Below are 49,437 nucleotides of genomic sequence, written 5' to 3'. Positions count from 1 at the left end.
GATTACTTAATAACCTTAGCAACCACACCCGCACCAACGGTACGTCCACCTTCACGGATCGCAAAACGTAAGCCGTCTGCCATCGCGATTGGGTGAATTAAGGATACGACCATCTTGATGTTATCGCCTGGCATTACCATCTCTACGCCTTCTGGTAACGTGATTGTGCCCGTTACGTCAGTTGTACGGAAGTAGAACTGTGGACGGTAACCTTTGAAGAATGGAGTGTGACGTCCACCTTCTTCTTTGCTTAAAATATACACTTCTGATTCAAAATCAGTATGTGGTGTAATTGAACCCGGTTTTGCAAGTACTTGACCACGTTCGATGTCTTCACGTTTAGTTCCACGTAATAACACACCTACGTTCTCACCTGCACGACCTTCGTCGAGTAATTTACGGAACATCTCAACACCAGTACAAGTCGTTTTAGTCGTCGGTTTGATCCCAACAATTTCAACTTCTTCACCTACTTTTACAATACCACGTTCAACACGCCCTGTTACTACTGTACCACGACCTGAAATTGAGAATACGTCTTCGATTGGTAATAGGAATGGTTTATCAATGTCACGCTCTGGCTCTGGAATGTAAGAGTCTAGGTAACCCGCTAATTCAACAATTTTTTCTTCCCACTCTGCTACGCCGTTTAACGCTTGTAACGCAGAGCCACGCACTACTGGAGTATCATCTCCCGGGAAATCGTATTGTGATAGAAGCTCACGCACTTCCATTTCAACTAATTCTAATAACTCTTCGTCATCAACCATATCACATTTGTTTAAAAATACGATGATATAAGGTACACCTACCTGACGACCTAAAAGAATGTGCTCACGTGTTTGTGGCATTGGACCATCTGTCGCTGCTACTACTAAAATAGCACCATCCATTTGCGCTGCACCTGTGATCATGTTTTTTACATAGTCAGCATGGCCCGGGCAGTCTACGTGTGCGTAGTGACGAGTCGGTGTGTCGTATTCTACGTGTGACGTGTTGATGGTGATACCACGTGCTTTTTCTTCCGGTGCATTATCGATTTGGTCAAATGCACGTGCGCTTCCGCCGTATTTCTTCGCAAGTACGGTGGTGATCGCCGCTGTTAAAGTTGTTTTACCATGGTCAACGTGGCCGATTGTACCTACGTTAACGTGGGGTTTTTTTCGTTCAAATTTTTCTTTAGACATTTTTTATGTTCCTTTATAAAAATTTCTTTCCCCAAATCAATGAGGAAAGAATAAAACAAATTATCTCGCTTTACGCGCTTCAATAATCGCTGTTACGATGTTTGTAGGTGCTTCATTGTACTTCAAGAACTCCATAGAGTATGAAGCACGACCTTGTGTTTGTGAACGAAGGTCTGTTGCATAGCCAAACATCTCTGAAAGAGGTACTTGCGCACGAACAGTTTTACCTGTTGCAGTATCATCCATTCCTTCAATCATACCGCGACGACGGTTTAAGTCACCAATTACATCGCCCATATAATCTTCTGGAGTTTCCACTTCAACTTTCATAATTGGTTCTAAAAGTGCTGGTTTTGCTTTCATGAAACCTTCTTTAAATGCCATTGAAGCAGCTAATTTAAAGGCAATTTCAGAGGAGTCGACATCATGGTAAGAACCAAAATGTAAACGAACACCAAGATCCACAACCGGATAGCCAGCTAAAGGACCAGATTTCAATTGTTCTTGGATTCCTTTATCTACTGCAGGAATAAATTCACCAGGAATTACCCCACCTTTGATTTCGTTAACAAATTCGTAACCAGCGCCACCCGCTTCTAATGGATACATGTCGATAACAACATGACCGTATTGACCACGACCACCAGACTGTTTCGCATGTTTACCTTCGATATCTTTAACAGTTGAACGAATTGTTTCACGGTAAGCCACTTGAGGTTTACCTACGTTCGCTTCAACGTTAAATTCACGTTTCATTCGGTCTACGATGATTTCAAGATGTAATTCACCCATACCTGCGATGATAGTTTGGTTAGATTCTTCATCAGTCCATACTCGGAATGATGGATCCTCTTTCGCCAAACGACCTAAAGCAACACCCATTTTTTCTTGGTCAGCTTTAGTTTTAGGCTCTACCGCAACCGAGATAACTGGTTCAGGGAATTCCATTCTTTCAAGGATAATTGGCGCACTTTCAGAACATAATGTATCACCCGTTGTGACATCTTTAAGACCGATAGCAGCAGCAATATCACCTGCACGAACTTCTTTAATTTCTTCACGTTTGTTAGCGTGCATCTGAACGATACGACCAAAACGTTCTTTTCTGTCTTTCACTGAGTTAAGTACTGAATCACCCGAATTAACCACACCTGAATAAACACGGAAGAATGTTAAGTTACCAACAAATGGGTCAGTTGCAATTTTAAATGCAAGTGCAGCAAATGGCTCTTCATCACTTGAATGACGTTCAGCTGGTTGACCATTTTGTAGTTCACCTTTGATTGCAGGAACGTCTGTTGGTGCCGGCAAATACTCAATAACGGCATCAAGCATAAATTGAACGCCTTTATTTTTAAATGCACTACCACACGTAACTAAGATGATTTCATTTTCAAGCACTCGTTGACGTAGCGCGCCTTTAACTTCTTCTTCAGTTAACTCTTCGCCACCGAGGTATTTTTCCATTAACTCTTCGTTAGCTTCAGCAGCTGCTTCAATCAAGTTTGCACGATGTTCTTCAACAAGATCAACCATATCAGCAGGAACATCTTCATATGTAAATGTGACACCTTGGTCGGCATCATTCCAGTTGATTGCTTTACGTTTAAGTAAGTCAATTACACCGGTGAACTTTTCTTCAGCACCAATTGGTAATACAAGCGGAACTGGAACTGCTGCTAAACGTGTTTTGATCTGTGATACAACACGTAAGAAATTAGCACCCATACGGTCCATTTTGTTTACAAATGCAATACGTGGTACTTTATATTTATTCGCTTGACGCCATACAGTTTCAGACTGTGGTTGAACACCACCAACCGCACAATAAACCATTACAGCGCCATCAAGTACACGCATTGAACGCTCAACTTCGATTGTAAAGTCAACGTGTCCCGGGGTGTCAATGATATTGACTCGGTGTGGTTCAAACTGTTTCGCCATACCAGACCAGAATGCAGTTGTTGCAGCTGAGGTAATTGTGATACCACGTTCTTGTTCTTGTTCCATCCAGTCCATTGTGGCAGCGCCATCATGAACTTCACCAATTTTGTGACTAACACCAGTATAAAACAAAATACGTTCGGTTGTGGTTGTTTTACCTGCGTCAATATGCGCACTAATACCAATATTACGGTAACGCGCTATGGGGGTTGTACGAGCCATATTAATCCTCTACTTTTAGGTCGTTTATTATTTAGACTATCGCTAGTGACTTATAGCGCAAGAGCGCCATAAGCCGGTATTCAAATAGTTGAATAATTACCAACGATAATGAGCAAACGCCCTATTAGCTTCTGCCATACGATGAACATCTTCACGTTTTTTAACGGCTGTACCTTTGTTTTCAAAAGCATCAGAAAGTTCATTTGCAAGGCGTAAAGCCATTGATTTATCGCCACGTTTACGTGCAGCTTCTACAATCCAACGCATCGCAAGCGCATTACGACGAACAGGACGCACCTCAACTGGTACTTGGTATGTAGAACCACCAACACGGCGAGACTTAACTTCTACAGTTGGTCTTACGTTATCTAATGCAACTTCAAAAGCTGCTAAATGGTCTTTCCCGCTACGCTCAGAAAGCGTATCAAGAGCTGAATATACAATTGATTCTGCGACAGATTTTTTACCATCTATCATTAAAATATTTACAAATTTAGCCAGTAATTCTGAACTGAACTTCGGATCAGGTAGAATCTTTCTTTGACCGGCAATGTGACGACGTGGCATTGGAATACTCCGTTTTCTTTTTATTAAGTTTAATACTTAACATTTTATTTCAGGTTTACCCAAAACTCAGATTGAGTTAAATGGAATTATAAAGTTTGGCCTTACTTAACGGATATCCATTAAGCCTTAGGTCTTTTCACACCATATTTAGAACGTGATTGTTTACGGTCTTTAACTCCCGCACAGTCAAGCGCTCCACGAACAGTATGGTAACGAACACCAGGTAAATCTTTCACACGACCACCACGGATTAAAATCACGCTATGCTCTTGTAGATTATGGCCTTCACCACCGATATAAGAGGTTACTTCAAAACCATTAGTCAAACGTACACGACATACTTTACGTAGCGCTGAGTTTGGTTTTTTAGGTGTTGTAGTATAAACACGAGTACAAACACCTCGTTTTTGCGGGCATGCTTCAAGAGCAGGAACATTACTTTTAACTTCCTTAAGTGCTCGAGGTTTGCGTACCAGCTGATTAATTGTTGCCATTAATAAGCTCCTGATTTTTTTATATAATTTAAAAAAATTAAATTAAAATTGCTTGTTAGATACGTAAAATAACTGTGCCAAAATACTATAAATATAGCTTTTGGGTCGCACGATTCTAGTATTGAAGGGGGGTAATGTCAAGTTTTTGCTCATAATAAGACAGGATTTTATACTCGTACTAAGGCAGTTATGCTACTATATTGTTAAGATTTAAACGCACAATGTTTCGCTATTTGCTCATAAAACTGGTTTCTTATGCCATACTGATGGTCGTCATATTAAAAATCAATTCATATGTGCAGATTATACATGCTTTAAATAAAGGATATTAAATATGCGATACGTCATTGATCTCCATATGCACACGGTTGCCAGTACTCATGCATATAGCACAATACATGACTATATTTTACAGGCAAAATTGAAAGGCCTTAAACTCATTGCTATTACCGATCATGGTATGGCATTAGGTGATAGTCCGCATCGCTGGCACTTTATTAATATGCGAATTATTCCTCGAATTATCGATGGTATTGGTATTTTACGTGGTATTGAAGCAAATATCTTAAATCGACAAGGCGATATTGATTGCGATGACGGAATGTATCGTGAGCTTGATATGGTGATAGCCGGTTTTCATGAACCGGCTTTAGCATCAAGCGATATCGATAGCAATACCGAAGCGATGATCGCAACGATTAAAAACCCTAAAGTAAATATTATTAGTCATCCGGGTAATAAAAATTATCCTATCCATATTGATGAAGTTGCTAAGGTGGCTAAAGCGTATCATGTTGCTTTAGAAATCAATAATTCCTCTTTTATTTCGCGTAAGGGCAGTGAAGATAATTGTCGTAAAATCGCGCAAGCCGTCAAAGATGCTGGTGGAATGCTCTCATTAGGTTCTGACTCTCATATTGCTAATACGCTCGGCAATTTTAGTCATTGTTTCGAACTCATTAAAGATGTTAATTTTCCAGCAGAGCGGATTATTAATCACAGTCCGCAAGCTGTCATTAAATTTTTATCGCTTAAAACGGGTCGATATGTTGAAGAGTTAGCGGCATTATAAAAAATGCTTGCTGACCGGCAAGCCACAAAAAAAGCGCGTTGTCTGCGCGCTTTATTAATTGATAATGGAATTAATGACCAATAAAAATAAATTTGAGGACAAATAGCACGGCAACAGCCACCACACAAATATTGAGCTGTTTAAATTTACCGGTACATGTTTTTAATACAACGTAAGAGATAAAACCTAACGCAACACCTTCAGTTATCGCGAATGCAAATGGCATCATTAATGCCGTAATAAAAGCGGGCGTTGCTTCAGTCAGATCATGCCAATCAACTTTAACCAAACTAGACATCATTAAAATACCCACAAAGATTAACGCACCAGACGTCGCATACCCGGGAACAATATGTGCTAATGGCGATAAGAAAATCACAAGTAGGAATAAAATACCAACCACAATCGCCGTTAATCCTGTTCGACCACCGACTGAAACACCGGCTGAGCTTTCAATATAGGTAAGAACTGATGATGTGCCAAATAACCCGCCTAACGTCGAACTAAAACTATCGACCAGTAATGCCTGACGCATTTTTGGGAAACGCCCCTGACTATCGGCAATGCCAGCTTTATCCGTTACCGCTAAAATCGTTCCCGATGAATCAAATAAGCTCACAATCATAATCGAAAAAATAATGCCTGCCATACCAATATTTAATGCGCCAAGCAAATCGATATGACCAACAACCTTAGTTACATCTGGTGGCATAGAGATAATACCTGAATAATGGATATTCGGGTCAAGCCATAATCCGAGTAATGACACCACTAAAATTGAAATCAACACAGCAGCATGCACATTACGAGCAGCAAGAACGATAATAATAAAAAAACCAAGCGAGCCAAGTAATACTGGTAAAGACAAAATATCCCCCATGGTCAATAATGTTGCCTGAGAAGACTGAATCAACGCCATATTTTTAAAGCCCATAAAGGCAATAAATAAGCCGATTCCAGCACTAATCCCAGCGCGTAAACAATGTGGAATATTTGAGATTAACCAGTGACGAATTTTAAATAGTGATAGGATAAAGAAGAGTAGCGAGCCCCAAAAAATCGCTCCCATTCCCACTTCCCAAGAATACTTAGAACAAATACTAAAGGCAAAAAATGCATTAAGCCCCATGGCTGGCGCTAAAGCAATCGGCAAATTAGCAGCAAATCCCATTAAAATACTGGCAAAAGCCGTCACCAGACACGTTAACACAAACACGGCTTCTTTATCCATCCCAGTTACACTGAGAATATCTGGATTAACAAAGATAATGTACACCATAGTTAAAAAAGTTGTACAGCCAGCAATAATTTCTGTTCCTACTGTTGATTTTTTCTCTTTCAGTTGAAAAATTTTTTCAAACAAAGAACGATCACGACTCGATTGCATATCACTCATAAATAAACCTAAATTAAAATGAAATAAATGGCCCCGTTATTATTAACAGATATTTAACGAGGTCAAGCAATTTTATTCAATTGGGCTGCCTTCACCAGCAGGTAAATTAGCGTGAACCGGAATATCAATTTTTTTCTCTTTCTCGATCGGCTCTACCGATTCGATATCCTTATCAGTCTCATCAGAGGGATTAAGCTGCATTAACGAGAGTATATGTTTAGCAATCTCATTTTCACCGGTGATAACGCCTGTTGCACCATGTTCGGCAATATATTCAGCCTCATCATCATAAAAAGCGCGGACATAGATGGCTAAATCAGGTCTGACTTTGCGTGCTTGCGAACAGATTTCACCTGCCTCATAGCCATTAGGGGTCGAAATAATTAACCATTTAGCGGTGTCCAACTGAGCAAGTTCTAATGTCTCGGGTTTAGATGCATTACCAAAAACAGCGGCAATATCATCATGGCGCAACTGCTCAACGAGTGTTAAGGAATTATCAACAGCAACAAATGGGATATGACGAATTTTAAGCTGCTTAGCAATTGTGCTCCCCAATCGGCCATGCCCAACGAGAATGGCATGATCGGTAAGCCCTTTAGGTACTTGCTGATTAATGACCGCTATCGGATCAATAATTTTATCAACGATACTTTCCGTTTTCGCTAAATAGCGCTCAATTAAATTGAAGATAAACGGATTAATAACAATCGAAATAATTGCTCCGGCTAAAATCAAACTATAGGCCTCATTCGGGAATACACCGAGTACTTTTCCTAAAGCCGCTAAGATAAAGGCAAACTCACCGATTTGAGCCAAACTAGCTGAAATGGTTAATGCGGTGCGCTTAGTGTGACCAAAAATACGGACGATAAAATATGCAGCAATCGATTTACCAAAAATAATAATGACAACAGTCGATAACGTTGCTAAAGGGTGCTCAATTAAAATATGTGGATCAAACAACATCCCTACCGACACAAAAAAGAGCACGGCAAAAGCGTCTTTGAGCGGTAAAATATTTTTAGCTGCACGATGACTTAACTCCGATTCGGTCAACGCCATGCCAGCAAAAAATGCACCTAGTGCAAAGGATGCTCCAAACAATTGTACTGCGGCTAAAGCAATACCGAGCGCAATCGCTAGCACCGATAATGTAAATAACTCTTCTGAACCAGTACTGGCACTTTTGGCCAATAACCAAGGGATGACTCGGCGCCCAACGACAATCATTAAAGCAATAAAGACAATTACTAAACCAATAGTTTTGGCAATTTCAGTTAATACATTCCAAACATTCACATCCGCATTATCACCGAGCATGGTAACAATTGGTGGTAATAACACTAAGGTTAAGACCATCGCGAGATCTTCAACAATTAACCAACCAATCGCAATGCGTCCTCGTTTACTTTCAATCAAGTCTCGCTCTTCAAGTGCGCGCAGCAATACCACGGTACTGGCTGTTGATAAACATAGACCAAACACCAAGCCCGTTGTCATTGACCAGCCTAAGATAGACGATAATCCCATTCCAAGCAGCGTTGCAACCGCAATTTGTACCACCGCACCAGGAATCGCAATTAATTTTACCGCCATTAAGTCTTTCAAGGAAAAATGCAAGCCAACGGCAAACATTAATAAAATTACACCAATTTCTGCTAACTGACTAATTATCGCGGTATCAGCGACATAGCCTGGTGTTGCCGGTCCAAAAATAATCCCCGCAATAAGGTAACCGACTAAAGGAGAGACACGTAATCGATCAGCCAACATACCTAAAATCGCAGCTAAAACAATTCCCCCAATAATTGCTGCTAGTAGCGGCCCTGTGTCATGCATCATCAACTCCTTTAAATTATTCTGATTCTTATTTGAACTGTGAAATATTCTAGCGTATTTTACTTCATTTTGTTAAATATTTTGCTTGTTTAATTCATAAACAGCAAATACAGTGCATTATTGCCATGATTCAATCGGCATTATGTCATTGGTATTATAAAAAAGGCATATAATTAATGCAGCGTAAAGATGAAAAGCGCGGATACTAATAATTTAAATCGGATGAGAACATCAACGATACGCATTTTATAATCAATTAAGCGTACGTATAAGAGGAAATGCGCCTCTTATACGTTTTTTCTAAAATTAAATTTGATACTCGCTTGCATCAGTATGCGTAATTTTAACTTTGACAATACGATGGCTTTCTACTTCGAGAATTTCAAACAGATAGTGATCAAACTCAATTACTTCGCCCGCTTGTGGAATATGCTGTGAATGTTCCATCAATAGCCCAGCAAGCGTATGATACTCACGCTTATCATCGATTTTAATTGGCACAAACCGTACGAGTTCTTCTAAAGGCGTATAGCCGTTAGCAATCCAGCAATTCTCGCCACCACTTTGAATATCATGCCTTGCATCAATATCTTCGCCTTCTGTAGGGAATTCGCCAGCAATCGTCTCGGTCACATCAGTCACAGAGACAATCCCTTGCATCGAGCCAAACTCATCGACCACAAAAGCAAAGTGAGTCTTAGCGGTTTTGAACTGCTCAAGCGCGACTAATAAAGAGATAGTCTCTGGGAAAATTAACGGCTGTTTAATTAATTTAGTAAATGAGATATCATGTTGATTATTTAGCACTTCTTTTAATAAATCATTGACTGGTATGATACCAATTGGCTCACCAATTGAGACATTATCAGTGACAATCAAGCGAGTATGCTGATTTTCAAGGAGGTCGTTAAGAATCGTTTCTTTATCATCATTAATATTAATCATCTTAATATCGAGTCTTGATGTCATGATACTACTAACAGAGCGCTGAGCTAACCCTAATACGCGTTCAATCATACTCAATTCTTGATCATTAAATACCGCGGTTTGCTTACCTGCATCGGCGATTAAATCTTTACTATTGGTATCAAGATCCTCGTCTTCCACATCCCCTTTCACTAAACTTAAGATTGCTTCTGCTGTACGTTGACGTAGTGGTTTTTTACTTAAAAAGCGTCGACGATTAAAGCTTGCCATCTGATTAAAGAACTCGATAAGAATCGAGAAACCAATCGCAGCATAGAGATAACCTTTCGGAATAGAGAAACCAAAGCCTTCTGCGATCAAGCTAAAACCGATCATCAATAAAAAGCTAAGACATAAAATGACAATTGTCGGATGGCAATTAACAAAGTTCGCCAGTGGTTTGCTGGCAATCATCATAATTACCATCGCGATACACACCGCCACTATCATAACCGGTACATGCTCAACCATACCAACTGCGGTAATTACCGAGTCGAGCGAGAACACCGCATCTAACACCACGATTTGTGCAACGACGGTCCAAAAGCGAGAAGCCTTTTTCTGTTTAGTGGATTCGTGGTTACCACCTTCTAGCCGCTCATTGAGCTCCATCGTCGCTTTAAACAAGAGGAATAAGCCTCCAATGAGCATAATTAGCTGACGGGCATTAAAACTAATACCGAGTGCAGAGAAAAGAGGGGCCGTTAATGTGACGAGCCAGCCGGTAAACATTAATAAAATAATGCGCATAACCAGCGCTAATGATAGCCCAATAATTCGAGCATGATCACGTTTTTCTGGTGGGAGCTTTTCGGCAAGAATTGCGATAAAAACAATATTATCAATACCTAGGACAATTTCAAGAACAATCAGTGTTGACAGTCCAATCCAAATTGTAGGATCCATGATCCATTCCATATCTCGGGTGGTTACCTTTTATTAAACAGCACATGCTGAACCGATAATTTTGGACGGAATTTTTAATTAAATCAATGAGAATTTGCTTAAAAATGTAATTATGATTGTAAAGCGGATAAAAAAGGCAAAATATAGAGACGATATTATAAGTTAAATCAAATAATTAATTAATCTAATAACCAATATAGACCGATAGAAATCTGCGCACAATTTGAGTATAGTGAGATCCTAATCCATGACAATAAGAGAATCACTATGTTAACCGTTAATGAATATTTTACAGGCAATGTGAAATCCATTAGTTTTACTAACGCAAGTCGTGGCGCGGCGAGTGTTGGCGTAATGGAAGTTGGTGAATATACGTTTAGTACTAATAATGCGGAAGAGATGACCGTGATTTCAGGCTCGTTAAATGTACTCTTACCTACGGCAAAAGATTGGCAGAGTTTTGAAGCGGGTCAAGTTTTTCATGTGCAAGTAAAAAGCCAATTTAGTGTGCAAGTCGCAGAGCCAACCGCTTACCTTTGCCGATATTTATAATCGTATTGTGCTATTCACGCTCATTTAGAAAATGAGCAATACCGTTCAAGTGAAATTATCAACATGATTGCACAGATATTAAAACATACGGGTATCTGTGCGCCATGTATCAGCAGTCAGCGCCTCACCAAAATAACTTTGTACTAATTTTTGCGTGATATCACTAAGAGGGGATGCGAGTACTTCCGCGGTATTACCACTCTCAACCACTTCACCATCGTGCATAACCAAAATTTGATCGCTAATGTGCTTCATCATGCCAATATCTTGCGTAACATAAACATAGGATAATTTGTGTTCTTCTTGTAAAGAGAGCATTAAATTGATAATTTGCGAACGCATCGAAATATCTAAGGCAGTTAACGCCTCATCGAAAATAATCACTTTAGGCTGTAATATCAATGCGCGCGCCAAAGCAACGCGTTGCTTTTGCCCTGCCGCCATAACCGATGGGTAGTAAGAAGCATGCTCTGCCGATAAGCCAACTTGCTTTAATACATCATAAATCAAGACTTCTCGCTCGCTGGTTGATAATGTCGTATTTTGTTTTAGTGGAATATCTAATATTTTGCCAATTTTCAGCCGCGGATCAAAAGAACTATCCACATTTTGGAAGATCATACGAATCAATTTACAGCGAGTTTGATAATCACCATACTCTAATTTTTGCTCCTCAACCCAGATATCGCCCTCATCAGGGCTCATCATGCCAACTAGCATTTTAGCCAGTGTCGATTTGCCAGATCCATTCTCACCAATAATGGCTAAGGTTTTACCCTCATTTAAGGAAAAAGAGACTGATTTGACTGCCTCAATCATAATATGGCCGAATAATCCCTTCGGTATCTGAAAACATTTTGATAAATTACGTACTTTTAATACGGGATTCATGACCGACTATCCTGTAATTCAGTGTTGAGTGGAAAATGGCACGCCACCGCATGATCTTTCATGGCAATGAGCTTTGGGGCTTCAATGCACTTGCGCTGCGCATAAGGACAGCGCGGGCCTAGTCGGCAACCTATTGGTAAATGCTCTAATGGCGGAATCACACCTGGCAATGAGTTAAGTGGGCGTTTATGAGGAATGGCTTTACCAAAATCAGGAATGGCAAAAATCAGTGCCTGAGTATAAGGATGATATGGCTTTTTGATCAGCTCTTCACTATCCGCAATTTCAACCGTCTGCCCACAATACAATACATTAATACGATCGGTCCAGCGGGTCACCATTTGTAAATCGTGGCTAATAAATAAGATTGTCGTGCCTGAATTTTGATTCAAACTAGCTAATAATCTGAATATTTGCGCTTCTGTCGTCGATTCCATCGCATTAGTTGGCTCATCAGCAATCAGTAATTTAGGTTGATTTGCTAACGCGATAGCGATCATGACTTTTTGGCACTCGCCTTCGGTGAGTTCCTTTGGATACGCGTTCATGATCTCTTTGTGCTCTTTTATCCCAACTCGATGCAGTAGTTCAATTGCCCTATTTTTACGCCAAAATAGTCTTTGCCACCATCGTCCTTTAAAGGTCCAAGATGGAATCGACTGAATTAAAAAGCGCCCAATTTTCATAGTCGGATCAAGGCACGATTGCGGTTCTTGGAAAATCATTGAAATATTGGCACTGATAATTTTCCGACGTTTTTTAGGTGAAAGCCGAAGTAAATCAATCCCATCAAAATAGAATCGATCCGCAGTCACTTTCCAGTTATTATTGGTCGCTCCAAGTATCGCTTTGGCGATTAAACTTTTTCCGGATCCTGACTCACCAACCAATCCGCGTATTTCCCCCTCATTGAGCCGGATATTAACTCGATCTACCGCACGTAATAAGCCATTTGGTGTAATAAACTCAACCGTTAAATTACGAATATCCAGTAATGCCATCTTAATTTCCCGCTCGCTTAGTTAATACAATATGAACGCCAAAATTAAGCATATGGATAAATAGTACCGTAATCACAATAGGAATACCTGAGGAAAAAAATGCCCAATAATTGCTATTAATGATACTAAGCATCCTATACATCATTGCACCAAGATCAGGTGGGCTCAAATTATCACCAAAGCCTAAAAAAGTGAGCACCGTTAATGCTAAAATAATGTGACAAAACAATACAATCACTTCAATTAAATAAGTCGGAAAAATATTGGGAATAATATAGCCATTAAGAATTTTTGCTGTAGATAAACCATCAAGTCGATGAGCTGTGATATAGGTTTTTTGCCATTCTTGTATAATTTGATGGTGTAAATTATGAACAAAACGCGGCAAATAAGATAGACCCACGATGATTAGAATAGAGTGAATGTTATTATGCCATACTAATGCAATTACAATCGCGCTCAGTAATGGTGGAATTGTCATAATAACTCGAAAAAATAGTGCGATAATGCTTCTAAATAGTGGGATAAAAAAGAGTAAATAATTCATGATTGCGCCGACCACAACCACATAAAAGGTCGCTCTTAATGTTAATGTCAGCGTTGTTTTATAACTCACTAATAGATAATTAAAAATATCGTGACCAACTGAATCCGTCCCCAGCAGATGATTCAAATCACCATTACTCTGCCATGCCGGTGGTAATTGCTGCTGAAAAACAGGCTCTAATTGTACATTAAACAACCATTTCATTGCCAAGCAAAGTAAAATAATCGCAAGCACACCATAACTACCAATCATAATATAAATATTGCTATGAAGACTATTTTTGATACTAATGCGCGATTTAATCATCGCCTGAATCATCTTATTCATATAACGTCCTTGATTGCATCGGATAGATTGCAACGACAAAGATTTCGCTCAATAACGTCAACAAACTAACTAATGCGCCGCAACTAAAAATCGCCAGCGCAATCACCACATAATCTTGCTGGTGAAACGCCGAAAAAACCCACGTTCCAAGCCCAGAGCGGTTTAATAATATCTCAATTGTCATCGTTGAAAAAAGCAAAGTGGTAATATTATATGCCAACTGTGGAATTGCCGTTGGTACCGCATTGGGTAATAAGTGACGAAACAGGACTTTACGTGATGAATTTTCACGAATACTGGCAACTTTAATATAGTTTTGCCGAGCGGTAATACTCACGCGCTGGCTAATGAGCTGTATTGTAATAATGCAAGGTTGAATTGTTAATATCATGACTGGAACAAATAAATATTTCATTTCAGTCAATAGCAAACCTAATTTATCCTCGTGCGGTGTCAGTAATATATGTAACAGCGATAAGCTTCTGACGGAGGGTTCGTATTGTGGATTTTTGATAAACAGCCAATCAGTAGAAAGCACAAACATCACCAAAATGGTCAACCAAATAATCGGGCAGGCATACAATACCAAGCACACTAGCTTAATGAAATGATTAATTTTATTACTTTTAGTTAAACCAGCAAAAATACCTATCGGGAAACCAACAATAATCGATCCGATAATCGCCAGAATAGATAATTCAAATGTTGGTAACAGAATTTGTGTGAAAATCTCCCATAATGATTTGTTGGAAATTACAAATTCATTAAAGAAAATCTGCTGATAAAAAACCTGATATACCTCAAAAAAAGACAGGTTATTAAACGGTGAATTAGGGGCAAAATAGATAATTACCACACTAATTAGAGATAATAAAAGCAGAACCAGCAAAAAAGAAGTAATCTTTTTTATTATGTATATAAGCATTATTTATCTCAGCAAAATATTGATTGTAGAAAATACCAAACGAATTTTTGACGACTTACAATTAAGCCCATATTGATAAAATATGGGCTTAATAACGACATGTTCAATACAGGCTATTGCTCATCGATTACGTATGAGTTAGATGATAACTCAGGTTTACTTGCACCAGCATAGGCATGTTCTTGCGCACTTAATGCACCCGCCTTTCCTTTACCAATGTATCGATAGTTTGATTCGTCTCTCTGCAAAACAGCTGTCAATGAATCATCACTGTTCACACCGAGTGATGGTGCTTTCATCATGCTTGATGATGCAAATCCCGTTATCACAGTCTCATCAGCTGAATGTTCAACTGGTGCAATCTCTACGGTTTTGGGTGCTTCTTGTTTGTGATTTTCCTGCGGCTGTGCTAGAGCGACTTGTGCCTCTTCTTGTTCCGTTATCACTACTGGCTGCAATAACGAAGGAATCAGTGCAGGTATTAGCTGAGTTGTCTGCTCATCAGCAATGATAGCCATAGAGGGCTGTTCATTTTGTTGTGACACTACTTTAACAAAACGATAGTCAATGGCAATTCGGCCTAACGCTAATTCAGGAGAATAAACCGCAAGCACTAATGGCATAGGCGAAGCATTGGCAACAACTGTCTTCGCTTTTTTTCGACGCTGACCATTTAAACGTAAATGGCGAGACGTTCGTCTTGGGCGACGAGCACTTTGGCTGTTATCTTTACTGCCATGGGTTTCACTGTCATTTTTGAGCACGACAGGTAATAAAAGCGCAGGGATAACCATTTTAGGCTTATTTGACTCTTTTACACTTAGGCTCTGCGTAGCTGGCATATCGGCATCATGTGCGACTCTGACTTTTTTGTTTAATGTACGCGGCGCTCTTCTTGGCTTAACTTCAGCCTTCACTGGCGCGACTTGGGGAGCTGCAACAATTTCGGTCTCAGTTGGCTTAGCTGTCTCTTCTGCTTTATTCTGCCTTGGGCGACGATTATTTTTCGCAGTGGTTTCTTTCTCGCGATCTCTATCTTTTTCTTTATCTTTGACATCGGTACGAGCAGTATTATTTTTACTGTTATACTTATTTCGACGATGATTAATCGGTCGTTTATCGTCTTTTTTGCTCACATCTTTAGTATTATCAACAACCTTATCTGACGTTGCTTTTACTGACGTAGCATTTTTTTCATCATGTGCAAATAAACCGCGTAACTTTTTAGCCAACGAACCAAATAAACCTAGTGAAGGTGCGACTTCTTCAGTATTTTTGACTTTTACTATCGCTGGATTCAACTCCACTTTAACGCCAGATAAAATGGCTTCTTCAGCAACATATTCTGTTACTGCCTCGTCATCCTCTTCTTCGAGCTCACGAATGAGCTTAGGTAGATTGTAACTCAGTACATCTGTTTCCTCACCACGGCGTTTACGAATAACCTTGTAGAGCGGCGTTTCCATTTCGCTATCTGCTGCGATAACAATTTTAATATCGGGGTAATTACTTTCTATATTGGTAATCGCACGACGCTTTTCATTGAGTAAATAACTAGCAATAGGTACCGGCACGATGACATCAATTTGTACAGTATTATCTTTTAGCGCTTCTTCTTGAATTAATCGCAGAATTGAAAGCGATAAGGAGTTGTTATCGCGTACAGTACCGGTTCCCTGACAACGCGGACAAATATGATGCGTTGCCTCACGCAGTGACGGACTCAATCTTTGCCGAGACATCTCTAATAATCCAAAACGCGAAATTCTGGCAGTCTGAATACGTGCACGGTCGGTTTTCATCGCTTCTTTTAAGCGATTTTCCACTTCACGCTGGTTACGAATCGGTGTCATATCAATAAAATCAATGACAATTAGTCCACCTAAATCACGTAAACGAAGCTGCCTTGCAATCTCATCTGCCGCTTCAAGATTAGTGGTAAATGCCGTTTCTTCAATATCACTGCCTTTAATTGATTTAGCGGAGTTGATATCAATAGCAGTAAGTGCTTCAGTTGAATCGATAACGATAGAACCACCAGATGGTAATCGGACTTCTCGTTGAAATGCAGATTCGATCTGACCTTCAATTTGGTAGTGACTAAATAATGAAATTTCACCTGAATACAGTTTTAAACGACTAATATACTCAACGCGCCCTAAATCCTCTAAACGCTTTTTCGCTATTTCAAGTATTTTTTGATTATCGATGAATATTTCACCAACATCATCACGTAAATAATCACGAAAAGCGCGAGTAATCACATCGCTTTCTTTATGAATTAAACTCGGTGCGGGATGATTTTTCGCTTCATTTTGAATCGCTTTCCAATAAGTAATTAAAGCATCAAGATCTTGTTGTAACTCTTGTTGCGTTTTACCCACGCCAGCAGTACGAGCGATAACCCCCATACCGCGTGGTTTTTCAAGCGCATCAATATTCCGCTTCAAATCAGCGCGATCTTCCCCTTCAATCCGCCTTGAAACACCGCCAGCACGAGGATCATTTGGCATTAAGACTAGATAGCTACCCGCTAAACTGATATAAGTCGTCAGCGCTGCGCCTTTTTTACCGCGAATTTCTTTTTCAATTTGAATAAGGACTTCTTGGCCTTCTTGTAAATGCTTGATACTACGACGCCCAGAAATATCATTTGGAAAATAATTTTCTGCAATCTCTTTCAATGGAAGGAATCCGTCTCGTTCACCGCCATATGACACAAAAGCGGCTTCTAAGCTGGGATTAATTTTAGTAATAGTACCTTTGTAAATATTGGCTTTTTTCTGTTCATGACCTAAGCTTTCGATATCAAGATCGTATAGCCGCTGACCATCTACAAGTGCAATACGCAGCTCTTCTTGCTGTGTTGCATTAATTAGCATTCTTTTCATTGTTATATACTCTTTAAATTCAGAAGCAGCAGAATCAAGCAAATGAAAAAAGAGAATTTATTTTAATCGCACTTTATCAAATATTTAAATTAGACCAATCGTAATTGTATTCATTATTTTATTTATATAATTATTGTTATTATATTATGTGAACACATTTTCATTATAAATTTAGCGATACTCACCACAATAATTGCCGAACTAAAGTCAGTATAGCTAAAAAATTTTATATATTTGCTCTTCAAATTGAAAATACCATCTAGCGTTATATCTGCCCGACTTTTCAACTCAATAGGTACTATGGTTAAAATAACACTCTTATTTAATTCGTTATTCTACTTACTTGTTATTGTTAACAAAAATGTCTGTAAATTAATATCTATAATGTCTGATGCCATTGCCGCATTATAAATAAAAAAACTCTCCTATATTATTAACATTTCATGGCAGGATAGCAAGTAAATTAAAGTGCTGATTTTGTCATATTCATTAATTATGTTGTGCCATATCAAGTTATAGTGAGGAAAATAATTCAATCCAGTCTTTGATACACACTTTTATCATGACGTAAACGATTCTGTTATTTTCAGGACCAATCTGACACAAACACTACTAATCGATTAAACTTATGTTATGATAAGTCAAAATGAAAACTCTGAAGCAATTACACCTAAGTCTACTGATAAGGTTTACTTGCCGCGATGTTATCGCCGGGTATGCTGTAGAAATACGTATGCCTCCCGAATTTTGGAAAGGTGTTTTTTAAATGCAACAACAGCTAGTTGATAATTATCAACGTCGGTTTCAATATCTGCGCTTATCTTTAACGGAATTGTGTAATTTTCGTTGTCAGTATTGTTTGCCAAACGGATATCAGCCCAATAGAGCACATCAATTTTTGACCTTAAATGAAATCGCCAATATTGCCAATGTATTTAGTGATCTTGGTGTGCAAAAAATTCGTTTAACAGGCGGAGAGCCGACACTGCGTCGAGATTTTGCCGATATTATTATGCTGCTCGCTAAACAGGCTTCTATTAAAGAAATTGCCGTCACAACGAATGGTGATCGGTTACTCAATCGTATTACCCAATGGCAACAAGCCGGCCTAACTGCACTTAATGTGAGTATTGATAGTTTTTCACCTGCCCGATTTGCACTCATTACAGGTGAAAATAAGTTGCATCAAGTACTCGCAGGCATCGATAGAGCACTTGAAATCGGTATGCAGAAAGTCAAAATTAATACTGTATTAATGAAAGGCTTAACCGATGGTTTAAATGAGTATTTGCCCTGGATTAAAGATCGTCGCGTCGATTTGCGTTTTATCGAACTGATGGAAACTGGCGAAGGCTCTGCTCACTTCAATCGTTTTCACTTATCAGGAACAGAAATTGAGCAACAATTAGTTGCGCAAGGTTGGCAACTAATGGATAAAGATAAGCTTGCCGGTCCGGCCAAAGTTTATCAGCACCGTGATTATCAAGGGCGAGTTGGACTAATTATGCCGTACTCGAAGAATTTCTGCCAAAGCTGCAATCGACTGCGCGTATCTTCGATCGGTAAATTGCACTATTGTTTGTTTGGTGATTCTGCAATCGATCTGCGCGACTTATTGCAAGACAGCAGTCAACAAGCATTATTAAAGGCACGAATTTTAGCATCATTACGCATCAAACCAGAGACGCATTTTCTGCATCAACATCACGCAGGTATTACGCCAAATCTCTCATATATTGGCGGTTAAATCCGGTATAATGCTATCTTTTTGTGGTACACGAACGGCATTCCAATGATTAATCGCCCATTGTAAGAGTTGTTCTTTGCTGCCATCTTGCCAATCATGGGGAATCGGCTGCCCCAAAAAAACCAATCCTTTAATCAATAATTGTGTAATATTATCAAGTTTAATTGGTGGAGCATGATTTTGCTTAGATAACTTATCACGGTTTTGATTAAGCACTAGCGGTAAATGATAGTAACTCGGCAAGGACCATCCTAATTGTAAATAAAGTGACATCTGTTTAGTGGTCACTGACAGTAGATCCGCCCCTCTGACAACCTCGGTCACTCCTTGTTCATGATCATCAATGACCACGGCAAAATTATACGCAAATAAACCATCTTTTCGCCTAATAATAAAATCTTCATGCTGTTTGGGAACCGAAATTCGTTGACATTGCCGAATATTATCAATAAACCGATCGATAACATAAGTTTGTTTGAAGCGAATAGCCCGCTGATGGCTTGCAGTCAAATGGCGATTTTGGCAGTGATTATCATAAACGTGCGAAGCTAAATTTTGTACTCGCTGTCTTGAGCAATCACAATAATAAGCACCTTTATCCTGAATTAAAGAATGTAAAATATCCTGATACCGAGCTAAACGAGTAGATTGATAGACAACCTCACCATCCCAATAGAGCCCTAATTTTTCAAGCGTAAACAAAATATCAGCTGCAGCACCACTAACTTCACGAGGGGGATCGAGATCTTCAATACGAACAAGCCAATGGCCCTGCGCTGATTTTGCTTGTAGATAACTACCTAAGGCTGTAATAAACGAGCCAAAGTGTAACAAACCTGAAGGTGACGGAGCAAAACGCCCCACACTGTTTTTCATATTTAATTAAAAAATCAGCTCACTGTTATCCTATTCATAACACATTATTACTAAATACTACATCCCCATCTGTTTTTCACGCAGCTCAGCTACCGTTTTACAATCAATGCAAAGATCTGCTGTTGGTCTTGCTTCTAATCGCTTGATACCAATTTCCACGCCACACGAATCACAATAACCAAAATCATCATGGTCAATTTTTAGTAACGTTTTCTCAATTTTTTTGATCAGCTTACGTTCTCTATCTCGCGCTCTAAGCTCTAAACTAAACTCTTCTTCTTGAGTCGCTCTATCGGCAGGATCAGGGAAATTAGCAGCTTCGTCTTGCATATAAGTTACCGTTCGATCCATTTCACCTCTAAGCTGATTAAGCCAAGTTTCTAAAATTAGGCGAAAATGTTTCAATTGGTTCGGATTCATGTACTCTTCATCTTTTGCCTCATTATAAGGTTCAAGACCCGCCATAGCGAGAAGGCTTAGGGATGAGCTATTTATTTTTTGTTCCTTTTTCACCGAAATCTCCTTTCAAACAATTTTTTAAAGCGCTAAACTATAGCAATAAATTCTGCTTTATCAAATTGTTTTTAACGATTTTTGTAAAAAAATAAATTGTATCGGCTCCGCTCATATTAATAGATAAATATACAGTACTTAAATAATAATAATATCTCACCATAAGGTCATATTATTCATTGGGATATACTGTAAAAGCACAGCTAATGAGCTCGCGTCAGGTAAAATTAACTGTGGCGCGATATCAAATAAAGGGTATAACACAAATTCACGATTTTTCATATCATAATGAGGCACCGTTAATTCGTCGGTATTTATTTGTAAGTTGTCATAAAGCAGGATATCTAAATCAAGCGTTCTTGGTCCCCAGCGATTGGCTTTTCGTACTCGGCCTAGGTACTTTTCGATCTGCTGCAACGCATGTAATAACGCAATGGGTAATAAAGCGGTTTCAATTTTCAAAACCGCATTTAAATAATCTGGCTGATCTTGCGGCCCTAGTGGCTTACTGCGATAAAAAGGAGACACCGCCATAATTACCGTATCGGGTATCAGCGCAATAGCATCAATGGCCTGCTGAGCCTGCTTGAACGGATCACCCAAATTCGCTCCCAGAGCAACAAATACCACCGCCATATTGAATCCTCAATTGAAGCCACTACCATAATACATGCCTATTAGTTTAACTAAAAAACCTCAGTGCGTCATGCATGATTTTCCCGTATGTAAATAGCAATTGATTCGCTATCGATTGACGTGTAATTTAATGTAACTTCCATATCATCTCAGTATAACGGTTGTTTATCATCTTTATCACTACAGGAGAAACAAAATGAATATTGCTTTCGTTACCGGTGCATCAGCTGGATTTGGTACAGCAATCTGCCGCCAATTAATTACCGATGGTTATAAAGTGATTGGTGCTGCACGTCGGCAAGATAAGTTATCATGCTTAGCGGCAGAATTAGGTAGCAATTTTTTACCAATACAATTAGATATTACCCAAAAAGATGCGGTCAATAATGTGCTTTTAACACTTCCGATCGGTTTTAAAGATATCGATATTTTAATTAATAATGCCGGATTGGCTCTTGGTATGGAACCGGCTTATGAAGCAAATTATGATGATTGGGATACGATGGTACATACCAATATCATCGGCCTAATTCATTTAACACGCATTATTTTACCAACTATGGTAGCGCGTAACACGGGTTATATCATTAATATTGGTTCAACCGCCGGTAATTATCCTTACCGAGGCGGCAATGTTTACGGTGCGACGAAAGCGTTCGTCAAACAGTTCAGTGCCAACTTGCGTACTGATTTATTTGGTAAAAAAATACGCGTCACCAATATTGAACCGGGCTTATGTGGTGGTACTGAATTTTCCAATGTGCGATTTCATGGCGACGTCGCGCAAGCTAAGGCTGTTTATGATAATGTCGACGCTATTAGCGCACAAGATATTGCGAATACCATTTCATGGTTAGTCAATTCGCCAGCACATTTTAACGTCAACGCTATCGAAATCATGCCAACAGCTCAAGTACCAGCCGGACTTGCTGTCTCGAAAAACATGCAGTAATCCTTTATATTCCGCTATCTGGCTATACCCGTTAGCATCTTACTGGGCAGAGAGAAAAAACAAAGGCCTCTCTGTTCAATACTCTGACTAACATCAATATTCTCAAATAACTGATGCGCTATTTTGCTACTCTAAAAATGTCTTAGCAAAAAATTTTGTCTAAAGTGCAATATTGTAACAAATTAAGTATAAAAATTTTCTAACTGTGACTAAAATACACTTGCACTTATGTTCAGTGATTGCTATTCTTTTATTCTAGTATGGTAAGTTAAGGTTGATTAACAATGACATTTTCGACAGTTCTCAATAAATTTGCAAGTAGCCTTCCAGGTACTGATACCTATGTGAAATTACGTCAGTCGATGCAAACACTTATTCAAGAAGATCCAAATAATGCTTCGGTCTATTTCTTAGTATTTGGCTTTGCAAGAACTTATGTCATGTTGTATGAAGATCAAGAAGTGTCACCACAATTTGCCGAAGATAACCAAAAACTGATGTTATCCTATCTTCATATATTAGATGAGGCGCTACAAAAAGGTGATGCTGCAAGTTTATACCATGCATTAAACCGTGTTGTTAATGAGTATGAAAACAGCAAAAAAGTGTTTTAATATTATTGCAGCCTGACCTAAAACGTCAGGCTGTTTTGTTTTAGATTTACCACAACTTAAGTGAGAAGGTTTTAGGAACATGAAAACAGTAATTATGATTGGTATGATTATTGGCACCTCTGGCACCATTAGGCTCGGAGCGGGTTGACTTTTCCTAAAAAATCGTCGAAACAGCCCGCAGAATTAGCGGGTTTTTTTATGTTTTCAATGGGTCAAACCACCCTGAAAACACATAACTAATTTAAATTTTGATGAATCAATAAAAAGGTGCAATATGAAAGTCTTAAAATTTGGAGGAACATCCGTCGCCAATGCAGAACGTTTTTTTAGCGTTGCTCGGATTATTGAAAACAATGCTAAGCAAGAACAAACTGCAACGGTACTATCCGCACCCGCAAAAATCACCAATCACTTAGTGGCTATGGTTGAAAAAACCGTTGCAGGACAAGATATTCAAGACAATATTACTGAAGCTGAGAAAATTTTTGCAGATTTACTTGACGGTTTATCAAAACAGCAATCGCATTTTGCTTATGAAGAAATGAAACGTTTTGCGTTAAATGAACTCAACCATCTTAAACAACTTTTTCATGGTATTCGCCTATTAGGTCAGTGCCCAGATAGCATCAATGCCTCAATTATTTGCCGCGGTGAAAAGTTATCGATTGCGATTATGCAAGCATTACTTAAAGCCATGGGTCATAGTGTCACCGTGATTAATCCTGTTGAGACCCTACTTGCTGAAGGTGATTACCTTGAATCAACTGTTGATATAAATCAATCAACACAGCGCATCAAAGCATTAAACATACCAAAAGGCGATATTATTTTGATGCCTGGATTTACCGCGGGTAATGCACAAGGTGAACTTGTTGTATTAGGTCGCAATGGATCAGACTATTCAGCTGCGGCCTTAGCTGCATGCCTTCGCGCGGATAGCTGTGAAATTTGGACCGATGTCGATGGCGTATATACTTGCGATCCACGCCTTGTTCCTGATGCCAGATTACTCAAAACAATGTCTTATCAAGAAGCGATGGAACTGTCTTATTTTGGCGCAAAAGTCTTGCATCCACGAACCATACTGCCAATTGCCCAATTCCAAATTCCTTGCTTAATCAAAAATACTAATAATCCACAGGCACCTGGCACATTAATTGGTACCAATGAAGTTGATGTCTCATTACCGGTTAAAGGCATTACCAATTTAAATAATATGGCAATGATCAATGTTTCTGGCCCTGGTTTAAAAGGCATGGTTGGCATGTCAGCACGTGTTTTTTCAGCGATGTCAGCGTCAGGTATTTCAGTCGTATTAATTACTCAGTCATCATCAGAATACAGCATCAGTTTTTGTGTTCCACAAATAGAGCTTTTATTAGCAGAGCAGGCATTAAAAGAAGAATTTTATCTTGAATTAAAAGATGGCTTAATTGAACCGATTGATGTAATTGAAAATCTTGCTATCATTTCAGTGGTCGGTGATGGTATGCGGACTCTACGTGGATTATCAGCCAATTTTTTTACCGCCTTAGCTAAAGCCAATATTAATATTGTAGCCATTGCGCAAGGATCATCCGAGCGATCTATTTCTGTCGTTGTCGATAATGATGTGGCGATTATGGGCGTACGCGTTACACACCAGATGTTATTTGGTACCGATCAAATTCTTGATGTCTTTGTCATCGGCGTTGGCGGCGTCGGCGGTGCATTAGTTGATCAGATCAGTCGTCAACAACAATGGCTGAAGAAGAAACAAATTGATTTAAGAGTATGTGGATTATTTAATTCAAAACATTGCGTGTTAAATCGTGATGGTCTGACTTTAGCTAACTGGCGCGAACACATAAAAAACAGCAACCAGAGCTATACATTAGATGCAATTATTGCCTTTGCTAAAGAGAATCGCTTACTCAATCCAATCTTGGTTGACTGTACATCAAGCGCGACAGTTGCGAATAAATATGCCGAATTATTAGAAAACGGCTTTCATGTTGTCACGCCAAATAAAAAAGCGAATACTAGCTCAATGGATTACTATTTTCGTTTACGCCAAGCGGCGAGTAAAAGTAAACGTAAGTTTCAGTATGATACTAATGTTGGTGCCGGTTTACCAGTTATTGAAAATTTACAAAATTTACTTAATGCCGGCGATGAGTTAAGCCGTTTCTCAGGGATTTTATCTGGATCGCTTTCATTTATTTTTGGTAAACTTGACGAAGGCATGTCATTATCTCAAGCAACAAAGCTTGCCAAAGAAAAAGGCTTTACCGAACCCGATCCGCGTGATGATTTATCCGGTACTGATGTTGCAAGAAAACTGCTTATTTTAGCCAGGGAATCTGGCCTACAACTTGAATTAGAGCAAATTAATGTCGAATCGGTGTTACCCGCTTCTTACGCGCAAGGAAGTATCGATGAGTTTATGCAAAAATTACCTCAACTCGATAACGACTTTAAACATCGGGTCGAGGAAGCGAAACAATCGGGCAAAGTATTACGCTATGTTGGTAGTATTGAAAATGGCCAGTGTAACGTTAAAATTGAAGCGGTGGATAGTGATGATCCGCTGTTTAAAATTAAAAATGGCGAGAATGCCTTAGCATTTTATACCCGCTATTACCAACCTATCCCTCTCGTATTACGCGGGTATGGAGCGGGTAATGATGTCACCGCAGCCGGGATATTTGCGGACATTTTACGTACAACTTCTAGTAAAATCGGTGGTTAAATGAGTAAGATAATCAAGGTATATGCACCCGCTTCAATGGCTAACATCAGTGTTGGTTTTGATATTTTAGGTGCGGCAATTAATCCAATTAGTGGTGCAATGCTCGGCGATTGTGTCACCGTTGAGAGAGCATCTCAATTTGCACTTGTTAATAAAGGGCAATTTGTCAGCAAGCTGCCTAAAGATCCTAAATTGAATATTGTTTATCAATGCTGGCAGTATTTTTGTCAACAAATGGGGCAAGAACAGCCTGTCGCCATGACCCTTGAGAAAAATATGCCTATTGGCTCTGGTCTTGGCTCTAGTGCCTGCTCAGTGGTGGGGGCACTAGTTGCGCTAAATGAATTTTTTGATCGACCATTTAATGAACAACAAATGCTCAGCATGATGGGTGAGCTAGAAGGCCGCGTGTCAGGTAGCGTACATTATGATAATGTTGCGCCGTGTTATTTAGGCGGAATGCAGTTAATCGTCGATGAACTGGGTATTATCAGTCAGCGCCTACCACATTTTGAGGATTGGTTTTGGGTCATGGCGTATCCGGGTATAAAGGTCTCAACTGCCGAAGCAAGAGCAATTTTACCGGTGCAATACGCCAAACATGACTGCGTTGCACACGGACGTTATGTTGGTGGCTTTGTACATGCCTGTTATACTAAGCAGCCGCAATTAGCGGTAGCAATGTTACAAGATAATATTGCCGAACCATACCGTAAACAATTATTACCGCATTTTGATAAAACGGTGCAAACCGTCAAACAATTAGGCGCGTTAGCATCTGGAATTTCGGGCTCAGGACCAACGATATTCACCATTACTGATAACTTAGCGGCCGCACAAAAAATTGAATCATGGTTGCAAGAGAATTACTTGCAAAATACAGAAGGATTCACCCACATTTGCAAGATCGATAAACTCGGTGCAAGGGTAATTTAGTCGGCCACAACGTATAATATAAGTTAAAACTCAGCATCTCACGGCTAGTCTGGTTTTAGTTGACACCGTGAGTTAACATAATTTGCAGTATAGAAACAAACTGGAACCTATTATGAAACTTTATAATTTAAAAGATCATTCAGAACAAGTGAGTTTTGCTCAAGCCGTGCAACAAGGCCTTGGTAAAGGGCAAGGTTTATTCTTTCCATCCGAATTACCTAAATTTAGTGCCAGTGAAATTGGCGCACTACTCAAATTGGATTTCGTAACACGTAGCGCTAAAATTTTATCAGCCTTTATCGGTAATGAAATTAGTGATGACGATATGCAGCGCCTGGTCAAAAATGCCTTTCAGTTTCCAGCACCCGTTAAATCCGTTGAAGACGATATTGGTACATTAGAACTATTTCATGGTCCAACCCTGGCTTTCAAAGACTTTGGTGGACGGTTTATGGCACAAGCTTTAGTACAAGTAGCGGCAGATAAAAAAATCACGATTCTGACGGCAACATCTGGTGATACTGGCGCAGCTGTTGCCCATGCGTTTTACCACCTACCCAATATTCGCGTTGTTATTCTTTATCCACAAGGCAAAATTAGCCCATTACAAGAAAAACTATTTTGTACCCTTGGCGATAATATTCACACAATTGCCATTAAAAGTGACTTTGACACGTGTCAGGCTCTGGTCAAAAAATCATTTGATGACAGTGAGTTAAAAGCTAAAATTGGATTAAACTCAGCAAATTCAATTAATATTAGTCGTTTACTGGCACAAATTTGCTACTATTTTGAAGCATTTGCGCAATTAGCGCCAAAACAACGTGAGCAACTGGTTATTTCAGTACCGAGCGGTAATTTTGGTGACTTAACTGCGGGCTTATTAGCCAAAACAATGGGGCTACCAATTAAGCGCTTTATCGCCGCAACCAATGCTAATGATACCGTGCCACGCTACCTTGAAACAGGTAAATGGGAACCGCATCAAACAGTTGCAACTCTGTCTAACGCTATGGATGTGAGCCAACCAAATAACTGGCCACGTATTGAAGAAATTTATCATCGCGAAGCCTGGACATTAAAATCATTAGGCCGTGGCACCGTAACGGATGAGCAATCTGAAGCAGCAGTACGTGAACTTGATCAGAAAGGTTATCTATCTGAACCACACGGTGCGATTGCTTATCGAGTGCTGCGCGATCAGCTACAAGCAGATGAATATGGTCTATTTTTAGGTACCGCTCACCCAGCAAAATTTAAAGAAGTGGTTGAAAATATTTTAGGTAAATCTATTGCGCTGCCCGCAGAGCTCGCTGAACGTGCCGATATGACGCTATTATCGCATGTGATGGATAATGACTTTGCCCATTTACGTGATTATCTAATGAATCTTGAGTGGTAATAAGGCATCACGCTTTAGGCTAATGAGTTAGCAAGATCCGTTGTTAATGCGAAGGATCTTGCTAAGTAATCCGTCAACTTTATCCAAGACACTCTTATTAACGATTCACTATTCGCCAATGATGAATAAATTGACGAACACGCCCTTCTCGCAGTGCTGAAATAAATATACCCAGTGATAGATAAACAATGCCTAAGACGATCAACATCAATAAATTAAAGCCATTATCACTAATATGTAGCCCCATTTGATTCACGCCGGCAATCATATTTACCGCCCAAGTAGAAGGTAATAGTTTGGCAACACACTGCACCCAATAAGGCATCGCATCCAATGGCCAAATAGTCCCTGAAAGATAAAAAACGGGCGTTGTAATAAATGATAGCGTGAGATAGATCATTTCAACCCGCCTTAAGCACTCCGTTAGCAGTTTAGCCAGTCCCATTACAGCAAATAAAAATGGCAATGCCATTAATAATATCACAGGCAGAGACGCTAATTGCCGATACCCCAGAATCCAAGGCCATAAACCAAATAAAATGATCGACAAAAATAACCATATCGGAAATAACGCAGAGAAACTCCCCAGAAAAATAATTTTAGAGGGCTTGCCTTGCGGTAAAGTATTTAAAGCAATATGTGTTCTAGTTGATGCTAAAAGTAATGAGTGCTGCAATAACATGACTAATAAACCCGGAAAATTAATCGCTGCTAAGCTGATACCAGGATTGAATAATGGATCCGTCTGGCCTTTAATCGGTGAAAGTACAATATCTATTTGCGCATCAGTAAATCCACTATTGCGCATAAGTACGGCGTTATAATCGATTAAAAATTGTTGATAAATCGCTTTTAAATCTTGTTGAATCTGACCATTTGCAAGCCGACTTGAAGCGTCACCATAAGCGGCAATAGTAACAGAATCACCTTTAATTAATCGTTTTTCATAATCACGCGGTATCGTTATAACAGCAAAAACTTTACGAGCATTTATATCACGATATGCATCAGATGAATTATCATAACTTACAATAGTGACTTTAGCGCTTGTAGCCAAGGCGCGAGTTAAATCACGGCTTGATGCCGAGTGATCTAAATCAACAACAGCGATAGGTAAATCAGTAATACTACCTTTACTGTATACTAAACTCATTAAGCTAATTGATACTAACAATAATAACCATTTAGGCTGAGTTAATAGTCTCAATAAAATACGCTTTAAAGCGCCCCAATACATCTTAAGCATTATTGTATTACCTCTTCTCTATTTAAACGCCGAACTAAACGTTTACGAACAAGTAACGTAATAATCACGGGATAAATCATTAAAATAAGACAGGTTTTAACGAGCGAAACGACCCCAGCATGCCTTAAGAAGAGATCAAATAAGGTATTTAATGCATAGGTCAATGGCTCAATAGATGAAATCACTCTTGCAATGGGCGGCATCGATAATTCCGGTACTACGACACCAGAGTAAGTAAGTGCTAACCCAACTAATAGACCAATATAAGAATAAGCATCTATTGTAGAACGCGTAAAACTAAATAATAAGATACCGATACTCTGCGCTGCAATCACGTAGAAAAAAACCACTAATAGCATAGCAAATGGATTCCCAGAGACTCGTGCTTGCGAAAAAAAAACTAATAAGGCAATTTCGAAAATCAATAGCATCGTATACCATAGCGTATAAGGTGCAAGTTTACCCAGTACAAACGGATAGGTAGGCCTAGTTCGGCGAGGTAATTTCCCCAAAATGTGAATGGTCATTGTCACAACAAATAATTGCAGTAAATGCACTACAGCAGAGAACTGTTGAAAGTACATCGAGTTACCGCTGGCATTAAACAATCCATCATAATTGAACGTAGCGTTTGCAAGTGTTGGAACACTTAATCCGATTTTTGCCGCCATAATACTACGATACCGACTGTTAAAATCAGTAATAAGCCCTGAATAATCCATAACAGAATAAAGTCCAGCACTATAATATAGAGCATTATAATATAAAATCGGTACCGGCTGCTTGCCAGATAAGACATCGGCCTCAAAATGCGGAGGAATATATAACAAACCGTAAATTTTAGCCTTAGCTAATGCTTTCTCGCCGTCATACAATGAATCTTCATAATTAACTAGATCTGCATGCGCTCCAGCATTGAGATCGCGAATCATCTCTTGTGATAAGGCACTTTTATCTTGATCAACATAACCAACAGGCAAATCATATAATACCCCTGTCGAAAAGATACTGCTGATTAGCCCATAAATGATTAATGGTAAGATCCACAGTAACCAGTGGTAAGTGAAGCGTTTAAAGATGAAAGACATTTCATCACTAAAAGCAACCTTAAAACGCTGGTAAAAATCAATAACTACTCGTCTAACTTCCATAAAACACTCATACCAGCGCGTAAATTTTTTACTGGATTTAAAGGATATAACCTAATTTCGAATGTTTTTAAATCGAAATCACCGGTGGCCCTTGTCGCTCTTTTAGTTGCATAATCGCCCATCGGAGCGATGTAACGTACTTCTGCTTCAATTGGCTCTGCTCCGAGTGCAGGTACGTCTAAAAATACACGATCACCTTTATGGATATTAACGAGAATATTCTCACGGATATTAAATACAAAATAAGCTTGAGATAGCCGTGTCACCGTTAATAAAGGACTCGTTGCATTAAACAGCTCACCCACCTCAGCTGGAATAGATCCAACTTCACCATCTACTGGTGATTTGACATTAAGATCTTCGTATTGAATAACAAGCTGTTTCAAATTTTCTTCAGCCTGTTCTAATTGCGCTTCATAAATTTTTCGTTGTTCAATACGATCCCCATGCACGGCTTGATCTAAATTTGCCTGATCAGAAAGCACTTGTTGGTACGCCGCATCTTTAGCTTTTAACGCGTTATCGAGTACCGATTGAGAAACATAACCTTTATTAGAGATCGCTTGATTACGTGTGTACTCTTTTGAAGCATTATCATAATTCACTTTGGACTGTGCCAATAGTGCTTGATAATGTCGAATACTCTCCTCACGGGTGCCATGCTCAGATAAATCCAGCTGGGCTTTGGATTGATCGCGTGTTGCCTCAGCGGCCTTAACTTGAGCAAGTAATTCAGGGCTGTCTAATGTCAGTAGAATATCCCCCATCCGTACATCATCGCCTCGATTGACATTAATAACCATAACTCGACCTCGAGCTTTTGATGAGATATTAACATGTGGGGCATCAACTTCGCCTTGTAAGATAAGTTGACTATTATGCGAACGAATTAAAATTGCCATTGAAATCGTAATAACAACGAACAATACTACTGCGAATATTTTTTTATTCATAATAAATTAGTGTGATTAGAATCAAACAGGATAAGTATAATATTTAGATTAAATAATGAATTAGATGGATTATTTATCACTTATTCTTCTTAGGAAGATTCATTCTACATAAGAGAGGAATAAATTACTATAACAATTGCATAATATTTTATATCCCTAACCCAGTTTTGTTGATTCCCAATAATTGATAAGATAAAAACCTACTGATTTAGTATGATATTAATAAATAATTTAATGAGGTCAATAAAAATGAAAAAAATAGTGATTGTTGGTGGCGGAGCGGGTGACTTAGAACTTGCAACACAATTAGGTAGGAAGCTCGGTAAATCAGGTAAAGCACATATCACTTTAATTGATAAAAACAGTAGGTAAGAATCAGATGGGCGTTAAGGCTGGATGGCTTTATGTATTTATAAAATGCTATATCGCTTTCACCCAGTCGCGCTATTTGGCGTCGTTAAAACCTATCGATTGGCTAGGGCGAATAAAGTTTATCGCTCAACACGAACAAGTATTAATATGGATTAAATCCGTAATCCAACCATAAAAAAACCGAGTAAAAACCCGGTTTTTTTATTATTAAATCACTAAAGTTATCATTAACTTTTTTCGACCTGACTGAAATCTAATTCAACAGGAGTTGAACGACCAAAAATTGAAACTGAAACTTTTAAGCGGCTTTTTTCGTAATCCACTTCTTCAACAACGCCATTAAAGTCAGAGAAAGGCCCTTCATTAACACGAACCAATTCACCTGGTTCAAACATTGTTTTCGGTCTCGGTTTATCACCAACTTGTTGTAAACGATTCATAATAGCATCAACTTCTCTTTGAGAGATTGGCGCAGGTCTATCGGAGGTCCCACCAATGAAACCCATTGTTCTAGGCACACTACGAACTAAATGCCAAGTAGCATCATTCATTAACATTTCAACTAAAACATAACCAGGAAAAAATTTTCGTTCACTTTTACGGCGTTGACCGCCCTTCATTTCAACAACTTCTTCTGTTGGCACCAATACTTCACCAAAAGAATCTTCCATATTATGTAATTTGATGTATTCACGCAATGATTGAGCAACACGCGCTTCATAGCCAGAGTATGCCTGAATTACATACCAACGCTTATTTTGAGCTTCACTCATTCTAATGTCCTAACACTGTTAATTTTGATATTCCCCAGAAGAAGAAAGTATCTAGTCCCCACAAACACAGACCAACAACGATCGTTATTACTGCAATTAATAATGTTGTTTGTATTGTCTCTTTTCTCGTTGGCCACACAACTTTACGCACTTCCATACGAGACTCTTTCGCAAAGGTAATAAAGCTTTTCCCTTTATTCGTCGTCATTGCAAGTAATAGTGTCAAAGCAGAAAGTACCACAACACCAACAATTCGAATAATAGTGCCAGGTTGGTAAACAGCATCTGGCTCAGAAAAATAAAAATTACCCCATACGATTAGAGCGACTAATACAAAAACAAAAAACCATTTTATTTTATCAAACGATTTACTTGTTTCTTGGTTATCACGAACAATACTCATATAAAACCTATTATTTATCTTTTATCTTATTGAATAATAATCTACTTGAATAATAATCTACTTTATAAAATGCCCTATCCAAAAGCCAAAACATTTTACTAAATAGACTATCAGTTTTCATGTGATCCGACAAGATAAGAAAGGGCATCTTAAGATACCCCTTCACTATTTTAATAATTATTAAGGTAAATTACTTAATAACCTTAGCAACCACACCCGCACCAACGGTACGTCCACCTTCACGGATCGCAAAACGTAAGCCGTCTGCCATCGCGATTGGGTGAATTAAGGATACGACCATCTTGATGTTATCGCCTGGCATTACCATCTCTACGCCTTCTGGTAACGTGATTGTGCCCGTTACGTCAGTTGTACGGAAGTAGAACTGTGGACGGTAACCTTTGAAGAATGGAGTGTGACGTCCACCTTCTTCTTTGCTTAAAATATACACTTCTGATTCAAAATCAGTATGTGGTGTAATTGAACCCGGTTTTGCAAGTACTTGACCACGTTCGATGTCTTCACGTTTAGTTCCACGTAATAACACACCTACGTTCTCACCTGCACGACCTTCGTCGAGTAATTTACGGAACATCTCAACACCAGTACAAGTCGTTTTAGTCGTCGGTTTGATCCCAACAATTTCAACTTCTTCACCTACTTTTACAATACCACGTTCAACACGCCCTGTTACTACTGTACCACGACCTGAAATTGAGAATACGTCTTCGATTGGTAATAGGAATGGTTTATCAATGTCACGCTCTGGCTCTGGAATGTAAGAGTCTAGGTAACCCGCTAATTCAACAATTTTTTCTTCCCACTCTGCTACGCCGTTTAACGCTTGTAACGCAGAGCCACGCACTACTGGAGTATCATCTCCCGGGAAATCGTATTGTGATAGAAGCTCACGCACTTCCATTTCAACTAATTCTAATAACTCTTCGTCATCAACCATATCACATTTGTTTAAAAATACGATGATATAAGGTACACCTACCTGACGACCTAAAAGAATGTGCTCACGTGTTTGTGGCATTGGACCATCTGTCGCTGCTACTACTAAAATAGCACCATCCATTTGCGCTGCACCTGTGATCATGTTTTTTACATAGTCAGCATGGCCCGGGCAGTCTACGTGTGCGTAGTGACGAGTCGGTGTGTCGTATTCTACGTGTGACGTGTTGATGGTGATACCACGTGCTTTTTCTTCCGGTGCATTATCGATTTGGTCAAATGCACGTGCGCTTCCGCCGTATTTCTTCGCAAGTACGGTGGTGATCGCCGCTGTTAAAGTTGTTTTACCATGGTCAACGTGGCCGATTGTACCTACGTTAACGTGGGGTTTTTTTCGTTCAAATTTTTCTTTAGACATTGATTGTCCCTCTACTGTAATACAAATCGGTGCAAAAACACCACATTAACCTAGTATTATACACACTTAATATAAGAAAACCCATATTAAAGTAAATAATACTGACTTAAAAAATTAGCTCAGAATGATATCAGATAAAGCTATCATGTTACAAGTTTTATAGTCAGGAATACCGTAAATAATTTTTAAACATCTAACGCTAAAATTTAAATTATTATATTTAGATTTGTTTTGTGATTGAATATGTAAACTTTAGGAAATGAATAGATGGTGCTGATAGGCAGATTCGAACTGCCGACCTCACCCTTACCAAGGGTGTGCTCTACCAACTGAGCCATATCAGCATTGGAGCGGGCAGCGGGAATCGAACCCGCATCATCAGCTTGGAAGGCTGAGGTAATAGCCATTATACGATGCCCGCATGTTCAAAATTTTAGCGTGCTAAATCAATTATTGCAAAACACTTTTTTTGTTTGCTTACAATTTAGTTTGCTGAGATAAAATAGAACTGGCTATTAAAATTCTACTTTATTTAAATCATTCAAAATGAATGAATCTAAATGGTGGTGGGGGAAGGATTCGAACCTTCGAAGTGTGACACGGCAGATTTACAGTCTGCTCCCTTTGGCCGCTCGGGAACCCCACCCCGAATTGAAACTTCACTTTACTACTTCACTTAGGTTTAAATGGTGCCGGCTGCCGGAATCGAACTGGCGACCTACTGATTACAAGTCAGTTGCTCTACCTACTGAGCTAAGCCGGCCTAAGTGCTGCGCATTGTAGGGTATATTAGCCCCCTTTGGCAAGCGAAAAAAAACATTTTTATTTTATTTGCTTAAAAAAAAAACAAAAAGAGCATTTATCAAGCAAAAACAGACTAATTACTTAAAAAAAAGCCCCAAATATTGGGGCTTTGATGAACATCAAACAAAAGATAAATTATATATTATTTTTGTTTTTTAGTGGTCGGTGTCCCTTTAGCCGCCGTTGTGATTGCCACAACTTCACTGATATCACCTTTGTCTTGATAAGAACGACCATAATAGGTATCAAGAAGAATTTGTTTTAATTCGGCTATCAATGGGTAACGCGGGTTAGCGCCGGTACACTGATCATCAAATGCATCTACAGCAAGTTGATCAACCTGAGCTAAAAATAGCGTTTCATCCACTCCAAAGTCTTTAATTGAGAATGGAATATCAAGATCTGCTCGTAATTGATCTAACCAACCAAGTAGTTTTTCAACTTTTGTTTCTGCTTTATCAGAAGACAGGGTCAAGCCTAAATGATCAGCAACTTCAGCATAACGACTAATTGCTTGTGGATAACCGTATTGGCTAAAAGTACCTTGTTTAGTTGGTTTATTTGTGGCATTAAAACGCACCACATTTGAAATCAACATCGCATTAGCAACTCCATGAGGAATATGGAATGCAGCACCAATTTTATGGGCCATTGAATGACAAATTCCCAAGAAAGCCTGAGCAAATGCGACACCGGCAAGTGTTGCTGCACTATGAACTTTTTCACGTGCAACTGGATTTTTAGCGCCCTCTTTGTAACTCGCTGGTAAATACGCTTTCAACATGCTTAATGCTTGCAAAGCTTGTCCATCAGAAAATTCACTGGCCATAACAGATACATAAGCTTCTAATGCATGAGTAACAGCATCATATCCTCCAGCAGCACAGAGTGATTTTGGCATATTCATCACTAAATTCGCATCGACAATCGCCATGTTCGGTGTAATTGCATAATCTGCTAACGGATATTTTTGCCCAGTTGCATCATCAGTTACAACTGCAAATGGCGTGACTTCAGAGCCCGTACCTGACGTTGTTGTAACGCAAATGAGTTTTGCTTTTTCGCCCATATTTGGGAAATGACAAGTACGTTTACGGATATCCATGAAACGTAATGCAAGTTCATCAAACTTCGTTTCCGGGTGTTCATAAAGAACCCACATGATTTTAGCCGCATCCATAGGAGAACCGCCACCTAATGCAATAATCGTATCAGGTTTGAACGAAATCATCGCATCAGTACCTTTACGGACAATGCTTAAAGTTGGATCGGCTTCAACATCATAGAATGTTTCACAAAGCACACCTTGAGCTTCCAATTGGTCAGTAATTTGTTTTGAATAGCCATTATTAAACAAGAATTTATCGGTTACAACAAATACACGTTTTGCACCCTGGTCAATTACCTCATTTAATGCGATAGGTAATGAACCACGTCTAAAATAAATAGAACTTGGTAATTTATGCCATAACATATTTTCTGCTCTCTTCGCGATAACTTTTTTATTGATTAAGTGTTTTGGTCCCACATTTTCAGATACTGAGTTTCCACCCCAAGAACCACAGCCAAGCGTTAACGATGGCGCTAAATCAAAGTTATATAAATCACCGATACCACCATGAGCCGCAGGTTGGTTGATTAAAATACGACAAGTTTTCATTTTACTGCCAAAATATGCAATGCGATCTCGATTAGAATCCTGATCAGTATACAGAACTGAAGTATGACCCAGACCACCCATTTCGACTAATTTTTCAGCTTTATCAACAGCTTCTGTAAAATCTTTCGCTTTAAACATCGCTAAAGTTGGAGAGAGTTTTTCATGAGCAAAAGGTTCTGATAAATCGACATTTGACACCTCACCAACTAAAACTTTAGCCGCTGATGGTACTTTGAGCCCTGCCATTTCTGCGATTTTTACCGCAGGTTGCCCAACAATATTGGCATTTAATGCACCTTTTTCATTGAGAATGATGCCTTGTACAGCTTTAGTTTCTTGAGCATTAAGTACATAAGCACCGTATTCGTTTAGTAAACGGCGAACTTCATCATAAACAGAAGCAACCACGACAATCGCTTGTTCAGAGGCACAAATCATACCATTATCAAACGTTTTAGACATTAATACTGAGGCAACTGCACGTTTCAAATCAGCAGTTTCGTCAATCACTACCGGCGTATTACCTGCCCCAACACCTAACGCAGGTTTACCTGAACTGTAAGCGGCTTTAACCATGCCTGGTCCACCGGTTGCTAAAATTGCTGCAACATCCGGGTGATGCATTAGGCCATTTGATAACTCAATTGATGGTTCATCAATCCAGCCAATAATATCTTGTGGTGCCCCTGCTTTAACGGCAGCATCAAGCACAATTCGTGCCGCTTCAATCGTTGCATTTTTGGCGCGTGGATGAGGGGAGAAAACGATCGCATTACGTGTTTTCAAACTGATTAATGATTTAAAGATCGCGGTTGAAGTTGGATTAGTCGTTGGCACAATACCACAAATAATGCCGAGAGGTTCAGCTAGTGTAATGGTGCCAAAAGGTTCATTCTCAGCAATAACACCACATGTTTTTTCATGACGAAATTTATTAAGAATATACTCTGCCGCAAATAAATTTTTAATCACTTTATCTTCGACAATTCCCATGCCTGATTCAGCAACGGCTTGTTGTGCTAGCGGAATACGAGCGGCGGCGGCGGCGGTTGCAGCCGCGACAAAAATCTTATCGACTTGTTCTTGTGTAAACGTCGCGTAAATTTCTTGTGCCTGTTTGACTCGAACAATCAACTCATCCAATGAGGCTAAGCTAGTTACTGCCATATTACTATCTCCTAATTTTAAATTTAAAGTTTAAGTTTAAATCTTCCCGTCCTTCTAGGCTGCATTACAGAGCATTACTTTATTTATTCTTATTGTTCAATACTCTTTGACGAATGCTACTATCCTAAATCAGTTTACACTTTCGTTCAATACGCAAATGGTAAAAGTTTACACAATTTATTGGATACCAAAATTATCCACTTTTTAGCGTTTTATAAATATATTTTGTCTATTTTTTGACTTATGTTAATAACTGCACTTTAAGATTGTGAAACGTACTGTTTGCCGAAGTTGAGTAACGGGACTGTGATTGTGAATAATGGCCCCCTAAGATATGGACCGATAAGATAAAAATAATATTAGGGCGATTTACAATTTAGTAATTGGCGAGGAATCAAATGGATAACTTATCTAGAACATAACTTACCGCAACAAACCCAAACGTTGCAGTTACGGTTGTAATTGCACCAAACCCTGATGAACAATCCATTTTTTTAGAGCCTTCAGACTGTTTTTTATTAAAGCAAACCGCTCCATTTAGGCTTGGATAAGTCAGCTGTTCTGTGGAATAGACACAAGGAATACCATATTTGCCTTTACTATCCTTGGTCAGTTTAAAATCATTTTTTAACCGCTCTCTCAACTTGGCAACTAAGGGATCTTGAACGGTTTTGGCTAAATCAGCAATCTGGATTTTAGTCGGATCTTTTTGTCCTCCAGCCCCGCCAATAGTAATCACTTTTAGCTTATTACGCCGGCAATAAGCTAAAACAGCAGCTTTATCGCGAACAGAGTCAATGGCATCAATAATAAAGTCATAGTTAGGTTGCGCTTTACTCCCTAAGTATTCACTGACGTTATGTTGATTGATAAAATCATCGATAGAGCACACATGGCAATCGGGATTAATCTGTATGATTCGCTCAGCCATTACCTCGGTTTTGGCTTGGCCAATATTGGCTTTAAGTGCATGAATTTGGCGGTTGGTATTAGTAATACAAACATCGTCCATGTCAATTAAGCTAATACTCCCGATACCGCTGCGCGCGAGTGATTCCGCCACCCAGGACCCGACACCGCCAATCCCAATTACACAAATTGAAGCTTGCTGAAACTGCACGAGCGCTTGTTCACCATATAGGCGAGCAATACCACTAAATCGTTGATAATAAGAGTCTGAAAACGGCATAATTTTATGTTAATGATTATTGAGTGATTAATGATACTAATGCGATAACGTTGAATAAGATTAGGAAAATATACTAACAGCCATCTTGATAACACGCAACTTATAATCGTCACTCCGTCGCTGGCAATCACTGATATAGGTAGATTAATATCGCGATACTCATACGGGCATAAAAAAACCGCCTTAACGGCGGTTATTATTGCAATAATCGATTACTCGCTCCAGCTGTCTCGCAGACCCACTGTGCGGTTAAACACATAGTGATCATCCTTAGAATATTTGCTATCTAAGCAAAAATAGCCTTCTCGCTCAAATTGATAAGCAAATTCAGGCTTGCTATCACGTAAGCTTGGTTCAATAAAGCCTTGTTTAATGATTAAAGAATCCGCATTAATTGTCGCTAAAAAGTCATCAGCAGAGCCTGGGTTCGGCGTATTAAAGAGGCGATCATATAGGCGAATCTCAGCAGGTAAAGCGAATTTAACTGATACCCAATGAATAACACCTTTTATTTTACGCCCATCTTCCGGGTTTTTATTTAACGTAGTTGGATCATAAGTACAATAGATGGTTGTAATATTGCCTTGATTATCTTTTTCAACACGATCTGCGCGAATGACATAAGCATTACGTAAACGAACTTCTTTACCTAATACTAAACGTTTATAGTTTTTGTTAGCTTCTTCACGGAAATCAGCGCGATCAATATAAATTTCACGAGTAAATGCAACATTACGATTACCTAATTCTGGACGATTAGGATGATTTGGCATCGACAGCACTTCATCTAATGTTTCAGAAAAGTTCTCAATAACCACACGAACAGGATCAAGCACGGCCATCGCTCTTGGCGCATTTTCATTCAAGTCTTCACGTACACAAAACTCAAGCGTACTCATCTCAACCGTATTTTCTTGTTTAGTCACACCAATTCGTTGACAGAAATCACGAATTGCTGCTGCAGAGTAACCGCGTCGACGCATCCCTGAAATTGTCGGCATACGGGGATCATTCCAACCATCGACAATTTTTTCACTGACTAATAAATTAAGTTTTCGCTTCGATGTAATCGCATATTCTAAATTTAAGCGCGAAAATTCATATTGGTGAGGCCGTGCTGTGATCGTAATATTATCTAATACCCAATCATATAAACGACGATTATCCTGAAACTCTAACGTACATAAAGAATGGGTAATATTTTCAATCGCATCAGAAATACAATGGGTAAAATCGTACATTGGATAAATACACCACGCATCACCCGTTTGATGATGGCTGGCAAATTTTATACGATATAAAACCGGATCGCGCATAACGATAAATGGCGAAGCCATATCAATTTTAGCCCGTAGACAAGCCTTACCTTCAGCAAACTCACCATTTTTCATTTTATTGAATAGTGCAACATTCTCTGCGACTGAACGATCACGATAGGGACTATTTTTACCCACTTGTGTTAAAGTGCCGCGATATTCACGAATTTCATCGGCAGAGAGTTCATCAACATAAGCCAAGCCTTTATTAATTAACTCAATAGCATAATGATAAAGTTGATCAAAATAATCTGAAGAATAGCGCACCTCGCCATCCCAATGAAAACCTAACCATTCTACATCTCGTTTAATCGAATCAACATACTCAACATCTTCTTTCGTCGGATTAGTATCATCAAAACGTAAATTGCATTTACCGCGATAATCTTGCGCTATACCAAAATTCAAACAGATAGATTTTGCATGACCAATATGTAAATATCCATTCGGTTCAGGCGGAAATCGCGTTTGAATCGTTTTGTATTTACCGTCAGCCAAATCTGTATCAATTATTTGACGGATAAAGTTTGTTGGACGAGCCTCAACTTCGCTCATAAAATTCCCCTAAAATGTTTTAATGACCGTGTAATGATTAACAAATCACACCAATTTTGAGATGAATATAACAAATTTTTTGTTATTCGTGAATGTCATCCATCATAATTATGGTGACTAAAATAATCGTTAGATCAAATTGATTAGTTATTAAGCATAACGTTGTCTCAAAAATAACGTTCATTATTGTTCAATTAATTAAATTTTATCTATGCGTTACAAGCGGCACATATGGGATTATATATTTACTACTTAATGGGATAAGATCAAATAAATCAAAGCATCGAAATTGGAACTTATCATAATCCATAGCGCAAAAATCCTTAATATTACGCCAACTCAATAGGAAATTAAGTTTGGTAATGATGTAAACTTGATCACTTTACCTGCAAAAAATGGCTTTAATGCTGTTCGAAGGCCAATTTCAACTCATTATTCAATTTTTAAAGATAAAAGTATCGCGAGGGCTAAAATTGTAAAAGATTATGTTATCAGCAATAACCAAAGAGTGGTTATTTATAAATAAATGTAAAAATGTATTAAAATAATTTAGAATAGCTAACGGAGGTAATTCTCCGTTATTATTTTAAACATAGGAGTTATTCGTGAACAAGCATCTCATTTCTTTATCGGCGATTACCACATCATTGATTATTGCCTCTTTTTCTGCTCAAGCCACCCCTATTTCAGTTGGCCTTGGGGCAAGCTGGACAGATTCGCCTTATAAAGGTTATGGTGCGGTATACTATCCATTACCCCATATCGTGTTTGAGAACGAAGTCTTCTTTATCAATAATTTTACGGCTGGCGCTTATCTGTATAACGATAATAATCAAAAAATTTCATTAGGGCTTAGCTATCTTCCACTACAATTTAAGCCAAGTGATTCTGATAATCATCAAATGAAGCAACTTGATAAACGTCATTCCACTGTTGTTGCAGAAGCACGCTATTCCATTGCAACGCAATATGGTAACTTTGCAACAGGTATTGGCGCTGACATTTTAAATGAAAGCAATAGCGTATTGATTGGAGCAAGTTATTCTTATCCAATTTCCGGTGACCGATGGGTTATTGAACCTAAAGTCGGTTTTCTTTGGGCTAATGATAAACATAATGATTATTACTATGGCGTCTCTCATAGTGAAGCGACACGTTCAGGACTCGCTTATCATGACGCGAAAAGTTCATTTACTCCATATGTTTCATTAATTGGTTCATATACATTAACTCAAAGTTTTTCAACTTACGTCGGAGTAAGAGTCGATAAATTAACGGGTGATGCAAAAAATAGCCCAATGATTGCTAACAGTACCATTCCAAGTGTATTTGCGGGTATAAACTACAGTTTCTAATAATTTATAGCTCAGCTTTTGGATAAAGCGATTTTGCGCTGAACGATATCCAACTCAATACCCAACTGGCTAATTAGCCAGTTGGGTACATCAATCTTATTTGCAAAGGAAATATCAATTACTATGGTTTGGTTCAAAAATGCCATTATTTATCAATTAAACAAAGATAATTTACTGGATAAGCAACTTGTTGAACAGGCAGTTAATGCCGCTCCTTTTATACCATGTGATAAAACTGAAAGTACTAAATCTGGCTGGATTTCACCTTATGGTGAAAATAGCAATAATCCACTGATGATTGATATTGATGGACAGTTATTATTACGTTTAAAAAAAGAGAGTAAAATTTTACCATCCTCGGTTATCAAACAGGCACTTACTACAAAAATTGCTAAACAAGAAGATGCATTAAATAGAAAATTAAAAAAAACAGAGACTATTGCATTAAAAGAGGAAGTCTTTATTGACCTATTACCACGCGCTTTTAGTAAATATCAGTTCTTTTGGTTATGGATTGATACAAAACAAAAACGATTGATTGTCGATAGCTCAAGTTTCAAGCAAGCTGAAGATCTACTCGCTTTACTTAGAAAAGAAATGGGTAGCTTGGCAATTACACCTCGTTCGAGTACGAAACCTCTCGAAAATTTGATGACCGAATGGGTCCGAAACACACAGCACTATCCTCCGCTTGAACTCGGTAATGAAATTGAGCTCAAAGACGCGATTGAAGAGAGTCAGGTAGTGCGTTGTAAAAATCAAGATATGGATAGTAATGAAATTTTTGTACACATTGATGCCGGTAAGCAAGTCAGTAAATTAAATCTTATTGACAGTAGAGGCGTATCGTTTATGCTAAATCGAGATGATACATTAAAAAGAATCAAGTTTGATGCAAGTATTTTAGATAAAAATGAAGATTATATGCCGGAAGAAAGAGATAAAAAAATTGAAGCAGACTTCCTCATTATGTCCAGCACACTTTCAGAAACGATTGACTCACTAATTACAATAACTGATTAATTAAGATGAAAAATGGCACAAAAAAGCCCTTTAATTTGTGTAAAGTAAAAATTATCTGTAGCCAAGTAAATTACACGTGCTATACTATAAAAGCATCTGTGTAAGAAAAATATAAAAATAATATATGGAAATAAAGAATTATTTTTAACAGTAATTATTAAGTTTGTTAAAAATATTTATCAACAAAAATTCAAGTTGAGGTACAAAATGAAAAAAACAACTTTAGCGCTAGCTGTGGCAATTGCTAGCATAACATCTGTAGCAAACGCTGCATTACCAGAAAATACTTGGTATGTTGGTGGTAAATTAGGTTGGTCAAAATTTTACAAAACTGAATCGGACAAAGTTGAAGGTGCTGATAAAGTATCTGCTAGTCGTGTCGGTGGTGGTGCATTTGTTGGTTTTCAGGCGAACCGTTACCTTGCAGCTGAACTAGGTTATGATTGGTTAGGTAAAGCAGAATATAAAACAAATGGTAGCAGCCCAACAGGTAAATTAACTGTTCACGGTGCATCATTAACAGGTAAAGTTAGCTACCCTATTTCATTTATCTCTGATGATTTAGATATCTATGCTCGTGCCGGTGCATTCATCCACACGACTAAATGGAAATCTGGCGGTAGCCATAGCACAGATACAAGTGTATCTCCTGTGTATGCTTTAGGTTTTGATTACCGTTTAAATGAAGATTTCTCTACACGTTTAGAATACCAGTGGGTTAACAAAATTGGTAACGATGGCCCAACAGATCCAAGTAATGGTCTATTAACATTAGGTGTGACTTACGCGTTAGGTTCACCAAATGTAGCTAAAGCATCAGAATTAGTATTACGTGAAAATCGTTTTGTACTAAATGAAGATGTGCTATTTACTTATGCTAAAGCTGAGTTAAAACCAGAAGGGAAAGCAGCACTAGACAACTTAGTGAGCACTTTAATTAAACTTAATCCATCTGAAAGTGCTATCGTAGTTATTGGCCACACTGACCGTATCGGTTCAAGCAGCTATAACTTAAAATTATCAGAAAAACGTGCAGATGCAGTAATGAATTACCTAGTATCTCAAGGTGTTCCTGCTAACTTAATCAGTGCTCGTGGTGTTGGTAAATCACAGCCACTTACTGGTGATCAATGTAATGCGCTTAAAGGTGCAGAGCTTATCACTTGTTTAGCACCAGATCGTCGTGTTGAGATCGAAGTTAAAGCAGTATCGGTTCAAGAGTTTGAAGTAACTGAACATAAAGATAATACTAAATAATTTGAATAATTAGTTTATTTTACCAAAACCCGGTTTAATAACCGGGTTTTTTATTGATTATTTATACACATCAATTACAATAGCTGACATCAAATACCTATCTTGCTAGCCGAGCATTTGTACAAAAAAAAATCAAAAACTAGCAATATTTTTTTTTATTCACAATTAACGAAATTGATTAACTAAATTTGTGGATAATCATTGACATTAAAAATTATTTGGAGTCTTTCGTGCCTACAACGATCTGGCAAACCTGTTTATCTCAATTGCAAGAAGAGTTAACGCCTACGGAATTTAATTTATGGATTAGACCATTGCAAGCCGAAATGGAGGATAATAAGCTTTATCTTTATGCCCCTAATCGTTTTGTACTTGACTGGGTTAAGAATAAATACCTTGCTAAAATTTCGTTGTCACTAAGCCAATTACTTAATACACAATCGCCTAAATTGTCAATCGAAGTCGGTTCACCTAAAAAATTGCGTAGCACAACACAAACCTCACCTCGACCAAAAGGGCCTGAACAAGTAACCGCTACAGAGCCCAAATGGAAAACACAAAAAATTACTGAAAATATCGTATATCAATCAGGAATTAATCCTAAATATACATTTGACAGCTTTGTCGAAGGTAAATCAAACCAGCTTGCTAATGCGGCGGCAAAGCAAGTAGCCGAAAATCCAGGTAAATCCTATAATCCTTTATTCGTATACGGTTCAACAGGACTGGGTAAAACTCATCTACTCCATTCAGTCGGTAACCAGATCTTGCAAAATAAAAAAGATGCCAAAGTCATTTATATGCATTCTGAACGTTTTGTCCAAGATATGGTCAAAGCTTTACAAAATAATGCTATAGAAGATTTTAAAAATTATTATCGTTCGGTTGATGCTTTATTGATCGATGACATTCAGTTTTTTGCTAATAAAGAACGTACTCAAGAAGAGTTTTTCCATACCTTTAATACCTTACTTGAAGGTAATCAGCAAATTATATTAACGTCAGATCGCTATCCAAAAGAGATTGATGGTGTTGAAGATCGATTAAAATCACGTTTTGGTTGGGGGCTAACTATCGCCGTCGAGCCGCCAGAACTCGAAACACGAGTGGCGATTTTAATGAAAAAAGCGGAAGAAAATAATATTAAATTGTCTGAAGAGGTCGCTTTTTTTATCGCTAAACGTTTACGTTCTAATGTACGGGAGCTTGAAGGCGCTCTAAATCGAGTGATTGCAAATGCAAATTTCACCGGTAAAACGATTAATATCGATTTTGTTAAGGATGCATTAAAAGATTTACTTGCTTTACAAGAAAAACTGATAACAATTGAAAATATTCAAAAAACAGTTGCTGAATATTATAAAATAAAAGTCTCTGACCTTTTATCAAAACGACGCTCTCGTTCAGTCGCTCGTCCAAGACAGGTTGCGATGGCTTTAGCTAAAGAGCTCACCAACAAAAGCCTGCCAGAGATCGGCAATGATTTTGGTGGACGAGATCATACAACAGTGTTACATGCTTGTCGTAAAATAACCGAATTAAGGGAAGAAAGTAATGATATTAAAGAAGATTATTCTAATTTAATACGAACACTTTCAACATAATTATTTATAAAATAAAGAACCAATTATTATGAAATTTATTATTGATCGTGAAAAATTAATTAAACCATTGCAACTTGTCACAGCACCATTAAGTAGCCGTCCGACTTTACCTATCTTAGGCAATTTATTGTTACAGGTGAGTGATAATATTTTATTAATGACTGGAACGGATCTCGAAATTGAGATGATTTCAAGATTACCTTTATCTGAACCGAGTGAAGCTGGCGCAACAACTGTTCCTGCCCGCAAGTTTTTAGATATTTGCCGTAGCTTACCAAATGATGCGAAAATTTCAGTGATATTTGATGATAATCGCCTTACAATTCAATCAGGTAGAAGTAAATTTTCATTATCCACATTACCAGCAAACGACTTTCCTAACTTAGAAAATTGGCAATGTGATGCTGATTTTTCTATTCCACAAAAAACCTTAAAGTCACTCATTGATGCGGTACAATTTTCAATGGCAAATCAGGACGTACGCTACTATCTAAATGGCATGCTATTTGAGACCGAGAATAATTTACTTAAAACTGTTGCAACCGATGGTCATCGTTTAGCAGTCTGTGCGTTACCCATTGGCGAACATACCCCAACAACTTGCTCGGTCATAATGCCAAGAAAAAGCGTGTTAGAGCTGGCTAAACTCTCGAGCGATAGTGAAGAGCTGATCAATATTCAAATTGGTAATAATAATTTAAGAGTCAATTTTGCAGATCTCACTTTTACCTCAAAATTGATCGATGGCCGTTTCCCTGATTACCGTAAGGTGTTACCACGTAATCCGGATAAAACGCTTGAAGCATCTTGTGAAGAGCTAAAAAATGCCTTGTCACGTGCCGCTATTTTATCCAATGAAAAATTCAGAGGAATTCGGCTTTATGTCCATGAAAATCAGATGAAAATTACGGCAAATAACCCAGAGCAAGAAGAGGCTGAAGAGATTGTCGATGTAATATATCAATCAGAAGCACTTGAAATTGGCTTTAATGTCACCTACTTACTTGATGTACTCAATACGCTCAAATGTGACACCATCCAAATGCTACTTTCGGACTCAACTTCAAGCGTACAGATTGAAGACTTGAATCAACACGCTGCAACGTATGTTGTGATGCCAATGCGTTTATAATTCTTGAAATACATATTCAGTTTGACCTACTGAATATGTGGACCATTTATACGAATATGACCATTGCAAAACTGAAAATTTATCACTTCCGCAATATTGATTTTGCTGAGATTGAGCCCTCTACACATTTTAATTTTATTATCGGTGATAATGGTAGTGGTAAAACAAGTTTTCTTGAAGCTATCTACATGTTAGGACATGGTAAAGCATTTCGTCATCAACTCTCTAGCCGAGTTATCCAACATCATCAGCCAGAATTGATCCTATTTAGCAATATTATTTCACCGAGTGGGAAAATCAATTCCGTTGGATTATCAAAATCACGCAGTGGCGATAATAAAATTAAAATCAATAATGATGAGGGATTTAAATTAGCTGAGTTAGCTAAACTTTTACCCATTGAGCTTATAACGCCAGAAGGATTTGATTTATTAAATGGCGGGCCTAAATATCGTAGATCTTTTATCGACTGGGGCTGTTTTCATCATTACAATGAATTTATCATGTTATGGAATAATCTGCGTCGTTTAATCAAGCAACGCAATGCATTACTCAAAAATGTACATAACTATAATCAGTTACGTCCTTGGGATAAAGAGCTCATTCCAATCGCTAATCAAGTCAGCCAAATTCGAGCAGATTATATTAATCAAATTTGCCCTGAAATTATCCAAACAGGACAAGAATTTCTACCCGAATACACATTAGATTGCCAATTTTATCAAGGCTGGGATGAGATGGAAGACTATGCAGAGATACTCATTGCACACTTTGAAAGAGATAGAGCATTAAATTACACAACAATGGGCCCTCATAAAGCAGACTTAAGGTTACGTGTTAATAATATTCCGATCGATGTTCTTTTCTCTAGAGGTCAACTTAAATTACTCATGTGTGCATTAAGGCTTGCTCAAGGTGAATTTTATGCGAAACAAACTCAGCAATCCTGTCTTTATCTTCTTGACGATTTTGCTTCAGAATTAGACTTAACTAAACGCGCATTACTTGCTAAAAGACTAAAATCGACGGGTGCACAAGTTTTTATTAGCGCCGTTGATCAAGAACAAATTCAATCAATGGTTGACGAAAATGACAAGATTTTTCACATAAAATCTGGTATAATTTCTGCATAAATTTACGATTAATCAGTCAAATGATGTTCTAGCGAGAGATACATGTCTAATTCTTATGATTCCTCAAGTATAAAAGTATTAAAAGGACTTGATGCTGTCCGCAAACGCCCGGGTATGTATATTGGTGATACTGATGATGGCACTGGTTTACACCATATGGTCTTTGAAGTTGTGGATAACGCCATTGATGAAGCACTTGCAGGTCATTGTACCCATATTGATATTATCATCCACACAGATAATTCCGTATCCGTTCGCGATGATGGGCGCGGAATTCCAACAGGGATTCATGAGGAAGAAGGCGTATCAGCGGCAGAAGTCATTATGACTGTCTTGCATGCCGGTGGTAAGTTTGATGATAATTCTTATAAAGTTTCAGGCGGACTACATGGTGTTGGCGTTTCCGTTGTTAATGCGCTATCGGACAAACTTGAATTAATCATTTATCGAGACGGTAAGATTCATCAACAATTTTACCATCTTGGAGTCCCTCAAGCACCATTATCTGTTATCGACGAAACTACAGAAACAGGAACTTATGTCCGTTTTTGGCCAAGTCCATTAACATTTACCAATATCGAGTTTGAATATGAGATTTTAGCCAAACGCTTACGTGAGCTTTCATTTTTAAACTCCGGTGTCTCAATTAAATTACTTGATGAGCGTACAGGCAAAAATGAGCACTTCCACTATGAAGGTGGGATACAAGCGTTTGTTGAATACCTCAATAAAAACAAAAATCCAATTCACCCAAATATTTTTTATTTCAGTGCAGAAAAAGATGATATCGGTGTCGAAGTCGCATTACAGTGGAACGAAGGCTATCAAGAAA

40 protein-coding genes, 4 tRNA genes and 1 riboswitch (1 of these 45 only partly in view) are annotated in these 49,437 nt (G+C 38.5%); of the genes, 16 read left to right on the top strand and 28 right to left on the bottom strand.

Going from position 1 to position 49,437, the window contains the following annotated elements; translation table 11 throughout:
- Window positions 1–2: 2 nt before the first annotated feature.
- From tuf (DES39_RS07420) to rpsL, 4 genes are all read right to left on the bottom strand, one after another.
- Window positions 3–1,187, bottom strand: coding sequence for an elongation factor Tu (gene tuf / locus DES39_RS07420; protein ID WP_121145118.1), 1,185 nt, complete (start codon window positions 1,185–1,187; stop codon window positions 3–5).
- Between the two features lie 60 nt (window positions 1,188–1,247).
- Window positions 1,248–3,353: an elongation factor G gene (fusA, locus tag DES39_RS07415; protein ID WP_121145142.1), complete on the bottom strand. Its 2,106-nt coding sequence runs from the start codon at window positions 3,351–3,353 to the stop codon at window positions 1,248–1,250.
- Between the two features lie 96 nt (window positions 3,354–3,449).
- Complete coding sequence (rpsG, locus tag DES39_RS07410) at window positions 3,450–3,920, bottom strand: 30S ribosomal protein S7 (RefSeq protein WP_121145141.1); 471 nt, start codon at window positions 3,918–3,920, stop codon at window positions 3,450–3,452.
- 119 nt (window positions 3,921–4,039) lie between these two features.
- Window positions 4,040–4,414: a 30S ribosomal protein S12 gene (gene rpsL / locus DES39_RS07405; protein WP_025316630.1), complete on the bottom strand. Its 375-nt coding sequence runs from the start codon at window positions 4,412–4,414 to the stop codon at window positions 4,040–4,042.
- A gap of 334 nt (window positions 4,415–4,748) precedes the next feature.
- On the opposite strand from rpsL, the gene DES39_RS07400 reads away from it, so the two are divergent.
- A complete protein-coding gene (locus DES39_RS07400; protein ID WP_121145140.1) occupies window positions 4,749–5,486 on the top strand; it encodes a phosphatase in 738 nt (245 codons plus the stop codon).
- 70 nt (window positions 5,487–5,556) lie between these two features.
- Here DES39_RS07400 and DES39_RS07395 read toward each other — a convergent pair whose 3' ends face one another.
- From DES39_RS07395 to DES39_RS07385, 3 genes are all read right to left on the bottom strand, one after another.
- Window positions 5,557–6,882 (bottom strand): NCS2 family permease, encoded by a 1,326-nt coding sequence (locus tag DES39_RS07395; protein ID WP_121145139.1) that lies wholly within the window; start codon window positions 6,880–6,882, stop codon window positions 5,557–5,559.
- A gap of 72 nt (window positions 6,883–6,954) precedes the next feature.
- Window positions 6,955–8,724, bottom strand: a complete 1,770-nt coding sequence (gene ybaL / locus DES39_RS07390) for a YbaL family putative K(+) efflux transporter (RefSeq protein WP_121145138.1) — start codon at window positions 8,722–8,724, stop codon at window positions 6,955–6,957.
- Window positions 8,725–9,030: 306 nt separating this feature from the next.
- The gene (locus tag DES39_RS07385; protein WP_121145137.1) at window positions 9,031–10,608 is read right to left on the bottom strand and encodes a TerC family protein; all 1,578 of its coding nucleotides are present in this window, start codon (window positions 10,606–10,608) and stop codon (window positions 9,031–9,033) included.
- A 255-nt stretch (window positions 10,609–10,863) separates the two neighbouring features.
- Here DES39_RS07385 and ppnP point away from each other — a divergent pair, with 255 nt between their 5' ends.
- The gene (gene ppnP / locus DES39_RS07380) at window positions 10,864–11,148 is read left to right on the top strand and encodes a pyrimidine/purine nucleoside phosphorylase (protein WP_121145136.1); all 285 of its coding nucleotides are present in this window, start codon (window positions 10,864–10,866) and stop codon (window positions 11,146–11,148) included.
- Window positions 11,149–11,226: 78 nt separating this feature from the next.
- On the opposite strand, the gene DES39_RS07375 is transcribed toward ppnP, so the two are convergent.
- From DES39_RS07375 to rne, 5 genes are all read right to left on the bottom strand, one after another.
- On the bottom strand, window positions 11,227–12,039 hold the full coding sequence (locus DES39_RS07375; protein WP_121145135.1) for a peptide ABC transporter ATP-binding protein: 813 nt from the start codon (window positions 12,037–12,039) through the stop codon (window positions 11,227–11,229).
- Window positions 12,036–13,040: a peptide ABC transporter ATP-binding protein gene (locus DES39_RS07370; RefSeq protein WP_121145134.1), complete on the bottom strand. Its 1,005-nt coding sequence runs from the start codon at window positions 13,038–13,040 to the stop codon at window positions 12,036–12,038. The genes DES39_RS07375 and DES39_RS07370 overlap by 4 nt, the downstream gene beginning before the upstream one ends.
- A gap of 1 nt (window position 13,041) precedes the next feature.
- A complete protein-coding gene (locus tag DES39_RS07365; RefSeq protein WP_121145133.1) occupies window positions 13,042–13,914 on the bottom strand; it encodes an ABC transporter permease subunit in 873 nt (290 codons plus the stop codon).
- Window positions 13,907–14,803, bottom strand: a complete 897-nt coding sequence (locus tag DES39_RS07360) for an ABC transporter permease subunit (protein ID WP_170143365.1) — start codon at window positions 14,801–14,803, stop codon at window positions 13,907–13,909. Before DES39_RS07360 ends, DES39_RS07365 begins: the two co-directional genes overlap by 8 nt.
- A gap of 149 nt (window positions 14,804–14,952) precedes the next feature.
- The gene (gene rne / locus DES39_RS07355; RefSeq protein WP_121145131.1) at window positions 14,953–17,730 is read right to left on the bottom strand and encodes a ribonuclease E; all 2,778 of its coding nucleotides are present in this window, start codon (window positions 17,728–17,730) and stop codon (window positions 14,953–14,955) included.
- 641 nt (window positions 17,731–18,371) lie between these two features.
- Window positions 18,372–18,504: riboswitch (molybdenum cofactor riboswitch) on the top strand.
- On the opposite strand from rne, the gene moaA reads away from it, so the two are divergent.
- Window positions 18,497–19,477: a GTP 3',8-cyclase MoaA gene (moaA, locus tag DES39_RS07350; RefSeq protein ID WP_121145130.1), complete on the top strand. Its 981-nt coding sequence runs from the start codon at window positions 18,497–18,499 to the stop codon at window positions 19,475–19,477. (Overlaps the previous riboswitch by 8 nt.)
- Here moaA and gluQRS read toward each other — a convergent pair.
- From gluQRS to folK, 3 genes are all read right to left on the bottom strand, one after another.
- Window positions 19,460–20,353, bottom strand: coding sequence for a tRNA glutamyl-Q(34) synthetase GluQRS (gluQRS, locus tag DES39_RS07345; protein WP_121145129.1), 894 nt, complete (start codon window positions 20,351–20,353; stop codon window positions 19,460–19,462). The two genes, moaA and gluQRS, sit on opposite strands and share 18 nt — an antisense overlap.
- 57 nt (window positions 20,354–20,410) lie before the next feature.
- A complete protein-coding gene (gene dksA / locus DES39_RS07340) occupies window positions 20,411–20,818 on the bottom strand; it encodes an RNA polymerase-binding protein DksA (RefSeq protein WP_425463987.1) in 408 nt (135 codons plus the stop codon).
- A 204-nt stretch (window positions 20,819–21,022) separates the two neighbouring features.
- On the bottom strand, window positions 21,023–21,502 hold the full coding sequence (gene folK / locus DES39_RS07335) for a 2-amino-4-hydroxy-6-hydroxymethyldihydropteridine diphosphokinase (RefSeq protein WP_121145127.1): 480 nt from the start codon (window positions 21,500–21,502) through the stop codon (window positions 21,023–21,025).
- Between the two features lie 196 nt (window positions 21,503–21,698).
- On the opposite strand from folK, the gene DES39_RS07330 reads away from it, so the two are divergent.
- From DES39_RS07330 to thrC, 5 genes are all read left to right on the top strand, one after another.
- Window positions 21,699–22,454, top strand: a complete 756-nt coding sequence (locus DES39_RS07330) for an SDR family NAD(P)-dependent oxidoreductase (protein ID WP_121145126.1) — start codon at window positions 21,699–21,701, stop codon at window positions 22,452–22,454.
- 284 nt (window positions 22,455–22,738) lie between these two features.
- Window positions 22,739–23,068, top strand: a complete 330-nt coding sequence (locus tag DES39_RS07325; RefSeq protein WP_121145125.1) for a hypothetical protein — start codon at window positions 22,739–22,741, stop codon at window positions 23,066–23,068.
- A 274-nt stretch (window positions 23,069–23,342) separates the two neighbouring features.
- Complete coding sequence (gene thrA / locus DES39_RS07320; RefSeq protein WP_170143364.1) at window positions 23,343–25,799, top strand: bifunctional aspartate kinase/homoserine dehydrogenase I; 2,457 nt, start codon at window positions 23,343–23,345, stop codon at window positions 25,797–25,799.
- A 9-nt stretch (window positions 25,800–25,808) separates the two neighbouring features.
- Entirely contained in the window at window positions 25,809–26,735 is a 927-nt protein-coding gene (thrB, locus tag DES39_RS10935; RefSeq protein WP_170143369.1) for a homoserine kinase, read from the top strand.
- A 112-nt stretch (window positions 26,736–26,847) separates the two neighbouring features.
- Entirely contained in the window at window positions 26,848–28,137 is a 1,290-nt protein-coding gene (gene thrC / locus DES39_RS07315) for a threonine synthase (RefSeq protein ID WP_121145124.1), read from the top strand.
- A gap of 97 nt (window positions 28,138–28,234) precedes the next feature.
- Here the strand turns inward: thrC and DES39_RS07310 are convergent, their stop codons facing one another.
- The 3 genes from DES39_RS07310 to DES39_RS07300 are packed head-to-tail and all read right to left on the bottom strand — an operon-like array spanning window position 28,235 to window position 31,487.
- Window positions 28,235–29,383, bottom strand: a complete 1,149-nt coding sequence (locus tag DES39_RS07310; protein WP_121145123.1) for an ABC transporter permease — start codon at window positions 29,381–29,383, stop codon at window positions 28,235–28,237.
- Window positions 29,383–30,534: an ABC transporter permease gene (locus DES39_RS07305; protein ID WP_121145122.1), complete on the bottom strand. Its 1,152-nt coding sequence runs from the start codon at window positions 30,532–30,534 to the stop codon at window positions 29,383–29,385. Before DES39_RS07305 ends, DES39_RS07310 begins: the two co-directional genes overlap by 1 nt.
- Window positions 30,516–31,487, bottom strand: coding sequence for an HlyD family secretion protein (locus DES39_RS07300; RefSeq protein WP_121145121.1), 972 nt, complete (start codon window positions 31,485–31,487; stop codon window positions 30,516–30,518). The genes DES39_RS07305 and DES39_RS07300 overlap by 19 nt, the downstream gene beginning before the upstream one ends.
- A gap of 249 nt (window positions 31,488–31,736) precedes the next feature.
- On the opposite strand from DES39_RS07300, the gene DES39_RS11085 reads away from it, so the two are divergent.
- On the top strand, window positions 31,737–31,859 hold the full coding sequence (locus tag DES39_RS11085; RefSeq protein ID WP_281271076.1) for a hypothetical protein: 123 nt from the start codon (window positions 31,737–31,739) through the stop codon (window positions 31,857–31,859).
- 227 nt (window positions 31,860–32,086) lie between these two features.
- On the opposite strand, the gene nusG is transcribed toward DES39_RS11085, so the two are convergent.
- The 10 genes from nusG to glnS form a co-directional block, all read right to left on the bottom strand.
- On the bottom strand, window positions 32,087–32,632 hold the full coding sequence (gene nusG, locus DES39_RS07295) for a transcription termination/antitermination protein NusG (protein WP_121145120.1): 546 nt from the start codon (window positions 32,630–32,632) through the stop codon (window positions 32,087–32,089).
- A 1-nt stretch (window position 32,633) separates the two neighbouring features.
- The gene (secE, locus tag DES39_RS11130; RefSeq protein WP_121145119.1) at window positions 32,634–33,035 is read right to left on the bottom strand and encodes a preprotein translocase subunit SecE; all 402 of its coding nucleotides are present in this window, start codon (window positions 33,033–33,035) and stop codon (window positions 32,634–32,636) included.
- Between the two features lie 190 nt (window positions 33,036–33,225).
- A complete protein-coding gene (gene tuf, locus DES39_RS07285; protein WP_121145118.1) occupies window positions 33,226–34,410 on the bottom strand; it encodes an elongation factor Tu in 1,185 nt (394 codons plus the stop codon).
- A 268-nt stretch (window positions 34,411–34,678) separates the two neighbouring features.
- Window positions 34,679–34,754 (bottom strand) — tRNA-Thr (locus DES39_RS07280).
- Between the two features lie 2 nt (window positions 34,755–34,756).
- Window positions 34,757–34,831 (bottom strand) — tRNA-Gly (locus tag DES39_RS07275).
- 140 nt (window positions 34,832–34,971) lie between these two features.
- Window positions 34,972–35,056: transfer RNA gene (locus DES39_RS07270), tRNA-Tyr, on the bottom strand.
- 41 nt (window positions 35,057–35,097) lie between these two features.
- Window positions 35,098–35,173, bottom strand: a tRNA-Thr gene (locus DES39_RS07265).
- A gap of 183 nt (window positions 35,174–35,356) precedes the next feature.
- Complete coding sequence (gene adhE / locus DES39_RS07260; RefSeq protein ID WP_121145117.1) at window positions 35,357–38,041, bottom strand: bifunctional acetaldehyde-CoA/alcohol dehydrogenase; 2,685 nt, start codon at window positions 38,039–38,041, stop codon at window positions 35,357–35,359.
- 394 nt (window positions 38,042–38,435) lie between these two features.
- Window positions 38,436–39,230 carry a tRNA cyclic N6-threonylcarbamoyladenosine(37) synthase TcdA gene (gene tcdA, locus DES39_RS07255; RefSeq protein ID WP_121145116.1) on the bottom strand — a complete coding sequence of 265 codons (795 nt, stop codon included), beginning with the start codon at window positions 39,228–39,230 and terminating at the stop codon, window positions 38,436–38,438.
- Window positions 39,231–39,442: 212 nt separating this feature from the next.
- A complete protein-coding gene (glnS, locus tag DES39_RS07250) occupies window positions 39,443–41,101 on the bottom strand; it encodes a glutamine--tRNA ligase (RefSeq protein WP_121145115.1) in 1,659 nt (552 codons plus the stop codon).
- Window positions 41,102–41,706: 605 nt separating this feature from the next.
- Here glnS and DES39_RS07245 point away from each other — a divergent pair.
- The 7 genes from DES39_RS07245 to gyrB form a co-directional block, all read left to right on the top strand.
- Complete coding sequence (locus DES39_RS07245; RefSeq protein ID WP_121145114.1) at window positions 41,707–42,456, top strand: MipA/OmpV family protein; 750 nt, start codon at window positions 41,707–41,709, stop codon at window positions 42,454–42,456.
- Window positions 42,457–42,579: 123 nt separating this feature from the next.
- On the top strand, window positions 42,580–43,479 hold the full coding sequence (locus DES39_RS07240) for a recombination-associated protein RdgC (protein ID WP_121145113.1): 900 nt from the start codon (window positions 42,580–42,582) through the stop codon (window positions 43,477–43,479).
- A 207-nt stretch (window positions 43,480–43,686) separates the two neighbouring features.
- Complete coding sequence (ompA, locus tag DES39_RS07235; RefSeq protein WP_121145112.1) at window positions 43,687–44,736, top strand: porin OmpA; 1,050 nt, start codon at window positions 43,687–43,689, stop codon at window positions 44,734–44,736.
- Window positions 44,737–44,966: 230 nt separating this feature from the next.
- Window positions 44,967–46,340, top strand: coding sequence for a chromosomal replication initiator protein DnaA (gene dnaA, locus DES39_RS07230; RefSeq protein WP_121145111.1), 1,374 nt, complete (start codon window positions 44,967–44,969; stop codon window positions 46,338–46,340).
- A 28-nt stretch (window positions 46,341–46,368) separates the two neighbouring features.
- Window positions 46,369–47,472: a DNA polymerase III subunit beta gene (gene dnaN / locus DES39_RS07225; RefSeq protein WP_121145110.1), complete on the top strand. Its 1,104-nt coding sequence runs from the start codon at window positions 46,369–46,371 to the stop codon at window positions 47,470–47,472.
- A 56-nt stretch (window positions 47,473–47,528) separates the two neighbouring features.
- Complete coding sequence (gene recF / locus DES39_RS07220) at window positions 47,529–48,605, top strand: DNA replication/repair protein RecF (RefSeq protein ID WP_121145192.1); 1,077 nt, start codon at window positions 47,529–47,531, stop codon at window positions 48,603–48,605.
- A 42-nt stretch (window positions 48,606–48,647) separates the two neighbouring features.
- Window positions 48,648–49,437: the 5' portion of a DNA topoisomerase (ATP-hydrolyzing) subunit B gene (gene gyrB / locus DES39_RS07215; RefSeq protein ID WP_121145109.1), read on the top strand. 1,622 nt of this gene lie beyond the right edge of the window; the window shows 790 of its 2,412 coding nt (coding positions 1–790); the start codon lies at window positions 48,648–48,650; its stop codon lies off the right edge, out of view.

Source organism: Orbus hercynius (genome assembly GCF_003634275.1).
GTDB lineage: Bacteria > Pseudomonadota > Gammaproteobacteria > Enterobacterales > Orbaceae > Orbus > Orbus hercynius.
The sequence above is the reverse complement of the archived record's forward strand: the minus strand, read 5'-3'. Positions and strand labels throughout refer to the sequence as shown.

Bases quoted from the DNA above. Each gene is read 5' to 3' on its own strand.
- adhE (WP_121145117.1), bottom strand. From the start codon at position 38,041: ATGGCAGTAACTAGCTTAGCCTCATTGGATGAGTTGATTGTTCGAGTC.
- DES39_RS07330 (WP_121145126.1), top strand. From the start codon at position 21,699: ATGAATATTGCTTTCGTTACCGGTGCATCAGCTGGATTTGGTACAGCA.
- DES39_RS07370 (WP_121145134.1), bottom strand. From the start codon at position 13,040: ATGGCATTACTGGATATTCGTAATTTAACGGTTGAGTTTATTACACCA.
- rpsG (WP_121145141.1), bottom strand. From the start codon at position 3,920: ATGCCACGTCGTCACATTGCCGGTCAAAGAAAGATTCTACCTGATCCG.
- dnaN (WP_121145110.1), top strand. From the start codon at position 46,369: ATGAAATTTATTATTGATCGTGAAAAATTAATTAAACCATTGCAACTT.
- thrC (WP_121145124.1), top strand. From the start codon at position 26,848: ATGAAACTTTATAATTTAAAAGATCATTCAGAACAAGTGAGTTTTGCT.
- dksA (WP_425463987.1), bottom strand. From the start codon at position 20,818: ATGGCGGGTCTTGAACCTTATAATGAGGCAAAAGATGAAGAGTACATG.
- ybaL (WP_121145138.1), bottom strand. From the start codon at position 8,724: ATGCATGACACAGGGCCGCTACTAGCAGCAATTATTGGGGGAATTGTT.
- DES39_RS07300 (WP_121145121.1), bottom strand. From the start codon at position 31,487: ATGAATAAAAAAATATTCGCAGTAGTATTGTTCGTTGTTATTACGATT.
- moaA (WP_121145130.1), top strand. From the start codon at position 18,497: ATGCAACAACAGCTAGTTGATAATTATCAACGTCGGTTTCAATATCTG.
- DES39_RS07305 (WP_121145122.1), bottom strand. From the start codon at position 30,534: ATGGAAGTTAGACGAGTAGTTATTGATTTTTACCAGCGTTTTAAGGTT.
- DES39_RS11085 (WP_281271076.1), top strand. From the start codon at position 31,737: ATGAAAAAAATAGTGATTGTTGGTGGCGGAGCGGGTGACTTAGAACTT.
- secE (WP_121145119.1), bottom strand. From the start codon at position 33,035: ATGAGTATTGTTCGTGATAACCAAGAAACAAGTAAATCGTTTGATAAA.
- DES39_RS07365 (WP_121145133.1), bottom strand. From the start codon at position 13,914: ATGAATAAGATGATTCAGGCGATGATTAAATCGCGCATTAGTATCAAA.
- tuf (WP_121145118.1), bottom strand. From the start codon at position 1,187: ATGTCTAAAGAAAAATTTGAACGAAAAAAACCCCACGTTAACGTAGGT.
- ompA (WP_121145112.1), top strand. From the start codon at position 43,687: ATGAAAAAAACAACTTTAGCGCTAGCTGTGGCAATTGCTAGCATAACA.
- tuf (WP_121145118.1), bottom strand. From the start codon at position 34,410: ATGTCTAAAGAAAAATTTGAACGAAAAAAACCCCACGTTAACGTAGGT.
- rpsL (WP_025316630.1), bottom strand. From the start codon at position 4,414: ATGGCAACAATTAATCAGCTGGTACGCAAACCTCGAGCACTTAAGGAA.
- ppnP (WP_121145136.1), top strand. From the start codon at position 10,864: ATGTTAACCGTTAATGAATATTTTACAGGCAATGTGAAATCCATTAGT.
- nusG (WP_121145120.1), bottom strand. From the start codon at position 32,632: ATGAGTGAAGCTCAAAATAAGCGTTGGTATGTAATTCAGGCATACTCT.
- recF (WP_121145192.1), top strand. From the start codon at position 47,529: ATGACCATTGCAAAACTGAAAATTTATCACTTCCGCAATATTGATTTT.
- DES39_RS07385 (WP_121145137.1), bottom strand. From the start codon at position 10,608: ATGGAATGGATCATGGATCCTACAATTTGGATTGGACTGTCAACACTG.
- DES39_RS07310 (WP_121145123.1), bottom strand. From the start codon at position 29,383: ATGCTTAAGATGTATTGGGGCGCTTTAAAGCGTATTTTATTGAGACTA.
- DES39_RS07240 (WP_121145113.1), top strand. From the start codon at position 42,580: ATGGTTTGGTTCAAAAATGCCATTATTTATCAATTAAACAAAGATAAT.
- thrA (WP_170143364.1), top strand. From the start codon at position 23,343: ATGAAAGTCTTAAAATTTGGAGGAACATCCGTCGCCAATGCAGAACGT.
- DES39_RS07400 (WP_121145140.1), top strand. From the start codon at position 4,749: ATGCGATACGTCATTGATCTCCATATGCACACGGTTGCCAGTACTCAT.
- rne (WP_121145131.1), bottom strand. From the start codon at position 17,730: ATGAAAAGAATGCTAATTAATGCAACACAGCAAGAAGAGCTGCGTATT.
- DES39_RS07375 (WP_121145135.1), bottom strand. From the start codon at position 12,039: ATGAATCCCGTATTAAAAGTACGTAATTTATCAAAATGTTTTCAGATA.
- DES39_RS07325 (WP_121145125.1), top strand. From the start codon at position 22,739: ATGACATTTTCGACAGTTCTCAATAAATTTGCAAGTAGCCTTCCAGGT.
- glnS (WP_121145115.1), bottom strand. From the start codon at position 41,101: ATGAGCGAAGTTGAGGCTCGTCCAACAAACTTTATCCGTCAAATAATT.
- DES39_RS07395 (WP_121145139.1), bottom strand. From the start codon at position 6,882: ATGAGTGATATGCAATCGAGTCGTGATCGTTCTTTGTTTGAAAAAATT.
- folK (WP_121145127.1), bottom strand. From the start codon at position 21,502: ATGGCGGTGGTATTTGTTGCTCTGGGAGCGAATTTGGGTGATCCGTTC.
- gluQRS (WP_121145129.1), bottom strand. From the start codon at position 20,353: ATGAAAAACAGTGTGGGGCGTTTTGCTCCGTCACCTTCAGGTTTGTTA.
- tcdA (WP_121145116.1), bottom strand. From the start codon at position 39,230: ATGCCGTTTTCAGACTCTTATTATCAACGATTTAGTGGTATTGCTCGC.
- fusA (WP_121145142.1), bottom strand. From the start codon at position 3,353: ATGGCTCGTACAACCCCCATAGCGCGTTACCGTAATATTGGTATTAGT.